The sequence below is a fragment of the Brevundimonas sp. NPDC046655 genome, from assembly GCF_044901625.1.
Taxonomy (GTDB): domain Bacteria; phylum Pseudomonadota; class Alphaproteobacteria; order Caulobacterales; family Caulobacteraceae; genus Brevundimonas.
On record NZ_JBJDPV010000003.1, the window covers coordinates 219,761 to 272,979 of the forward strand.

General features: G+C 68.2%; 55 protein-coding genes and 1 riboswitch (2 of these 56 running past the window's edge). Of the genes, 33 read left to right on the plus strand and 22 right to left on the minus strand.

Annotation, left to right across the window (positions count from 1 at the left end; all coding sequences use genetic code 11):
* Positions 1-1,972, plus strand: partial view of a TonB-dependent receptor gene (locus ACI2KI_RS10880; protein WP_404619977.1) — the 3' portion only. Its footprint begins 659 nt before the window's first position; 1,972 of the gene's 2,631 nt are visible here — the last part of the coding sequence; its start codon lies beyond the left edge, outside the window; the stop codon is at positions 1,970-1,972.
* 190 nt (positions 1,973-2,162) lie between these two features.
* Here ACI2KI_RS10880 and ACI2KI_RS10885 read toward each other — a convergent pair whose 3' ends face one another.
* From ACI2KI_RS10885 to ACI2KI_RS10925, 9 genes are all read right to left on the minus strand, one after another.
* The gene (locus ACI2KI_RS10885) at positions 2,163-5,267 is read right to left on the minus strand and encodes an efflux RND transporter permease subunit (protein ID WP_404619979.1); all 3,105 of its coding nucleotides are present in this window, start codon (positions 5,265-5,267) and stop codon (positions 2,163-2,165) included.
* Positions 5,268-5,276: 9 nt separating this feature from the next.
* Positions 5,277-6,404, minus strand: coding sequence for an efflux RND transporter periplasmic adaptor subunit (locus ACI2KI_RS10890; protein WP_404619981.1), 1,128 nt, complete (start codon positions 6,402-6,404; stop codon positions 5,277-5,279).
* Between the two features lie 157 nt (positions 6,405-6,561).
* Positions 6,562-6,978, minus strand: coding sequence for a DUF6491 family protein (locus tag ACI2KI_RS10895; RefSeq protein ID WP_404619983.1), 417 nt, complete (start codon positions 6,976-6,978; stop codon positions 6,562-6,564).
* A 58-nt stretch (positions 6,979-7,036) separates the two neighbouring features.
* The gene (gene mnmC / locus ACI2KI_RS10900; RefSeq protein ID WP_404619985.1) at positions 7,037-8,869 is read right to left on the minus strand and encodes an FAD-dependent 5-carboxymethylaminomethyl-2-thiouridine(34) oxidoreductase MnmC; all 1,833 of its coding nucleotides are present in this window, start codon (positions 8,867-8,869) and stop codon (positions 7,037-7,039) included.
* 115 nt (positions 8,870-8,984) lie between these two features.
* The gene (locus ACI2KI_RS10905) at positions 8,985-9,266 is read right to left on the minus strand and encodes a hypothetical protein (protein WP_292085606.1); all 282 of its coding nucleotides are present in this window, start codon (positions 9,264-9,266) and stop codon (positions 8,985-8,987) included.
* A gap of 186 nt (positions 9,267-9,452) precedes the next feature.
* Complete coding sequence (locus ACI2KI_RS10910) at positions 9,453-9,740, minus strand: hypothetical protein (RefSeq protein WP_404619987.1); 288 nt, start codon at positions 9,738-9,740, stop codon at positions 9,453-9,455.
* 97 nt (positions 9,741-9,837) lie between these two features.
* The gene (locus tag ACI2KI_RS10915; protein ID WP_404619989.1) at positions 9,838-10,119 is read right to left on the minus strand and encodes a hypothetical protein; all 282 of its coding nucleotides are present in this window, start codon (positions 10,117-10,119) and stop codon (positions 9,838-9,840) included.
* A 94-nt stretch (positions 10,120-10,213) separates the two neighbouring features.
* Positions 10,214-11,083, minus strand: a complete 870-nt coding sequence (gene motA / locus ACI2KI_RS10920) for a flagellar motor stator protein MotA (protein ID WP_292085609.1) — start codon at positions 11,081-11,083, stop codon at positions 10,214-10,216.
* Between the two features lie 128 nt (positions 11,084-11,211).
* Positions 11,212-13,011: a long-chain-acyl-CoA synthetase gene (locus tag ACI2KI_RS10925; protein ID WP_404619991.1), complete on the minus strand. Its 1,800-nt coding sequence runs from the start codon at positions 13,009-13,011 to the stop codon at positions 11,212-11,214.
* A 337-nt stretch (positions 13,012-13,348) separates the two neighbouring features.
* Here ACI2KI_RS10925 and ACI2KI_RS10930 point away from each other — a divergent pair, with 337 nt between their 5' ends.
* On the plus strand, positions 13,349-13,897 hold the full coding sequence (locus ACI2KI_RS10930; RefSeq protein ID WP_404619993.1) for a hypothetical protein: 549 nt from the start codon (positions 13,349-13,351) through the stop codon (positions 13,895-13,897).
* 51 nt (positions 13,898-13,948) lie between these two features.
* Here ACI2KI_RS10930 and ACI2KI_RS10935 read toward each other — a convergent pair whose 3' ends face one another.
* Positions 13,949-15,262, minus strand: coding sequence for a PQQ-dependent sugar dehydrogenase (locus ACI2KI_RS10935; protein WP_404619995.1), 1,314 nt, complete (start codon positions 15,260-15,262; stop codon positions 13,949-13,951).
* A 12-nt stretch (positions 15,263-15,274) separates the two neighbouring features.
* Positions 15,275-15,859 (minus strand): lipocalin family protein, encoded by a 585-nt coding sequence (locus ACI2KI_RS10940; RefSeq protein WP_404619997.1) that lies wholly within the window; start codon positions 15,857-15,859, stop codon positions 15,275-15,277.
* A 136-nt stretch (positions 15,860-15,995) separates the two neighbouring features.
* Here ACI2KI_RS10940 and ACI2KI_RS10945 point away from each other — a divergent pair, with 136 nt between their 5' ends.
* The 4 genes from ACI2KI_RS10945 (at position 15,996) to ACI2KI_RS10960 (ending at position 20,284) form a co-directional block, all read left to right on the plus strand.
* Positions 15,996-16,931, plus strand: a complete 936-nt coding sequence (locus ACI2KI_RS10945) for an ABC transporter ATP-binding protein (RefSeq protein WP_404619999.1) — start codon at positions 15,996-15,998, stop codon at positions 16,929-16,931.
* Entirely contained in the window at positions 16,931-17,698 is a 768-nt protein-coding gene (locus ACI2KI_RS10950) for an ABC transporter permease (RefSeq protein WP_404620001.1), read from the plus strand. Before ACI2KI_RS10945 ends, ACI2KI_RS10950 begins: the two co-directional genes overlap by 1 nt.
* 97 nt (positions 17,699-17,795) lie before the next feature.
* Positions 17,796-18,815: a hypothetical protein gene (locus tag ACI2KI_RS10955; protein WP_404620003.1), complete on the plus strand. Its 1,020-nt coding sequence runs from the start codon at positions 17,796-17,798 to the stop codon at positions 18,813-18,815.
* 122 nt (positions 18,816-18,937) lie between these two features.
* Positions 18,938-20,284, plus strand: coding sequence for a diguanylate cyclase (locus tag ACI2KI_RS10960; RefSeq protein ID WP_404620005.1), 1,347 nt, complete (start codon positions 18,938-18,940; stop codon positions 20,282-20,284).
* Here ACI2KI_RS10960 and ACI2KI_RS10965 read toward each other — a convergent pair.
* From ACI2KI_RS10965 to ACI2KI_RS10980, 4 genes are all read right to left on the minus strand, one after another.
* A complete protein-coding gene (locus tag ACI2KI_RS10965; RefSeq protein WP_404620007.1) occupies positions 20,281-20,442 on the minus strand; it encodes a hypothetical protein in 162 nt (53 codons plus the stop codon). The genes ACI2KI_RS10960 and ACI2KI_RS10965 overlap by 4 nt on opposite strands.
* A 180-nt stretch (positions 20,443-20,622) precedes the next feature.
* Positions 20,623-21,396 (minus strand): hypothetical protein, encoded by a 774-nt coding sequence (locus ACI2KI_RS10970; RefSeq protein ID WP_404620009.1) that lies wholly within the window; start codon positions 21,394-21,396, stop codon positions 20,623-20,625.
* 27 nt (positions 21,397-21,423) lie between these two features.
* Entirely contained in the window at positions 21,424-21,801 is a 378-nt protein-coding gene (locus tag ACI2KI_RS10975) for a hypothetical protein (protein WP_292085624.1), read from the minus strand.
* Between the two features lie 58 nt (positions 21,802-21,859).
* Positions 21,860-22,615, minus strand: coding sequence for a ribonuclease (locus ACI2KI_RS10980; RefSeq protein ID WP_404620011.1), 756 nt, complete (start codon positions 22,613-22,615; stop codon positions 21,860-21,862).
* Positions 22,616-22,735: 120 nt separating this feature from the next.
* On the opposite strand from ACI2KI_RS10980, the gene ACI2KI_RS10985 reads away from it, so the two are divergent.
* Positions 22,736-23,011 (plus strand): hypothetical protein, encoded by a 276-nt coding sequence (locus ACI2KI_RS10985; RefSeq protein ID WP_404620013.1) that lies wholly within the window; start codon positions 22,736-22,738, stop codon positions 23,009-23,011.
* Between the two features lie 63 nt (positions 23,012-23,074).
* Positions 23,075-23,749: a DsbA family oxidoreductase gene (locus tag ACI2KI_RS10990; protein ID WP_404620015.1), complete on the plus strand. Its 675-nt coding sequence runs from the start codon at positions 23,075-23,077 to the stop codon at positions 23,747-23,749.
* A gap of 22 nt (positions 23,750-23,771) precedes the next feature.
* Here the strand turns inward: ACI2KI_RS10990 and ACI2KI_RS10995 are convergent, their stop codons facing one another.
* Positions 23,772-24,692 (minus strand): hypothetical protein, encoded by a 921-nt coding sequence (locus ACI2KI_RS10995; RefSeq protein WP_404620017.1) that lies wholly within the window; start codon positions 24,690-24,692, stop codon positions 23,772-23,774.
* Positions 24,693-24,883: 191 nt separating this feature from the next.
* Between ACI2KI_RS10995 and ACI2KI_RS11000 the strand changes: the two genes are divergently transcribed.
* The gene (locus ACI2KI_RS11000) at positions 24,884-26,773 is read left to right on the plus strand and encodes a hypothetical protein (protein ID WP_404620019.1); all 1,890 of its coding nucleotides are present in this window, start codon (positions 24,884-24,886) and stop codon (positions 26,771-26,773) included.
* A gap of 91 nt (positions 26,774-26,864) precedes the next feature.
* Here the strand turns inward: ACI2KI_RS11000 and thiC are convergent, their stop codons facing one another.
* Positions 26,865-28,784 carry a phosphomethylpyrimidine synthase ThiC gene (gene thiC, locus ACI2KI_RS11005; RefSeq protein WP_404620021.1) on the minus strand — a complete coding sequence of 640 codons (1,920 nt, stop codon included), beginning with the start codon at positions 28,782-28,784 and terminating at the stop codon, positions 26,865-26,867.
* A gap of 63 nt (positions 28,785-28,847) precedes the next feature.
* A riboswitch (TPP riboswitch) is annotated at positions 28,848-28,957 on the minus strand.
* A 56-nt stretch (positions 28,958-29,013) separates the two neighbouring features.
* Between thiC and ACI2KI_RS11010 the strand changes: the two genes are divergently transcribed.
* From ACI2KI_RS11010 to ACI2KI_RS11025, 4 genes are all read left to right on the plus strand, one after another.
* Complete coding sequence (locus ACI2KI_RS11010; protein ID WP_404620023.1) at positions 29,014-29,466, plus strand: GNAT family N-acetyltransferase; 453 nt, start codon at positions 29,014-29,016, stop codon at positions 29,464-29,466.
* 237 nt (positions 29,467-29,703) lie between these two features.
* Positions 29,704-30,363 (plus strand): aspartate/glutamate racemase family protein, encoded by a 660-nt coding sequence (locus ACI2KI_RS11015; RefSeq protein WP_404620025.1) that lies wholly within the window; start codon positions 29,704-29,706, stop codon positions 30,361-30,363.
* An 84-nt stretch (positions 30,364-30,447) separates the two neighbouring features.
* Positions 30,448-31,383: a nucleoside hydrolase gene (locus ACI2KI_RS11020; RefSeq protein WP_404620027.1), complete on the plus strand. Its 936-nt coding sequence runs from the start codon at positions 30,448-30,450 to the stop codon at positions 31,381-31,383.
* Positions 31,380-32,225: a ribokinase gene (locus ACI2KI_RS11025; RefSeq protein ID WP_404620029.1), complete on the plus strand. Its 846-nt coding sequence runs from the start codon at positions 31,380-31,382 to the stop codon at positions 32,223-32,225. The genes ACI2KI_RS11020 and ACI2KI_RS11025 overlap by 4 nt, the downstream gene beginning before the upstream one ends.
* Positions 32,226-32,396: 171 nt before the next feature.
* Here the strand turns inward: ACI2KI_RS11025 and ACI2KI_RS11030 are convergent, their stop codons facing one another.
* Positions 32,397-32,606, minus strand: a complete 210-nt coding sequence (locus tag ACI2KI_RS11030; RefSeq protein ID WP_207825389.1) for a hypothetical protein — start codon at positions 32,604-32,606, stop codon at positions 32,397-32,399.
* A gap of 122 nt (positions 32,607-32,728) precedes the next feature.
* Between ACI2KI_RS11030 and ACI2KI_RS11035 the strand changes: the two genes are divergently transcribed.
* Positions 32,729-33,502, plus strand: coding sequence for a YebC/PmpR family DNA-binding transcriptional regulator (locus ACI2KI_RS11035; protein ID WP_292085645.1), 774 nt, complete (start codon positions 32,729-32,731; stop codon positions 33,500-33,502).
* A 19-nt stretch (positions 33,503-33,521) separates the two neighbouring features.
* On the opposite strand, the gene ACI2KI_RS11040 is transcribed toward ACI2KI_RS11035, so the two are convergent.
* On the minus strand, positions 33,522-34,184 hold the full coding sequence (locus tag ACI2KI_RS11040) for a hypothetical protein (RefSeq protein ID WP_404620031.1): 663 nt from the start codon (positions 34,182-34,184) through the stop codon (positions 33,522-33,524).
* Positions 34,185-34,310: 126 nt separating this feature from the next.
* Here ACI2KI_RS11040 and ACI2KI_RS11045 point away from each other — a divergent pair, with 126 nt between their 5' ends.
* Complete coding sequence (locus ACI2KI_RS11045; RefSeq protein ID WP_312066128.1) at positions 34,311-35,009, plus strand: MgtC/SapB family protein; 699 nt, start codon at positions 34,311-34,313, stop codon at positions 35,007-35,009.
* A 62-nt stretch (positions 35,010-35,071) separates the two neighbouring features.
* On the plus strand, positions 35,072-35,776 hold the full coding sequence (locus ACI2KI_RS11050) for an MgtC/SapB family protein (RefSeq protein WP_292085649.1): 705 nt from the start codon (positions 35,072-35,074) through the stop codon (positions 35,774-35,776).
* A gap of 28 nt (positions 35,777-35,804) precedes the next feature.
* Here the strand turns inward: ACI2KI_RS11050 and ACI2KI_RS11055 are convergent, their stop codons facing one another.
* The 3 genes from ACI2KI_RS11055 to ACI2KI_RS11065 are packed head-to-tail and all read right to left on the minus strand — an operon-like array spanning position 35,805 to position 37,571.
* Positions 35,805-35,933 (minus strand): hypothetical protein, encoded by a 129-nt coding sequence (locus ACI2KI_RS11055; RefSeq protein ID WP_404620033.1) that lies wholly within the window; start codon positions 35,931-35,933, stop codon positions 35,805-35,807.
* Positions 35,930-37,165 carry an MFS transporter gene (locus ACI2KI_RS11060; RefSeq protein WP_404620035.1) on the minus strand — a complete coding sequence of 412 codons (1,236 nt, stop codon included), beginning with the start codon at positions 37,163-37,165 and terminating at the stop codon, positions 35,930-35,932. The genes ACI2KI_RS11055 and ACI2KI_RS11060 overlap by 4 nt, the downstream gene beginning before the upstream one ends.
* A complete protein-coding gene (locus ACI2KI_RS11065; RefSeq protein ID WP_292085654.1) occupies positions 37,158-37,571 on the minus strand; it encodes a MarR family winged helix-turn-helix transcriptional regulator in 414 nt (137 codons plus the stop codon). The genes ACI2KI_RS11060 and ACI2KI_RS11065 overlap by 8 nt, the downstream gene beginning before the upstream one ends.
* Positions 37,572-37,666: 95 nt before the next feature.
* Between ACI2KI_RS11065 and ruvC the strand changes: the two genes are divergently transcribed.
* The 17 genes from ruvC to ACI2KI_RS11150 form a co-directional block, all read left to right on the plus strand.
* Positions 37,667-38,185 carry a crossover junction endodeoxyribonuclease RuvC gene (ruvC, locus tag ACI2KI_RS11070; protein ID WP_404620037.1) on the plus strand — a complete coding sequence of 173 codons (519 nt, stop codon included), beginning with the start codon at positions 37,667-37,669 and terminating at the stop codon, positions 38,183-38,185.
* Positions 38,182-38,805: a Holliday junction branch migration protein RuvA gene (gene ruvA / locus ACI2KI_RS11075; protein ID WP_404620039.1), complete on the plus strand. Its 624-nt coding sequence runs from the start codon at positions 38,182-38,184 to the stop codon at positions 38,803-38,805. The genes ruvC and ruvA overlap by 4 nt, the downstream gene beginning before the upstream one ends.
* A 48-nt stretch (positions 38,806-38,853) precedes the next feature.
* A complete protein-coding gene (locus ACI2KI_RS11080; protein WP_404620041.1) occupies positions 38,854-38,976 on the plus strand; it encodes a hypothetical protein in 123 nt (40 codons plus the stop codon).
* Positions 38,977-39,001: 25 nt separating this feature from the next.
* Entirely contained in the window at positions 39,002-40,033 is a 1,032-nt protein-coding gene (gene ruvB / locus ACI2KI_RS11085) for a Holliday junction branch migration DNA helicase RuvB (protein ID WP_404620043.1), read from the plus strand.
* A gap of 231 nt (positions 40,034-40,264) precedes the next feature.
* Positions 40,265-40,666, plus strand: coding sequence for a hypothetical protein (locus ACI2KI_RS11090; RefSeq protein ID WP_404620045.1), 402 nt, complete (start codon positions 40,265-40,267; stop codon positions 40,664-40,666).
* A 2-nt stretch (positions 40,667-40,668) separates the two neighbouring features.
* Positions 40,669-41,121 carry a tol-pal system-associated acyl-CoA thioesterase gene (gene ybgC, locus ACI2KI_RS11095; RefSeq protein ID WP_404620047.1) on the plus strand — a complete coding sequence of 151 codons (453 nt, stop codon included), beginning with the start codon at positions 40,669-40,671 and terminating at the stop codon, positions 41,119-41,121.
* Positions 41,122-41,418: 297 nt separating this feature from the next.
* Positions 41,419-42,171, plus strand: coding sequence for a protein TolQ (tolQ, locus tag ACI2KI_RS11100; protein ID WP_404620049.1), 753 nt, complete (start codon positions 41,419-41,421; stop codon positions 42,169-42,171).
* Positions 42,172-42,174: 3 nt separating this feature from the next.
* Positions 42,175-42,636 (plus strand): ExbD/TolR family protein, encoded by a 462-nt coding sequence (locus tag ACI2KI_RS11105; protein WP_404620051.1) that lies wholly within the window; start codon positions 42,175-42,177, stop codon positions 42,634-42,636.
* A 56-nt stretch (positions 42,637-42,692) separates the two neighbouring features.
* Positions 42,693-43,514 carry a hypothetical protein gene (locus ACI2KI_RS11110; RefSeq protein WP_404620053.1) on the plus strand — a complete coding sequence of 274 codons (822 nt, stop codon included), beginning with the start codon at positions 42,693-42,695 and terminating at the stop codon, positions 43,512-43,514.
* A gap of 171 nt (positions 43,515-43,685) precedes the next feature.
* Positions 43,686-45,074 carry a Tol-Pal system beta propeller repeat protein TolB gene (gene tolB / locus ACI2KI_RS11115; RefSeq protein WP_404620055.1) on the plus strand — a complete coding sequence of 463 codons (1,389 nt, stop codon included), beginning with the start codon at positions 43,686-43,688 and terminating at the stop codon, positions 45,072-45,074.
* Positions 45,075-45,226: 152 nt separating this feature from the next.
* A complete protein-coding gene (gene pal / locus ACI2KI_RS11120) occupies positions 45,227-45,781 on the plus strand; it encodes a peptidoglycan-associated lipoprotein Pal (protein ID WP_404620057.1) in 555 nt (184 codons plus the stop codon).
* Between the two features lie 110 nt (positions 45,782-45,891).
* Entirely contained in the window at positions 45,892-47,043 is a 1,152-nt protein-coding gene (locus tag ACI2KI_RS11125; RefSeq protein WP_404620059.1) for a DUF3667 domain-containing protein, read from the plus strand.
* 56 nt (positions 47,044-47,099) lie between these two features.
* A complete protein-coding gene (locus tag ACI2KI_RS11130) occupies positions 47,100-47,942 on the plus strand; it encodes a tol-pal system protein (protein WP_404620061.1) in 843 nt (280 codons plus the stop codon).
* Between the two features lie 125 nt (positions 47,943-48,067).
* A complete protein-coding gene (locus ACI2KI_RS11135; RefSeq protein ID WP_404620063.1) occupies positions 48,068-49,351 on the plus strand; it encodes a tRNA lysidine(34) synthetase in 1,284 nt (427 codons plus the stop codon).
* Positions 49,352-49,393: 42 nt separating this feature from the next.
* Entirely contained in the window at positions 49,394-51,367 is a 1,974-nt protein-coding gene (gene ftsH / locus ACI2KI_RS11140) for an ATP-dependent zinc metalloprotease FtsH (RefSeq protein ID WP_404620065.1), read from the plus strand.
* Positions 51,368-51,645: 278 nt separating this feature from the next.
* Positions 51,646-52,860 carry an acyltransferase family protein gene (locus tag ACI2KI_RS11145; protein WP_404620067.1) on the plus strand — a complete coding sequence of 405 codons (1,215 nt, stop codon included), beginning with the start codon at positions 51,646-51,648 and terminating at the stop codon, positions 52,858-52,860.
* A 64-nt stretch (positions 52,861-52,924) separates the two neighbouring features.
* On the plus strand, positions 52,925-53,219 hold the 5' portion of the coding sequence (locus ACI2KI_RS11150; RefSeq protein ID WP_404620069.1) for a hypothetical protein. 344 nt of this gene lie beyond the right edge of the window; only the first 295 of its 639 coding nucleotides appear in the window; the start codon lies at positions 52,925-52,927; its stop codon lies off the right edge, out of view.

The following is a 53,219-nucleotide window of genomic DNA, read 5'->3' on the forward strand; positions in this document are numbered from 1 at the left end:
TCCCCGCACCGAGAAGGACGACCAGAACCAGAACTTCTGGACCGCGCGCGGCCAACTGCTGATCCTGCCGTCCGACGAGGTGTCGATCCGTCTGATCGCCGACTATTCCAAGCGCGACGAATACTGCTGCGTCTCGACCCAGGTGCGCACCGGCCAGACCTATGGCGCGGTCACGACGGTCGGCGGCCAGCAGCAGCCTCCGGCGCCCGGCTTCGGCGCTCTGCCCTTCTCGCGCACGGCCTACGCCAACCGCAGCACCGCCCAGACCATGGAAGACATGGGCTTCTCGGCGGAAGCCAACATCGACATCCCCTCGTGGGACGCCACCCTGACCTCGCTCACCTCCTGGCGGAACTGGGAGGGCATCAACGCCATGGACCTCGACTATACGACGGCGGACCTGCTGTATCGTGTGGATGACGGCGGTTACGGCTTCGAACTGGACAACCTGACCCAGGAGTTCCGCCTGGCGGGCTCGACTGACAAGCTTGACTGGCTGGTCGGCGTCTTCGCCACGCGTGAGAACATCAGCCGCAACGACAGCTACTGGTACGGCGCCGGTTATACGCCCTTCCTGTCGCTGCTGATCTCGTCGCAACTGAACGCCGGCACGGGCGGCGCCATTCCGCAGAGCGGCAATATCATCGGCTGTCTGACGCGGGCCGGCACCACCCCGACCTTCCTGGCGGGCTGCCTGCTGAACGGCGGCGCCTCGACTTCGGGACCCCTGGCGCCGACCGGGCCGGGCTTCGGCGTCGGCCACGGGGTGCAGGACCACTATAGCCAGCGTTCGGACTCGCTGGCCCTGTTCACCAACAACACCTGGCATGTCACCGACCAGTTCGATGTGACCCTGGGCCTGCGCTACACCCAGGACAAGAAGCGCCTTCTGGGCGTGCAGGACAACCTGGGCACTAATGGCGCGGCCTGCGGCGGCGCCCTGGGCAATGTCACCAACCTGACCAACGCCTTCATCGGCGCGGGTCTGACCCCGGCCGCGGCCGCCGCCAGCGCCCAGCGCGTCGCCGGCAACGTCTGCCTGCCCTGGGCCAACCCCCTGTTCGACAACCGTCGCATCTCGGAAGAGACCGACGACGGCGAACTGAGCGGCACGATCAAGGCGGCCTATCGCTTCAACGACTCGGTCATGGCCTACGGCTCCTACGCCCGCGGCTACAAGTCGTTCGGCTATAACCTGGACCGGGTGCAGACGGGCATCACGCCGACCGCCTCGTTGCTGTTCCCCTCGGAAACCGTCGACAGCTTCGAACTGGGTCTGAAGAACACCCTGTTCAATCGTACGGTCCTGCTGAACCTCACCTACTTCAACCAGAAGTTCGAGGACTTCCAGCTCAACACCTTCCTGGGCACGGCCTTCGTGGTCGAATCCATCCCCGAGCTGAAGTCGCAGGGTTTCGACGCCGACTTCGTCTGGTTCACCCCGATCGAGGGCCTGTCGCTGAGCAGCGGCCTGACCTACACCGACACCAAGTACGGGGATTTCGTCGCCGCGGACCTGACCAATCCGGGCAACTTCCCGCAGCTGTCGCTGCTGCCCGGCGCGCGGGCGTCGTTCGCGCCGGAATGGTCGGCCACGGGTTCGGTCGCCTTTGATCGTTCGATCGGCTCGGGCCTGAAGGTCGGCTTCAACCTCTCGGCCAAGTACTCGACCGAATACAACACCGGTTCGGACCTGCTGCCCTACAAGATGCAGGACGCCTTCACCCTGGTGAACGGCCGCGTCACCCTGGGCTCGGAGGACGAGCGCTGGGCCCTGGACATCTGGGCGCAGAACCTGACGGACGAGGAGTACAAGCAGGTGGCGATCAACGCCCCGCTGCAAGGTTCGGCCTTCCAGACCACGGTTCAGCCGAACGGGACCTACTTCAACCCGGCCCTGGACACCCAGACCTACAACGCCTTCATGGGCCAGCCGCGCACCTACGGCGCCACCCTGCGCGTCAAGTACTGATCGGCCTTCGCCCTCGTGGCGAGGTCAGGGCGGCCCGGAGCGATCCGGGCCGCCTTTTCTTTTGACTGGGGGAAGGGGCGTTCATTTGCGTCGGGCTGATCACCGGCGCCTTGTTGGAGCTGCTTTCGAGGTCGCGCATGAAAAAGCCCCCGGAGATCGCTCTCCGGGGGCTCTTCGTCTGGAGGAGTATTCAGTCGTGCAAGGCGGTCGCCTCGCCCGGCCGGGTGCCGTCGGCCAGCTTGCGCTGTCCGGCGAACATGCGGCCCAGAACCCGGCGACCAAAGCCGGCGATGTCGTCGACGATGGTGAAAATGGCCGGGATATAAAGCAGAGACAGGAAGGTCGAGGAGATCAGGCCCCCCAGGACGGCGATGGCCATGGGCGAGCGGAACTCGACGTCGGCGCCGATCCCCATGGCGATGGGCACCATGCCGGCGCCCATGGCGAAGGTGGTCATCAGGATGGGGCGCGCCCGCTTGTGGGCGGCGTCCATGATGGCCTCGCGCCGCGTCATCCCCTCCTTCTCGGCGATGATGATGTAGTCGACCAGCAGGATGGAGTTCTTGGCCGCGATCCCCATCAGCATCAGCACCCCGATCAGGGCGGACATGGAGAAGCTCTTGCCGCCGATCACAAGGCCGATGAAGGCGCCGCCGATCGCCAGGGGCAGGGCGGCCATGATGGTGACCGGATAGGCGAAGCTTTTGAACAACAGGGTCAGGACGGCGTACATCAGCAGGATGCCGGAGATGAAGGCGATGCCGAAGCCGACCAGCATTTCCTGGATGAACTCGGCGTCGCCGGCGGGCACCTGACGCACGCCGGTCGGCAGGTTCTTGACCGAAGGCAGACGGTTGACGGCCTGTCCCGCGGCGCCGGTGGTGATACCGTCCAGTTCCGCCGTGATCGAGGCGATGCGTGAGCGATCCTGACGGCTGACGGTGGCCGGACCCGCGCCGAACTCGATGTCGGCCACGGCGCTGAGCGGCACGGAGGCGCCCGAGGCGGTCGGCACGCGCAGGTTTTCCAGCACGTTCAGATCCTCGCGGGCCTCTTCGGTCAGTTGCAGCCGGATCGGGATCTGGCGGTCGCCCAAGTTGTACTTGGGCAGGTTCTGCTCAATGTCGCCGATGGTGGCGACACGCACGGCCTGGGAGATGGAGCCGGCCGAAACGCCCAGCAGGGCGGCTTCATCCGGGCGCGGCGTGACCAGGATTTCCGGTCGGGCGATGGCGGCGGTGTTGACCACATTGGCCAGCCCCTTCACGCCGCGCATCTCTTCCTCGACCTTGCGGGCGGCGGCTTCCAGGGTCGCCGGATCATCGCCCAGGATGGAGAAGGTGTAGCTGGTGCCGTCGCCGGGGCCGCCGCCCTGCTGGGCGATGCCGGCCCGGATGCGGGCGCCGGGGATCTGCTTCAGTTCATCGACCATGACGCGTTGGAAGGCTTGCTGGCTGAGCGCCCGCTCGCCCTTGGGAGTCAGGTCGGCGTAGATGTTGGCCTGACCCACGTCCTGACCGCCGATGGCGGCGTAGACGGAGGTGACCTCGGGCCTGGCGTTCAGCCTGGCGGTGACCTGATGCACCACGGCGTCGGTCTGGCGCAGGGTCGAGCCAGGCGGCAGTTCGACCTGGAAGGCGGCGCGGCCTTCGTCGCCCGGCGACATGAACTCGAAGGACATCTTGGCCACGACCGACAGGCCGATCGAACCGACCAGGAAGAGGGCGCCCATGACAAACACCTTCCAGCGGTTGCCCAGGCACCAGTGAAGGGCGCGCAGATAGCCCGCCATCCAGAAGGGGTCCTTGTCCTCGTGCTTGGTGTGCTTCAGCAGATAGGCGGCCATCAGCGGGGTCAGCGTCCGCGCCACCACCAGCGAGAAGAAGACGCTGATGCAGGCGGCCAGGGCGAAGGCCTTGAAGAACTGGCCAATGATGCCCGGCATGAAGCCGACGGGGGCGAAGACGGCGATGATGGTGCCGGTCGTCGCCACGACGGCCAGGCCGATCTCGTCGGCGGCTTCGAAAGCGGCGTCGTATGGCGGTTTGCCGTCCCGCATGTGGCGGACGATGTTCTCGATCTCGACGATGGCGTCGTCGACCAGGATGCCGATGGTCAGGGACAGGGCCAAAAGGGTGACGACGTTCAGCGACTGATCCATCGGCCCGAGCAGGGCGAAGGTCGGGATCAGCGACATCGGCATGGCCGTGGCCGCGATCAGGGTCGCGCGCCAGTCGCGCAGGAAGATGAAGACCACGATGACGGCCAGAACGGCGCCCAGCAGCAGGGCCTCCAGCGAGGCGAGGTAGCTCTCCTCGATGTATTTCACGCTGGAGGTGACCTGTTCGATGGTCAGCTCGGGATGGGCCTCGTCGATCTTGGCCACCTCGGCGCGGACCTTTTCGGCCACCTTGACCTCGCTGGCCTCGCGCGAGCGAAGGAAGTTGAAGGTCACGGCTTCCTGGCCGTTGTAGCGGGCCAGGCGGCGGGGCTCGCCCCACTTGTCGACCACGGCGCCCAGGTCGCCCAGACGCACGCTTCTGCCGTCGCCCAGCGGCACCAGGGTCTCGCGCAGTTGCTCGACGGAACCGGCGGCGCCCAGGGTGCGCACGGCGCGCTCGGACCCGGCCACGGTGACGCGGCCGCCGGGCAGGTTGTTGTTGACGTTGGTCAGGGCCTGGCTGACCTGGGCGGCGGTGACGCCGTACGAGGCCAGGCGCACCGGGTCCAGTTCGACGCGGATCTCACGATCTACGCCGCCCGAGCGATTCACCTCGCCGACGCCGCCGAGCGCCAGCAGGGCGCGGCTCATCTCGTTGTCGATGAACCAGCTGATCTGTTCCGGCGACATGGTGGGCGAGCGGACCACATAGGTGATCAGGGCGTCGCCGGTGATGTCGATGCGCTGGACCGTCGGCTCCTGCATGTCCTGCGGCAGGGAGCCGCGCACGCCGCTCATGGCGTTGCGCACGTCGTTGGTGGCGCGTTCCGTGTCGGTGCCCAGCTCGAACTCGATGGTGGTCGAGGACACGCCGTCGGTGACGTTGGAATAGATGTGGCGCACGCCCGACAGGCCGGCGATGGAGTCCTCGATCACCCGCGTGACCTGGACTTCCATTTCAGCCGGGGCGGCGCCCGGGCGGGCGGCGGTGACCGAGACCAGGGGGAAGTCGATGTCGGGGTTGTTGTTGATCCGCATCCCCATGAAGCCGGTCACCCCCGCCAGCGTCAGCAGCAGGAACAGCAGGATGATGGGAATGGGGTTCTTGATGGCCCAGGAGGAGATATTGTTCATGGCCGGGCCTTACTTCGCGGCCGGAGCAACGGTCGGTGCGGCAGTCGGGGCGGCGGCGACCGTCACCTTGTCGCCCTCGTTCAGGAAGCCGGCGCCCTGGACCACGACGCGGACGCCGGGCTCGATCCCGCTGACCGAGGTCTGGTCGTCGCGGCGCGACAGGACCGTCACCGGGCGGAAGTGGGCGGCCCCTTGCGTATCCAGAACGAAGACCCCCGACTTGTTGCTGCGGTAGAGGACGGCTCCGGTAGGCACCACGGTCGCGGGCTGGGCGCCGGCGTTGATCGAGGCGCGGGCGAACATGCCGGGCTTCAGGCCGCTGCCGGGCGACAGGGTGATGCGGGCCAGACCCAGGCGGGTCTGGGCGTCCACCTCGGGGGTGACGATGCGGATCGTGCCGGAGGTGGCGACGCCCTCGTTGGAGGTGATGGTGGCGGTCTGGCCGGCGCGCAAGGCGGGCAGATCGGTCTCGGGCACCTGGGCGTCCAGTTCCAGACGGCCGTCGCGGACCATGCGGAAGAGCTGGGTTCCGGCCTCGACGATCTGACCCTTGGTCACGCTGCGGCTGATGATCAGTCCCGAGACGGGGGCCTTGATCTCGCTTTGGGCCAGGCGGGTGCGAGTTTCCGACAGCGAGGCCCGGGCCGAGGCCAGATTGGCTTGCGAGGCGCGCTGGTTGGCCAGGGCGGTGTCCAGCGAGGCCTGGCTGAGGAAGCCGCGTGACTTCAGTTCCTGGGCGCGGCCGAGCGCGGCGTCGTCGCGGGCGGCGTTGGCCTCGGCGGTCTGGACGCCTGCCTGTTGCTGACGCAGTTGGGCCTGCAGCAGGGCGTCGTTCAGCTTGACCAGGACCTGCCCCTGACGAACGTAGGAGCCCTCATCGACATAGACGCCGACGGCGGTCAGGCCGCCGGTCTCGGCGCCGACCGGCACCTCCTCCCAGGCCGAGACGCTGCCCGAGGCGACGATGACGCGCGGGAGGGCGACCTCGGTCGCCGTGGCGACGCTGACCGTCTGACGCGAGGCGCCCGCCTTTTCTCCGGCCTTGGACTTGTCGTCGCTGTGCCCGCCGCAGGCGGCGAGCGTCAAGACTGCGGCGGCCGTCAGGAGGAGGGCCGGGGTACGAGGGGTTTTCGCCACGTGCGAGGATCCTTGAGAGGGTCGGGGCAGGGCGTGCGAACCTTCTGTTCCACGCCGGAACGCAGTTAGGGATTGGGCCCGTTCTTAGCGTTTCAGCGAGCCGTTCTCAAACCTCGCACGGCAGGATTACCGCGAAGTAATCCTGCCGTCTTTTCGGCTAGGGACGGTCCCGGTCCGGCAGGGCGGCGACCTCGGCTTCGGACAGCTTTTTGACGATCCGCGCGTGGCAGGGCGTCGCGGGCGGCGTGCCGCCCGAGAAGACGATCTGGGTCGTGTCGCCGGTGCACAGGCGATCCAGTCCGCGTTGCGGCCAGAAAGCCATGCCCATGGCGTGGTCCATGTCGCGGCAGGCGCCCGAGACCTGGAGTTCAAACACGGCCTTGCCGATGCCGCGCACGAACACTGTCTGGTCCGACGAGCGAACCCGGAAGCTCTGGACGTCGTTCTGGAAAAGACACTGTCGCTGGGCGGCGGAGGTCGAGGCGGCGGTCGGGTCAGAGGCGGTCGGGGCGCAGCCGGCCAGGGCGACCAGACTTGCGGTGGCGGTCAGAAGTGCGGGGATGAGGCGGGGCATGTGAGGCTCCTTGAAAGCGCTGCGGTTCCCTAACGCCGAGAAGATGAACCTTGGCTGTCTAAGCGCGCGAAGCGGCGTGCGGGTTGCCTGAGCCCGGCGGAAATCGGCCGGGCGCGAAGCGGTCAGCCGCTGTGCTTTGCAGGGGGGACGGCTGGTTCAGGATGCACGCCGCCAGATGCTCGCCGAGCAGGGGCGCGACGCAAAAGCCTCGCGAACCGAGACCGGTCAGGGCGTAGAGGTTCGGCTGGTCCAGAGCGCCGACGACCGGCAGACGGTCCGGCGTGGTGGCGCGCACGGCCTTGCGGGTCTGGACGGGGCTGGCGGTCTCGACCTGGGCCGCGAGCGCGGGCAGGGCGGCGCTGAGGGTTACGAGATTGCGCGCAGAAGCCTCCGGCGTAGGCGTGGTTTCGCTCTCTCCCCGGTCGTGGGTGGCGCCGAACAGCAGGCCCCTGCCCGTGGGCACGGCGTAGCCGCCCCAGGCGACGGGCGGGGTGGTCGGACCCTCGACCCAGTCGGCTTGACCGGCGACGGGGGCGAGGGGAAGGTCGGGCGCGAGGGCGGCTGTTCCCCAGCCGGCGGTAAGGACCACGGCGTCGGCTTTGATCAGGACCGCGCCGTCGGCGTCGAGCAGGGCCCAGCCCTCGCCTTCGGGCTGGAGGGTCTCGACCGAGGCGGTCAGGCGCGCGGCGCCGGCCAGCCAGGCTTCGAGCACCGCCGAGGGGCGCAGGGCTAGCGCGCCGCGCATCATCAGGCCGCCGCTCTGGACGGCTTGGCCGAGGTGTTCGGCGCAGGCGGCGGCGTCGAGACGCGTCATGGCGTCTTCGGGCCACAGGTCCTGGGCGGCGATCTTGTCGAAACGTGCGGCGTCGCGGGGCGCCTGCTCCAGTTGCAGGACGCCCTCGGCGATCACGGCGTCAGGCAGGGCGCGGTAGAGGTGACGGGCGCGCTCCAGGGCCTGGGCGTGGAAGCCGGCGATCAGGGCGTCGCCGGCGTCGAGGCGCGGCGTGACCAGGGCGGCGGGAAAGCCCGAGCCGCCCGCGCCGGGGCGCTCGGCCTCGATGACGGTGACGCGGGCGCCGCCGGCGACCAGGGCGCGCGCGACCGAGGCCCCGGCGATCCCGGCGCCGACGACAGCGATATGGCGTTGCGGGCGGGCGGCGGGCGGGGGCGAGGGCAGATGGGCCTCCAAGCGTTCGCGCTTGCGGCCGTGGCCGGGCTTCTTCTCGACGACGAAGCCGTGCTCGGCCAGGCCGCGCCGCACGGCACCCGCGACGGTGAAGGTGGCGACCCGCGCGCCGGGGGCGGAACTGGCGGCGATCAGGGCCATGATCTCGGGCGACCACATGCCGGGGTTCAGGGCGGGCGAGAAGCCGTCGAGGAACCAGGCGTCGGCGGCGCCGGACCATTGCTCCAGCGCCCACTCGGCGTCGCCGACGGCCAGGTCGACGGTCGCGTTCCACTGCGGCAGGTCGAGGCGGTGGAAGCCGGGCGTCCCCTCGGGCCAGACGGCGAGGAGGGCCTCGGCGGTCTCGGCCAGTTCGGGCCAGGCGGACAGGGCGCGGGCGGCCTCGTCCCGGGTGAGGGGGAAGCCTTCGACGGAGAAGACGTGCAGACGGCCGTTCTCGGGGCGGGCGCGACGCCATAGGTCCAGCAGGGCGACGATGTTCAATCCGGTGCCGAAGCCCAGTTCGGCGACGGTGAAGTCGGCGTGGTCGGCCCAGGCCTGGGGCAGGCCGCAGCCGTCGAGGAAGACGGCGCGGGTCTCGGCCAGACCGTCGTCCCTGGAGAAATAGACGTCGCCGAACCGGCCTGAGCGGGGCGAGCCGTCCTCGGCCCAGACCAGCTGTGGGGAGGCGTCGCCGGGGGACTGTTCGCGCGGGTCGTCGGTCATGGCGGGGCTTTAGCCGTCAGGCGTCCGGCTGGATAGCGGGCACGAAAAAAGGGGCCGTCCGAAGACGACCCCTTTCCGCATCGCGACCCGGAGGCCGCGATCCAAGACGTAAGTCTTAGTGAGCGGCGGCCGGAGCGGCAGCCGGAGCAGCGGCGGCCGGAGCAGCAGCGGCGTCGGCAGCAGCCGGAGCAGCGGCGGCAGCAGCGTCGGTGGCGGCGCCAGCAGCGGCGGCGGCGTCGGTGGCGGCGGCGTCGGCGGTGGCAGCGGCGTCCGTGGCGGTGGCGGCGGCGTCGGTGGCGTCGGCGGCGGCGTCTTCAGCCTTGTCGGTGGCGGCCGGTTGGCAAGCAGCCAGGGCCAGAGCGGCGGCCGAAGCGGCGATCAGAGCGGTGATGCGCATAGTTGTTATCCTTCAGAAGGTAAAAGCGAGATCATGAACCCTCGCTAGGGGGGAGATAACGGGATCGTGAGCAAAACCGCAAGCGAAATTCTCACGGGTTCGTGAAGTCTCGTTATTCCCAGCAAAAAGACCGCCCCGACATCCCGTCGAAGCGGCCTTTTCACGGTCTTTGGGGGACCGATTTTTTTAGTGCGCGGCCTTCTCGGCGGGCGGCGGGGGCGGCGGAGTCGTAGCGGCGGCGGCCGTGTCGGCGGCCGTCTGAGCGGCGGCGCCGGCCGAGGCGGCGGCGTCGGTGGCGGCGCCGGCGGCGGCCGTGGCGGCGTCAGCGGCGGTGGCCGCGGCGTCGGTGGCGGTGTCGGCGGCCGCGTCAGCGACAGCGGCGGCTTCTTCGGTCTTGGGCGCCGGCTGCTGGCAGGCGGCCAGCGAGAGGGCGCCCAGGCCCGCAGCGACGATCATCAGGCGACGGATGGTCATGTGACTATAGCCCCTTTGACTTCAAGTTTCGGCGGGACCATCCCGCCGATGCAAGGCGTAACGCGAGATTGCAGGGTTCGACAAGCCCGCACCGGCCTCAGGCCGGGGGAACCGGAGGGGCGGCCGGATCCATGGGGTCGGTCGGCGGCCTGTCCTCGGGCAGGGTCGGCGGTGTCTGGGCGGGCGGCGAGGTCGGGGCCGTCGATTCGCCGGGCGGAGGCGCGGCGGAGTCCGGCGCCGGTGCGGACGCGGCGCCCTCGGCGGGGACGGCCACCGATTCGGCAGCAGGCGCGTTCGAAGTTGGAGGCGACTTGTCTTCGCACGCCGCCAGGACCGTTAGGGCGCTGGCGCCAAGAAGGAGGGCGGACAGGGCTTTCATGCAGGGCTCCACAGGAATGCACGCGAACGTGACCCGTGGAGAACCATCGTGAGCGATCCGTGTTCCCTCCGTGAACGGAAGGGGAGAAGACCGGTCAGGCGTCCGTCGGAGCGGCCGCCAGGGCCTCTTCCATTTCGGCGAAGGACGGCTGGGCCGTCGAGGGGATGTCGCCGCGGCCGATCTCGACCGAGATCTGGGCGGCGTTGCCGTGCAGGTGGGCGACCAGCACCGACTGGATGATCTTGTAGTAGGCGCCTTCCTCTTCGATGATCGCGTTCAGGCGCGCGGCGAAGGGACCGACCAGGCCGTAAGCCAGGAAGACGCCGAGGAAGGTGCCGACCAGGGCGCCGCCGATCATGCCGCCCAGGACTTCCGGCGGCTCGGTGATCGAGCCCATGGTCTTCACGATGCCCAGAACGGCGGCCACGATGCCGAGCGCGGGCAGGCCGTCAGCCAGGTTCTGCAAGGCGTGAGCCGAGGCCAGGGCTTCGTGGTGGTGCTTCTCCAGCTGCTTTTCCATGGCGTCCTCGATCTGATGCGGATCTTCGAGGTTCATGGTCATCATCCGCAGGGTGTCGCAGATGAAATCGGTGGCGAAGTGGTCCTTCAGCACCTTGGGGTATTTCTGGAAGATGCTGCTCTCGGCCGGCTTTTCAATGTGGCTTTCCAGGGCGATGACGCCCTTGGACTTCATCGTCTTGGTCAGTTGGAACAGGAGGGACAGCAGGTCCTTGTAGTCCTGCTTCTTCCACTTGGGCCCGGCGAAGGTCTTGCCGAAACCGGCCAGCGACGCCTTGATCACCGGCAGGCTGTTGGAGATCAGGAAGGCGGCGACGCCTGCGCCGCCGATGGCCATGAACTCGTGCGGCAGGGCGTGCATGATGACGCCGAACTTGCCGCCCGCCAGGACGTAGCTGCCGAACACCATGGCGAACAGCATGATGATGCCGATAATCTGGAACATGAGGCGGTCGGACGTCCTGGAGGAGAAGGCTCAGGACGCCCGTTATCGGCGTTAATGCTTAAGGGCGAGTTTCACGAATCCCGGTTCGGGACGCAATCCGGGCGCGCGATGTCGCAGGCGTCGGGCGCCTAAAGCCGGGTCGTGCCGTCCAGAATGGCCTCATAGGCCTTGGCGGTCAGCTTCTGGTAGCCGGCCTTGCCGCCGCGCACATAGACGGGACCCTCGACCTTCTCCAGATCGAAGCCGTCGGCGACCAGATCCACCTTGCGGTACTTGAAGGTGCCGGTGGTCTCGGCCGACTTCATCAGCCGCAGGAAGACGGGGCGGGCGTAGGGCGGCAACTGCTCATCGGCGTAGGCGGCGAAGGCGGCAGGGTCGAACTTGCCCTCCAGCACCAGGCCGGCCATCCCGGCCTTGCCTTCCTGACCGGGGACGACGACGCCGTAGGCGATGACTTCCTGAACGCCGGGGGCGTCGTGCAGGCGCTGTTCAACCTCGGCGGTCGAGACGTTCTCGCCCTTCCAGCGATAGGTGTCGCCCAGGCGGTCCATGAAATAGAGGTAGCCGTCGCGGTCCTGGCGCATCAGGTCGCCGGTGCGGAACCAGCGATCGCCCTTCTTGAAGACGTCGGTGAGGATCTTCTTCTCCGAGGCCTTCTTGTCGGCGTAGCCCGAGAAGTCGTGACGGATGTCCGAGGCGATCTGGCCGATGGCCTCGCCGGTTTCGCCTGTCGCCACCAGGCGGCACATGCCGTCGGCGCCGCGGATCGGCTCGCCGCTCTCGGGGTCCAGGGCGATCAGGCGGATGTTCAGCTGCGACTTCAGGAAGCCCGGCACGCGGCCGATGGCGCCCGCCTTGCCGTCGAAGTTGAACAGGGAGACATTGCCCTCGGTCGAGCCGTAGAACTCCATGATGTTCTTGATGCCGAACCGCTTCTGGAACTCGGTCCAGACGTCGGGGCGCAGGCCGTTGCCGAAGGCCAGACGCAGCTTGTGGGCGCGCTCGTCCTCGTTGGGCGGGCAGTTGACCAGATAGCGGCACAGCTCGCCGATATAGACGAACATGGTGGCGCCGGACGTTTTCACGTCGGGCCAGAAGTGGGTCGCGGAGAAGCGGCGGCGAATGATCATCCGACCGCCGTTCAGCAGGATCGATCCGACCCCCACCAGGCCGCCGGTCGAGTGATACAGCGGCAGGCAGTTATAGAGGGCGTCCCTGGACGTCGAGGCGGTGGCCCCGGCGAAGGCGCGCATATAGGTCCGGGCGCGCGAATGGGGGATGCGCGCCGCCTTGGGCAGGCCGGTCGTGCCCGAGGTGAAGATGAACAGGGCCGTGTCGCGGTTGGTCAGACCGCTGCGCAGGCCCTTGTCCGGGCGCACCGAGGAGGCGCTGCGCACGGCGTTGTCGATGTCGCGGCGCTCGTTGGTCTCGTCTTCGTCGGCCAGGCCGTGGACCCAGACCATCAGGTTGCGGTCGATGAAGGGGCGGGCCTCTTCGACCGCGCGCCAGCTTTCCTGATCGGTGACGACGTTGAAGGCGTTGGAGATGGTCAGGCAGTGAGCCAGGGCCTGACCGGTCAGATTGGTGTTGATCAGGGCCGTGGCCACGCCGACCTTGGAGAAGCCGATCCAGGCGGCCAGGTATTCGACCCGGTTGTGCATGACCAGGGCGATGACGTCCGAACGCTTCAGGTTCCGCGCCTTGGCCCAGTGGGCGTAGCGGTTGGCCAGGGCGTCCAGCTCGCGATAGGTGAGGCGGCGGTGTTCATCCTCGAGCGCGACATTGTCGGGAAACTTGTCGACGGCCTCCTCGATGTCGTCACAGACCAGGACGTCGCTGTCGAGGGTGATGGGTTTGATGCGCTTCAGGAGGCGGTACAGCCCGCCCGCGAATCTCATATCGCGCCGGATGTTCGCTGCCAGACCCATGGTTGCGCCGCCTCTTCCCGAGTTTATGACTTTCAACGGTGATGAACGGGCGGCGACGGCGGGTCAACAGGTAGCAGGCGCACATCGCCACAATGTTTCATCGGCGCGATGCTTGGGCCTCGTTTTCGATGACGTTGGGTAAGGTTGATGCGCGACGTTACGTCAACCTGTGCGGCGATCAACGGCGAGAATGGCCGAAGAAATGACGGCTGGATGACTTGATCACGCTTTCGCCTGAACTGTGGCGTCAGTGGTGTTTCTTGGGGGCGATGACGTTATTCGCGGAACCACGCTCTTTTTACCGGGTTGAGTGGCCCTGGATCAAGGAGAAGACATCATGTCCGTGACCTATACTGATCAAATTCGCCCCGCCGCTGACCGCCTGGACAACGAGGCCTATGTGCCCGTCTATGCCCGCCGCAGCGGCCGGATGTCGAAGAAGCCCGTGAAGACGTGGATGATTCTGGCCCCGTTGGGGGTCTTGGTGATCGGGGGCGCGGCGGCGGCCATGCTGATGCAGCCCGGTGAGGAGACGACGCCTGCGGCCATCGAGGCCGCGCCGCCTGCGCCGTTGGTCGCGCCGGAAGTCTCGCCTGAGGTTTCGTCGCTGACGCCGGCTCCGATCGCGCCGGCCGAGTTGACGACGGCCACGCCTGCGGCTCCGTCGGTCGCCGCCCCGGTCGAGCGACGCGCGCCCCCGGCGCCGACCGCCCCGGCCAGGGCCCCGCGCGCCGCTCCCGTGGAAGAGACGGAGGCGCCGATCGTGTCGACCGGACCGCAGCCCTATCTGTCGGTCGCGCCCCAGGCTCCGGTCGTGACCCCGCCGCCGGCGCCAGTCACGCCCGCCGCGCCGCCCGCGCCCGTCATCATCGTTCCGACGACCTGATCGTCGTCCGTCAGGAAAGGCCCGGCTCGCGCCGGGCCTTTTCCTTCGCGCTCAGGGCTGTGACGGGGTCACGCGCCAGACCACGTCGCCGACGTCGTCGGCCACCAGAAGCGCGCCCGAGCGAATGCCCAGCACCCCGACCGGGCGGCCCATGGCCTCGCCCTTTTCGTTGCGGAAGCCGGTCAGGACGTCCTGCGGCGGACCTGCGGCCCTTCCTCCGCTGAAGGGGATGAAGATGACCTTGTAGCCGGCGGGCGGGTTGCGGTTCCACGAGCCGTGCTGGCCCACGATGGCCCCGTTGCGCCACCGGGGCATCAGGGCGCCGGTGTAGAAGGTCAGACCGAGCGAGGCGGTATGGGAGCCCAGGGCGTAGTCGGGCTTGATGGCCCGGGCCACCATGTCGGGGCGGGGCGGCTGGACCCGCGCATCGACGGTCTGGCCGTAGTAGCTCCACGGCCAGCCGTAGAAGCCGCCCGGCGTGACCGAGGTCATGTAGTCGGGGACCAGATCGTCGCCGATCTCGTCGCGCTCGTTGACCGCCACCCACAGCCGCCCGTCTTCGGGGTTCCAGGCCATGCCGACGGGGTTCCTCAGGCCCGAGGCGAAGACGCGGCGGGCGCCGGTGGCCGGGTCGATCTCCAGCACGGCGGCGCGGTCCGCCTCTTCGCCCAGGCCGTTCTCGCCGACGTTGGAGTTGGAGCCGACACCGACGTAGAGCTTCGAGCCGTCGGCCGAGGCGACCAGACTCTTGGTCCAGTGGTGGTTGCGACCGGCGGGCAGGTCCGCGACCTTGACCGGCGTCGCGGTGATCTGGGTCTGGCCATTCTGATAAGGCACGGCGACCACGGAGTCGGCGTTGGCGATGTAAAGGCGCTCGCCGACCAGGGCCATGCCGAAGGGCGAGGTCAGGCCGGACAGGAAGACGGTCTTCAGTTCCGCCACGCCGTCGCCGTCGGCGTCGCGCAGCAGGCTGATGCGGTTCGCGCTGGGCACGCCCGCGCCCGCCTTGCCCATGACCAGGCCCTGAACCCAGCCGCGCAGCCCGCCCTTCTTGTCGTCCGGCTTGGGCGGGGCGTTGCTTTCGGCCACCAGGACGTCGCCGTTGGGCAGTTCATAGAGCCAGCGCGGATGGTCCAGGCCTGTGGCGAAGGCGTTGACCGCCAGACCCTGGGCCGCGACCGGGGTGCGGCCTGCGGGCCAGCCGACGGCGGGGGCGATCTTGACCGTGGGGATGCGTTGAGGCCGGGCCTCGGGCAGTTGCGGGTCGGCGCCGAAGCCGACGCTTTCCGGTAGCGCGCTTTCCGTGCCGCAGGCGGCGAGCGCCGTCAGCAGGGGCAGGGCGGCGGCGAGGCGGCGACGGCTCATGGGCTTGTCTCCTCAGCGTTCGGGCAGGGCCGGGAACTCCAGGCGGCTCACATCATACCCCAGTTCGCCCGCCCGTCGCGTCAGCCGCGCCAGCTGGTCGGGGGTGGGGACCTCGCGGGTATAGATGAACAGCTTGTCGAAGGTCGGGTCCGACGCGATGAACCAGCTGTAGTCCTCGGCCCGGTCCAGCACCCAGTAGTCCCAGGTGACGAAGCCCCACAGGTATCTGACCCGCAGCTTGGCGTTCATGCCGGGGTCGAGGATTTCGCCGCGACCCTCGATGGCCTTCTCGCGGCCCTGGGGCGTTCCGACCTGGCAGGTGTCGCGCACGGCGACGCGGGTCGGCGGGCTGAAGTCGTAGTTGCTGGCCGCGGCCACGCAGCCGTCGGTGATCTTCATGGGCAGGCGCGCCACCTCGTGCCAGCGGCCCGACCACAGGCGCTGGGCGTCGACGGGCTTCAGCGGCTGGGGCGCGCGGGTTTCGCTCATGGACGGCGCCGTGGCGCAGGCGCCCAGGGTCAGGACCAGCATCAGAACCAGGGCGGCGGCCGGCGCCGCAAGGGCGAGGCGACGCAGGGGCGGGGCGGCGACGGGCATGGGAGCCTCCGTGTGACGAACACAGGTTTACGTCCGCCGTCCCCTGTCGGATGACTTCGGTTGGAAAACCGGTCGGCGGCGGGCCTTGAGCGCGCCGCCACGCCTTCCTATCTGCCAAGCCTCGCCGGGAGGGGCCATGCCGTCAGTCATCACCATTCAGGGTCTGACCAAGACCTACAAGTCCGGCCATCAGGCGCTGAAGCCCATCGATCTGGAGATCGAAAAGGGCGAGATCTTCGCCCTGCTGGGGCCGAACGGCGCGGGCAAGACGACGATGATCTCCATCATCTGCGGCATCGTCATGCCCTCGACGGGGACGGTGATCGCTGATGGTCATGACATCCAGAAGGACTATCGCGCCGCCCGCACCAAGATCGGCCTGGTGCCGCAGGAGCTGACGACCGACGCCTTCGAGACCGTCTGGGCCACCGTCACCTTCAGCCGGGGCCTGTTCGGCAAGGCCCCGAACCCGGCCCTGATCGAGCGCATCCTTCGCGACCTCAGCCTGTGGGACAAGAAGGACGCCAAGATCATGACCCTGTCCGGCGGGATGAAGCGCCGCGTCATGATCGCCAAGGCCCTGAGCCACGAACCCGACATCCTGTTCCTGGACGAGCCGACGGCGGGCGTGGACGTGGAGCTGCGCCGCGACATGTGGGGCCTGGTGCGCCAGCTGCGCGACCAGGGCGTCACCATCATCCTGACCACCCACTATATCGAGGAGGCCGAGGAGATGGCCGACCGGGTGGGGGTCATCCTCAAGGGCGAGCTGATCCTGGTCGAAAAGACCGCGACCCTGATGCGCAAGCTGGGCAAGAAGACCCTGACCCTGAACCTGCAGGAGCCGATGACGGTCATCCCGCCGGAACTGGCCGAATGGGACCTGAGCCTGCAGAACGAGGGCGGGGAGCTGGAGTACGCCTTCGACGCCCACGCCGAGAAGACCGGGGTGCCGTCGCTGCTGCGCCGCCTGTCTGATCTGGGCATCGCCTTCAAGGACCTGAACACCCGCCAGAGCTCGCTGGAAGACATCTTCGTCAGCCTGGTCCACCGCGACGGGGAGAGCGCGTGATGACGTTCAACGGACATGGCGTCTGGGCCATCTATCGCTTCGAGATGGCGCGGGCCCTGCGCACCCTGTGGCAGTCGATCGTCACGCCGGTGATTACTACGGCGCTCTACTTCGTCGTCTTCGGCGGGGCCATCGGCAGCCGGATGGAAGAGGCCGGGGGCGTGCCCTACGGCGCCTTCATCGTGCCGGGTCTGATCATGCTGAGCCTGTTCACCCAGTCGATCTTCAACGCCAGCTTCGGCATCTACTTCCCCAAGTTCACCGGCACCATCTATGAAATCCTGTCGGCGCCCGTCAGCCCGCTGGAGATCGTCATCGCCTATGTCGGAGCGGCGGCGACCAAGTCGGCGGTGCTGGGGCTGATCATCCTGGCCACGGCGGCCCTGTTCGTGCCGTTGCAGATCCTGCACCCCTTCTGGATGCTGGCCTTCCTGATCCTGATCTCGACGACCTTCAGCCTGTTCGGCTTCATCATCGGCGTCTGGGCGCAGAATTTCGAGCAGCTGCAGATGATCCCCATGCTGATCGTCACGCCCCTGACCTTCCTGGGCGGGGCCTTCTATTCGATCGACATGCTGCCGGACGGCTGGCGCACGGTGACCCTGTTCAACCCGGTGGTCTATCTGATCTCGGGCTTCCGCTGGGCCTTCTACGGCATCGGCGACGTCAGCGTGGGGCTGAGCCTGACGGCCACGCTGGGCTTCTTCTTCGCCTGCCTGGCGGTGGTCGGCTGGATCTTCAAGACGGGCTATCGTCTGAAGAATTGAGGACGGTTCAACGCGTCACGAAACCGCCGAACTCGCTCAGCAGTTTGATGGTCTTCCGACCTTTTAGTGATGCGCGCCGCCCGGCGCCGGAGCCCGAATGTCCGACGCCGACGACAAGCCCGTTCCCTTCGCCCGCCGTCAGGTGCAGTGGGGACGCCCGCCACAGACGACCTTCATGGCCGGGCCTCTGCCGCGCGGCACGGGTCTGATCCCACCGGCGCCGCAAGCGCCGAAGCCTGCGCCCCGTCCGGCGGCTCCGGCGGCGACCTCGCCGCGACCGTCTCCGTCGCAAGGTTCGAGCGGGGTCTTCGGCGGCTCCCTGGTGCCGCAGCGCCGCGCGCCGCAACCCGCCGTCGGACCGACCCTGCTCACGGCGCCGATGCCGACCGCGCCGACGCCGCCGCGCCCTGTCGCCCCGTCGGCGCCCGTCGACGCCACGCCCAGGCCCCTGCCGGCGGCCCCGCTTGTGGCCCGCGACCCGCAGCCGGCCCCGAAGCCGACAATCGCGGCTAAGCCGACGCCTACTCCAGAGCCCGCGCCCGCGCCTCGCCCCGTTGTCGCGCCTGAGATCGCGGCGCCTCGTGCGGTGACGGCCGCGAAGGCCCCGGCGCGCAGCCGCACGCCGCTCTACGTCGCCGCCGCCGTCCTGGTGGTGATCGGGGCGCCCCTGGCCACCTGGCTGATCACGCGCTCGAACAGCGAACCGGTCGCGCCGTCGGCGCCGGCGACGTCCGTGCTTGAGACGGCGGCCGCCCCGGCGACCGAGGCCGTTGCGCCCGACGCGGCGCCGCTGACGCCCGCCCCGGCGCCAGCCGCCGCCCGTTCGTCCGCCCCCCGCCGGGCTCAATCGGCCTCGCCGGAAACCCTGGCGGCGAACAGGGCCTCGCCCCCCGCCACGCCGCCACCTGCCACGATGCCCCAGGCCGCGACGCCCCAGGCCGCGACGCCCCAGGCCGCGACGTCTGTCGCGTCCGCGCCGGTCGCCCCGCCGGCGGTCGTGGTGGTCGCGCCCGCGCCGGAGCCGGCCCCGCCCGCCGGTCCCCCGCCCACCGCCGCGCGCCCGGCCCAGAGCGACCCGGACGCCCCGGTGGTCACCAAGCCCCAGCCGCTGGACTAGGGCGCCAAAGGGGCGGGAGACGCTTGTCCGGCCTGTCCGGCTTGGCTATGGCCGGGGTCTGAGAGGGCGCGCTGGTCGGGGCGCTCTGCCGTCCCCCAGTAAATGTCGCGTGAGTCCAGCCTATGCCTACCTCCAACCCAGCAGCCTTCGCCGTGCGTCTCGGCGGCGAGGGGCACAGGGGCGAGACGGCGGCCTCGGTCCGGGCTCTGCTGAATGCGCACGCCGAGGGCCTGGTTCAGGCCTTCTACGACACCCTGCTGGACGACCCGGAGGCCAAGGCCTTCCTGCATCATTCCATCGTTCAGGAGCGGCTGAGCCGGTCGCTGCACGACTGGCTGCTGGACCTGCTGGACACGACCGGCGACGCCAATGACGCGGCCTTCATCGCCCGCCAGATCAAGATCGGCGAGGTCCACGCTCGCATCAAGATTCCTGTCCACCTGGTCATGGCCGGGGCCTCGGTCCTGAAGGCCCGTCTCGCCGACCTGCTGGAGAACGAGGCCGACGGCTTCCGCCAGTTCCGTCTGATCGACGAGCGCATCGACGCGGCGATCCGCCTGATGAGCCAGTCCTATGTGAAGGGCACCATGAACCGGGCCCGTCTCGACGAGGCCTATCGCCTGTTCTCCCTGGATCAGGACGTCAATCTGGAGCGCGAGAGCCAGCGCGCCAGCCTGATGGAATGGGGCCAGAAGACCCTGTTCCGCATCCTCGGCAACGGCGCCGGCGACGGCCGCGAAGCCATGGCCAACTCGCCCTTCGGCCTGTGGATCCGCCACCGCGCGGGCTTCCTGTTCGAGACCTCTCCGCATCTGGCGGCGCTGAACCAGGCCATGGCGCGGATCGACGGGGTTCTGTTGCCCCGGCTGGAGCCCGACAGCGGCGGCGACCGCGCCGAGGCCCTGAAGGCCCTGCAGACGGCGGTCGAGGAGGTCGCCTATCTGCTGAACGAGATGTTCCAGGTCCTAGGCGACATGGAGAACGGGCGCGATCCCCTGACGCGGGCGCTGAACCGGCGCTTCCTGCCCTCGATCCTGAGCCGCGAGATCGGCTTCGCCAACGCCAACAAGAGCGCCCTGTCGGTGATGCTGATCGACGTGGATCACTTCAAGAATGTCAACGACACGCGCGGCCACCAGGCCGGCGACGAGGTGCTGCGTCAGGTCGCGGAGGCCATCACCGAGAACGTCCGGCCCAGCGACTTCGTCTTCCGCTACGGCGGCGAGGAGTTCCTGGTGGTGCTGGTCGAGACCCGGCTGGATCAGGCCATGACCATCGCCGAGCGCGTCCGCGCCGCCCTCCAGGGACGCGCCATCAAGGCCGGCGGGCTGGAGCCCTTCAGCGTTACCGCCTCGATCGGCGTCGCCGAACACGGCGGCCACCCCGACGAGAACTACCTCATCAAGGCCGCAGACGAGGCCCTGTATCGCGCCAAGAACACGGGCCGGAACCGCGTCGAACGAGGTTAGTGTCCGGGCGGCGGCGTCTGCTCGGCCAGGACCGGCACGCGGGTCGCCTTGCGAATGGCGTCGGTGAGCAGGTTGCGGTCGAGGGCGCTCTGGCGCGTCGGCTGGTCCGGAATCGCGATGAACTGGGTGCCGTAGATCTGGGGGCGGCCCGTCGCCACCAGGTAGCGATCCAGACTGGCGGCGGCCAGCCAGTCGCCGTCCGGTTCGCCGGGCTGCGAGGAGGAGAGCCAGAGGTTTCATGCCCCTGGATAAGGGGAACGGCAACGCTTGGCGCAAGTCTGGATATCTTTGTTCTGTGATCTCGGGCGAGGGCCGGTCGTCCGGATGGACAGGCCCTTCTACTCCAGGCGGTAGAGCAGGCGGCTGATGACGAGACGACCCGGCTCCACACCCGGTCCGAGGCGCAGGCGCGAGGAAGGCAGGGCGTCCAGTGTGGCTTGCCCGAAGCCGACGCGCGGAGGGTTCTCCATCTCGATGCGGCAATCGCGCAGTCGGCCGCTCTCGGCCACGATGCAACTGAACAAGACCTCTCCAGCACCGGCCGATATGGCGCTGTTGGGATACTGCGGCGTCGCAAGCCTCTGCCAGATGTCGGGAAAGACGCCGAGACGTTCGTAGGGCGGATCGATCTCGATCAGATCGTCACGCGGATCGTCCAGCCGGGCCTCGCAGGCGGCGAGGACCTGATCGAGGCCGTCAGCGTCAGATGGGAGAGGCAGGTCGTATCGACGGGCCTGGGCGGTCTCGCTGCTGGCTGGCAATCGAACCGACGCCGTACCGCCCTTTCTCAAGATGCGGGCGACATGGACGGGGCGGCTGGCGAAGATCATGGGCTGATCGGCAAGGTTGAGCCAGGTCTGTCTCTGATGCTCCTCGCCTTGCACCGCCCATTCGAGCCGACGGGTTTGCGGGCCGGATTCGATCGGTACGCCGGTCATCATGACGTCCAGGCGCCTATTGCGGCATCGGACGACAAAGGACTGGCCGCTCTCATAGCTGGCGCTGGCGATCAGGGCGCCGCTGGCCTCCGTCAGGGTCCAGCCGTCCTTGTCCTGCGCGGCCGCCGGAGTGGCGGCGAGCAGGGCGGACAGAAGGGTTGCTGCGGCGATCATGCCGCTGATAGGCGCATGGAGGCGGCCCTATCGCAACGTCAGATAGCCCCGCTCGACCATGCGGCGCAGGGCCTCGTAGGCTTCGGCCAGTTCTTCATAGGCGGTGCGGGCGGCGGTCAGGCGGGCGGTCTGGTCGGGGGTCACGGCCGAGCCGGATTCGGACAGGCGCAGGGCCTCGGCGGCCCACCGGGCGCGGGCGCTGGCGGTCAGGACGGCCAGCTTCTGGAAGGTCCCGGTGTTCACCTGCGACAGGGTCTGGCTGATGACCTCGCGGTTCGAGACGAAGGCGGCGTAGTCGATCTGCTCCAGCAGGCCGCGCAGGCGGCGCTGCTCCTGCGGATCCATGTCCTGCGGCTCGAAATGGTCGCGCTGGCGGCGATAGCTCTGGGTCAGCACGGTCGACATCGGCGGCGCTCCACTGGGCGGTCCACGCGGACTGCGGCCTGAGGCTGCGCCGCTTCGGTTAACGGGTCGTTTGCATGCCGGTATGGGCCAGCTTCAGCCGCTCGCGATCGGGGGCGCCGAGGCCGCGCGGGCAGGCCATGGGCTGATAGGTTTTCGAGTAGCAGAGCCGCGCCTCGCGGAACCAGCCGTCGGTGGTGGCGATGAAGACCCCGCTGCGGGGCAGGCCGGGGTTGGCGGCGACGAAGGCGTCGCGGATGGCGCCGGCGGTCAGGCGCTCGGCCGGAATGGCCTCCAGATCGGGCTTGTTCAGGCCGTTCCACATGCGGGCGGCCTGTTCGAAATAGGCCTCGGGGCTGTCCCAGCCGCAGGTGCCGTGGGCGGCCCATTCATGCTGTTGCAGCGACGGCGAGGGGGTCATGCAGAAGTGTTGGCGCACGGTGGCGACCGGGATGGCCGGGCCGGGGGCGGCGCAGTAGCGCGGGTGCCGGTTGTCAGCCCCGTTGGGCCACAGGCCGTGCAGGGTCAGGCCGAACTGGTTCTGGGCGCACTGGTAACGCTCGTCCGGGTAGTCCTTGCCTGAGCGGCAGGCCTGGGGCGACCAACTGACGGCCAGCATGTTGAAGGCCACCGGCACGTCGGCGGCGACCTCGTCGGCGGGCGGCGTATAGGGGCGGGCGGGCGTCAGGTCGGCGGGAACGGCGCAGGTCGCGCCCTCGGCGGCGCTCATCACCGGCGACGACAGGCGCGGCTCGCAGGCGGCCAGCAGCAGGGCGGCGCCCAGAACGGCGGGCGAGATCAGCAGGGTCGGCCGCATCAGGGGCTCCGGTCGGGTCGGCGGGAAAAAATGACGACTAGACGCTTCACGCCATGGGGTCGAGACGGAACCCGGCGCCCGTCTCGCCCATTGATAAGCGTGAGCATAGGGGACCCTGTGATGCCTGAACAAACCGCCTTTGAAGCCGCCCTGGAAGAGGCGATCGCCCTGTTCGAGCAGGGCGAGGCGATGAACCAGGCCCGTTTCGACGAACTGCTGGCCGAGCTGGAGGCCCGCCGCCCCGATCTGGAGGCCGTGCCCGAAGGCGATCCGCGCGCCGCCCGCGCCCGCGAGCTGCAGGCCCGGGCCGACGAACTGGAGCGCCGCGCCGCCCTTGGCCACGGCCAGATGGACGAGGTCAACACCCTGCTGACCCCCTTGATGGGGAAACGGTAGCTCCGCCACTGGCGCGCCCGATCAGCAACACCATATGGTGCGGATAACTCGAGGAACCGCACCATGACCGACGCCGCCCCCGCCCTGAAGACCCTGAAGATCGACTTCGTCTCGGACGTGGTCTGTCCCTGGTGCGCCGTGGGGCTGGGCGGACTGACGACGGCGCTGGAGACGCTGAAGGGCGAGGGGATCGCCGCCGACATCGCCTTCCAGCCGTTCGAGCTGAACCCGCAGATGGCGCCCGAGGGCGAGAACATCGTCGAGCACATCGGCAAGAAATACGGCTCCACCCCCGAACAGTCGGCCCAGAACCGCGAGATGATCCGCGCCCGCGCCGCCGAGGTCGGCTTTGACATGAAGATGGGGCCGGAAAGCCGCATCTGGAACACCTTCGACGCCCACCGCCTGTTGCACTGGGCGCATGAGACGGCGCCGGAGAAGCAGGAGGCCCTGAAGCGCGCCCTGTTCACCGCCCACTTCACCGACAACCGCAACATCACCGACGCTCGCGTCCTGACCGAGGCCGCCGAGGCGGCGGGGCTGGACCGGGCCGAGGCGGGCGAGGTCCTGGCCTCGGGCCGCTATGCGCAAGAGGTGCGCGGGGCGGAGGACCTGTGGCGGGCGCGGGGCATCACCTCGGTCCCCGCCGTGGTGGTCGAGAGCAAGTACCTGATCAGCGGGGGCCAGCCGGCGGCGGCGTTTGAAGAGGCGCTGCGGAAGATCGCGGCGGAGGTTTAGCGCTCAATCAGCCCGACTGGCGTTAGCGCACAAAGAGTCCTTCTCCCCTTGTGGGAGAAGGTGGGCGCCGGAGGCGCTCGGATGAGGGGTGTCGGCGGGGCGTTTTGACATGAGGCGGCGTGCGAATTTCCGCGCACCCCTCATCCGTCAGGCTTTCGCCTGCCACCTTCTCCCTCAAGGGGAGAAGGTGAAAAACAGAGTCCAATTCGTCTGAATTGTCTGAAATCGCCCCCTCGGGATCGAGGCGGGCCTTGAGGGCGGTCAGGCGGGCTTCGATGGCGCGGCGGCCGGCGTGGTCGTCGGGCGAGAGGGCGGCGGCGTCGCGGGCGACGGCGGCGACCTCTTGCAGGTCTTGCTCCAGGGTGGCGTGGGGTTCGGGCTTGGGCCCAGAGTCGGGCGTGGCGGCGGCCAGAAGGGCGGGGTCGCCCAAACTCACGCTGGAAAGCGCGCGCCAGTTGCGCAGCCAGGAGGCGGCCTCGGCGGCGCGGCCGCGTTGCAGGGCGCGGTTCAGGCGCATCAGGGCCTGGGCCGCCATCTGGGTCAGGTCGGGCGGGGTTTCGGGGGCTTCGTGCTGCGGATCGGGCCAGATGTCTTCCATGTCGCTGCGGCGCCAGCCCTCGCGCGCGGCGCGGGAGCGCAGGGTTCCCAGCTTCAGGTCATAGCGGGCGCAGACGGCCTCGGCCGCGTCCCCGGCCAGATAGTCGCGCCGCGCCGCCGCCCAGGTCCGCGCCGAGCGGACGCGATAGCCGTCGCTGGCGGGGTCGCCTGCGGGGGCGTCCATGAGGTCGCCGCCGACCGCCGGGCCGTCCGCCCCGGCGGCTGTCGAGGGCCGGACATGGTCGGGGATGTAGGTGGTGTCGCCGAACTCATCCTGCTGCCACCGTCCCGAGGCGACGATCCGGGGCTCGCCCTCGTGCCAGTATGCCTCCCGCGCGTCGTCCATCTCGCCTCCTCCTGCCTGCGGGAAGGAGGTTGGAGGACGGGTGCGTCAGGATCGGACGTGGGAATTGCCTAGGTCCGATCCGGGAGGCGCTCTTTGACCCTATTTAAGAGGGCGCGTGTAGTCGCTCTCGAATTTGACAAACGGCACCGCGTTCGACGATCACCGTGTGTAGCACTTCTTGGGGGGAGTAGATGTCCACAGCAATCGAGAGCGATGCCTACCGGGTTCTCGCTGATGCTCAATCTGCGCTTGATGCTCTCATGAGCAGGATGCGCTTTGGCTCAGATAACATCAATAAATATGCATATGCGGTCAAGGCAAGAGTAAAGAACGCTTCCAGCCTTGTTGAGAAGGTTGATGCAAAACGCATCAGTGGAAAAAATAACTACACAGTTTATGACGCAACCGATCTAATCGGCGTGAGAATTTTGTGTTTGTGGCCCAATGATCTCGTTGGGGCTGTCATGTGGCTTCTTAGATTCATAGAAGATAAATCTGAGCCAGGTCATGATAGTCTATTTTCCGGCCCATCTATAAATGAAGCTATTAAGGAAATAATTATATACAGGGCTTCTACACCAACAAAGTATATATACGAAGAGTGTCATACTCGCGTGAATGTTTCTTTTCGAGACAAATTAGATGAATACAAAATCAATATTGCAAATATTGATGACAGTAAAAACTATTCATCAATTCATATTGTTGCTAATTTAAAATCTGCAGCACAGGACAAAGTGTTTCCTGTTGAGTTTCAGATCCGTACCGCCCTTGAGGACGTTTGGGCGGAAATGGATCATAAGTTATTTTATAAAGGTGAGCAAAACGTAGCTTATCCAGCGGATATAAGGCTGTCTCGTAGGATAATGTTAGCTCAAAAGCAGCATATCGATGCGATATCGGTTTCTACTGAGGACATAAGGTTGTCTGTAGAGCAAAGAAAAAGAACCATCTCTTCTAAGAGACACGAAAAATCTTATAGTATTCGTACGAACGAGGTGCTTGCCGGTGTTTCAGGCGCTTCTGAGCGAGTAAAGCAAATTTTCGATAAAACTCAAGCGGATGTGTCTAGTATTTATGTGAAAATCGACGCGGCAATTAAAGGCGCTGATTTTTCATACATGCCGCAAATGTCATCAGATATAGATAGGCTTTGTGACGAGCTTGGACAATTTAATGAAATAGGTAAGAGTGACGTAGATGTTGTTAAGTCTCGTCTTCAGTACTATACAAAAATGGAGCATGCATTGGCTCTATTTTGGAAGGCAAAATTTCTTGCTGAAGGTTTGTCTGACGTAAGTAATAGCAGTCCAAGATTTTATGGTTCTGCATCTACTGCGCTTTCGGCGGCTAAGTCCGAATGCCTAGAGATATATGAAGGCTTGTCTTCGTCGGACAATCATAAAAAAGATTCTTTGTTATGGTATAGAATTGCTAATGTTCAGTACGAGCTTAATGGCGATCCTTATTCTGCTCTTGAGTCGCTAGATTTGTCTGTAGATTTTAAGAGTGATGAATATTTTCTACCAAATAAAAATCTTTACAGGCTTGTAATTCCTAGAGCTAGATTTTTTATAAAATGGTCCATTAATGACAATGGTGATGAAGAGGATCTTTTAGCATCCGGTCGGGCTACGGAAGTGAAAAACATTCTTCTTGAATGTGCAGCTGGAACTTACAAGCTTGATAATTTTTTCCCAATATCTGATGAGTTTTGTAATGTGGAAGACGCTGAGCTTGAGGAAATAAAAACAAAGAATAACTGGATATTCTACGCATTAAGGTATCTTCAACTTGGCGGAGATCAAAATGGATTGGATGATATTGGGCTAACTTCTAGTGTGATCGACGATGCTGTTAAATATATTGTTGATCGAATGGAGAAGGCTCAGACGTCGGCCACTTCAATACACACGCTTATGGTCTTGTCTCAGTGGCAAGGTAAGTTGCCTTTAGCGTTGGAGCTTGCGGACAAGCTCGAAGAGTCGCTTAGCGCAGGCGCTGAAAATGACTTGGACAACCAGCGATGGCGAACGACTTTCCGATCCGATATCGAGTCCGTAAGAGCGTCTGGTTCGTAGCGCTATCTTTGGAGAGATCGGACGCGAGGCTAACCGAAGCCGCCTCGCGTCCATAGTCCTGATCCCGGCTGGGCCGGGGTGGGTGGGTCGGTTAGACCTTCACCTCCACCATCCCGCCCCCCGCCCTGAACTTGGCGCTCATTTCGGCCATGCCGGCTTCGGCTTCCTGGGCGGCGAGGCTGGCGCCCGCGTCGTTCTGGGCCAGGGCGTCGCGGCGGATGTCCTGGCTGATCTTCATGCTGCAGAACTTGGGGCCGCACATGGAGCAGAAGTGGGCGGTCTTGTGCGCCTCCTTGGGCAGGGTGGCGTCGTGGTATTTGCGGGCGGTTTCGGGATCGAGGCCGAGGTTGAACTGGTCCTCCCAGCGGAACTCGAACCGGGCGCGCGACAGGGCGTCGTCGTGCACGCGGGCGGCGGGGTGGCCCTTGGCCAGGTCGGCGGCGTGGGCGGCGATCTTGTAGGTGATGACGCCGTCCTTGACGTCCTGACGGTCGGGCAGGCCCAGGTGCTCCTTGGGCGTGACGTAGCAGAGCATGGCCGTGCCGAACCAGCCGATCATGGCCGCGCCGATGGCGCTGGTGATGTGGTCATAGCCGGGGGCGATGTCGGTGGTCAGCGGGCCCAAGGTATAGAAGGGCGCCTCGTGGCAGTGCTTGAGCTGCTCATCCATGTTGGCCTTGATCTTGTGCATCGGCACGTGGCCGGGGCCTTCGATCATGACCTGGCAGCCCTTGGCCCAGGCGATTTTCGTCAGTTCGCCGAGGGTGCGAAGCTCGGCGAACTGGGCCTCATCGTTGGCGTCGGCGATGGAGCCGGGGCGCAGGCCGTCGCCGAGGCTGAACGAGACGTCGTAGGCCCGCATGATGTCGCAGATGTCCTCGAAGTGCTCGTAGAGGAAGCTCTCCTTGTGATGGGCCAGGCACCACTTGGCCATGATGGAGCCGCCGCGCGAGACGATGCCCGTCACGCGCTTGGCCGTCATCGGCACGAAGGGCAGGCGCACGCCCGCGTGGATGGTGAAGTAGTCCACGCCCTGTTCAGACTGTTCGATCAGGGTGTCGCGGAACACCTCCCAGGTCAGGTCCTCGGCGATGCCGTTCACCTTCTCCAGCGCCTGATAGATGGGGACGGTGCCGATGGGGACCGACGAGTTGCGGATGATCCAGTCGCGGATGTTGTGGATGTTGCGGCCGGTCGACAGGTCCATGACGTTGTCGGCGCCCCAGCGGGTGGCCCAGACCAGCTTGTCCACCTCGTCGTCGACGCTGGAGAGGACGGCAGAGTTGCCGATGTTGGCGTTGATCTTCACCAGGAAGTTGCGGCCGATGATCATCGGCTCGACTTCGGGGTGGTTGATGTTGTGCGGGATGATGGCGCGGCCGCGCGCGATTTCCTGACGCACGAACTCGGGCGTGACGAAGTCGGGGATCGAGGCGCCGAAGTCTTCGCCGTCGCGGATGCAGGGGGCGTTCTGCTCGCGGCGCAGGTTCTCGCGGATGGCGACGTATTCCATCTCGGGCGTGATGATGCCGGCCTGGGCGTATTCGTACTGGGTGACGGGCCGGCCTTCGACGCCCTTGAAGACCTGATGGTTGGAGACGTCGAAGCGGGGGGCGAGGTGCTTGCCGCTGGCGTGGCCGTTGTCCTCGGGTTTGACCTCGCGCGGGTTCAGGACGGGGGCGATGTCGCCGCGGTCCAACTGCCACGACGACTTCACGCGGGGCAGGCCCTTCTTGATGTCGATGGTGACGGCGGGGTCGGTGTAGGGGCCGGAGCTGTCGTACATCGTCACCGGCGGCTCGTTGGCGCTGGGGTGGACGGCGACCTCGCGGAAGGGGACGCGGATGTCCGGGTAGAGCTCGCCCGCCACATAGACCTTGACGCCGCCGGCGCGGGGGCCGGTGGGGATGCGGCCGGTCTCGGCCTCGACGGCCTTGCGGGCCTCGGCGAGGGGGAGCTCGATGTTCGGCTCGTGCGGCTGTTCGGTCGTCGGCGTGACGTTGATGTTCATGGCGGCCTCAAAACGTTTGAGGTCCGCCGACGTCGGGCGTGCCGGTCCTGTGGCGTGAAGCCGGGGCCGGAAGCGTACTCATCCCTTCGCCGGCATGACCCGGATCAGGTTCGACGGGTCAGAGGAGAAACCTCTATCTCAGCCGCTCGATTGCGACCCCCCGGAGAACGGCGCGACCCTAGCCCGTTTCGGGGGTAGGTCAAGCGAGGCGGGCGTGGCAGTAAGGGGAATGATCCTTTCCCGCCCCTATCGCCCCGAGGACATGGCCGGATGCCTGGCCCTGTTCGACAGCAATACGCCGCGCTTCTTTGACGCGAGCGAGCGGGAGAGCTTTGTCGGGTTTCTAGGGGATCAGGCCCTGCGCTGGCCCTATCAGGTGATCGAGCTGGACGGGCGGATCGTCGGCTGCGGCGGCCATGCGGTCGAGGCGGACGGGGTCAGCGTCGCCCTGTGCTGGGGCATGGTGGATAACAGCCTGCACGGCCAAGGGCTGGGGCGGGTGCTGACCGAGGCGCGGATCGCGGCGGCGCGGGCCACGCCGGGGATCCGCCGCGTCATCCTGAACACCAGCCAGCATACCCAGGGCTTCTATGCGCGGTTCGGTTTCGAGGCGGAAAAGGTCACGCCCGACGGCTTCGCGCCCGGCATCGACCGCTGGGACATGGTGCTGAGGCTGGATTGAGGGAGGGGGGCGGTCCGGCTTCTCAGTCGGGGGGGCGTTAAGGCCGGACCGCCACAGACGACATCGGGGTTGGGGGGCGTCCGATGTGTCCGATGCAATAACAACGGACCTGAAACTTGGTTCCGCAAGAATTCGCGCGTTCACCATGATTGTTGAACGCAGGTCGGCGAGGGGGCGGTTTTCTTCGTCAGAGAACGGTTGAAAGATGTGTTTTCGAACAAGACAGAGGCGCGCGGGATGAAGACTTTGGGCGTTCTGGGCGGCATGGGGCCGGCGGCGACGACAGCCTTTCTGGCGCGGGTGCAGGCCCTGACCCCGGCCAAGGGGGACGAGGACCACGTGCGGGTGGTCATGGACATGAACCCGCAGGTGCCCAACCGCCACACCCAGCCCGAGGCGGCGGGGCGGACCCTGGGAGAGATGGCGGCGCGGCTGCGCGATGCCGGAGCCGAGGTTCTGGCCATGCCGTGCAACACCGCCCACGCCCATGCCGGGGCGATCCGGTCGGCGGGTGTTCCCTTCATCGACATGGTGGCCGAGACGGCCAAGGCGGCGGCGGCAGGGGGCGCGGCGCGGATCGGGGTGCTGGCGACGCCGGGCGGCGAGGCCCTCTATGCCGAGGCTCTGGCGGCCGAGGGCGTGGCGATGGTGCGGCTGTCCGAGGCCGACCGGGCGCGTTTCATGGCCTCGGTCTTCGGGGTCAAGGCGGGCGACACGGGGCCGCAGCAGAGAGCGGCCATGCGGGGCCTGGCGGCGGCTCTGGTCGCAGCGGGGGCGCAAGGGATCATCGGCGGCTGCACCGAGGTGCCGTTGTTGCTGGACGCGGGCGACGTGGCGGTTCCGCTGACGGATTCGGCGGAGGTGTTGGCGCAGGCGTGCGTGGCGGCGTGTCTGTAGTTTCGGGAATCCTCCCCCTTGGAACGGGGGAGGATCGAGGTTGATGCGGTTGCCTCGCGCGCCGTCACGCGGCACACCGATCCGGTGAAACAGTCTCTCATCATTGATTGCGATCCCGGCGTCGACGACGCCACGGGGTTGCTGACCGCCTTCGCCTCCCATGACCTCGACCTGCTGGCCGTGACCACGGTCGGGGGCAACGTCAGCGCCGAAAAGACGGCGCGCAACGCGCGGATCCTGCGCCAGATCGCCGGGCGTGAAGACGTGCCCGTCTTCGCCGGGGCCGAGCGGCCCCTGAAGCGCGAACCCGCCGGAGCGGGCGAGTTCCACGGGGCAGAGGGGCTGGGCGATCTGGAGCCGTTCGAGCCCGTCGCGCCGACGGCCGAGGGGACGGCGGCGGAGGCCATCGCAAGGCTGGTGATGGAGCGGCCTGCGGACAGCGTGGCCCTGATCGTCATGGGGCCGATGACCAACCTGGCCCTGGCCATGCGGGCGGAGCCCAGGCTGGCGGAGCATCTGGGGCCGGTGGTCGTGATGGGCGGGGCGAGGTCGGAGGGCGGCAACATCACCGCCAGCGCCGAGTTCAACATCTGGGCCGACCCGGACGCGGCGGCCGAGGTCTTTGCGTCCGGTTGCCGGATGATCGTTCTGGGGCTGGACGCCACCCATCAGGTGCGCTCGACCGAGGCGCGCATCAGCACGATCGAGGCGGTGGACACGGCCTCGGGGCGGACGGCGGCGGGGATGCTGCGCTTCTCGCAGCGGACCGAGCGCGAGATCGTCGGCTGGGACGCCGGGCCGCTGCACGACCCCTGCACCGTGGCGTGGCTGTTGAAGCCGCAGCTGTTCGAGCTGGCGCCGTGCCGGATCGAGGTGGAGACTGAGAGCGATCTGACGCGCGGCCATACGGCGGTGGAGTTTCGCGTCGAGGCCGCGACGGCCAGGCATTTCTGGGCGACAAGGGCGGATGCGGACGGGGTCTTCGCCCTGATCGCGGAGAGACTGGGAGCAGGGCAATGAGGATCACCGTCGTCGGGTCGATCAATCTGGACATGGTGGCGTCCGCGCCCAGTCTGCCCGCGCCGGGCGAGACGGTGACGGGCGCGACGTTGGCGCGCCATGCGGGCGGCAAGGGCGCCAATCAGGCTCTGGCGGCAAGGCGGCTGGGTGCCGAGGTCAGCCTGATCGGGCGGGTCGGCGAGGATGAGATGTCCGGCGCGGCCGTGGCCCTGATGCTGGCGCACGGGGTTGATCTGTCTGGGGTCGAGACGGACATCGCGGCGCCGACGGGGGTGGCCCTGATCGCGGTCGATCCGACGGGCGAGAACCAGATCGTGGTCGCCGCCGGGGCCAACCACTTCGTCACGCCCGAACAACTGCCGTCGCGGATCGAGACGCCGCTGATCGTCCAGCTGGAGCTGCCGATCGAGACGGTCGAGGCGGCGGTGGGCCGGGCCACGGACTTTGTCTGCGTCAACCTGGCGCCCGCCGCCCCGGTGTCGGAGGCCCTGCTGCGGCGGGCCGATCTGATCGTGGTCAACGAGACGGAGGCGGCCTTTTATGGCGAGGCCCTGCACGTCGGCGGGGGGCTGGTGGCGGTGACCAAGGGCGCACGCGGGGCGGTCATGTACCGGCGCGGCGTCGAGATGGCCTGGGCCACGCCGCCGCGTGTCGAAGCGCTGGACGCGACCGGGGCGGGCGACGCCTTCGTCGGCGCCATCACCGTGGCCCTGCTGGACGGGATGACGGAGGACGCGGCCCTGCACTTCGCCTGCGCGGCGGGGGCGCTGGCGGCTACGCGACCGGGGGCGCAGTCGTCGCTGGGCACGCGCGAAGAGGTCGAGGGGTTGCTGGCGAGGTAGTGGATTTCTCCCTCCCCTTCATGGGGAGGGTGGCTGAGCCGTAAGGCGAAGTCGGGTGGGGGCGACGAGGCAACTCAAGCACCGCGTGCCGTATCGCCATGCCCTCCCCACCCGGTCGCTGCGCGACCACCCTCCCCGAACGGGGAGGGAGAGACGTTGGCGCTGGCGCCCCTACCGCTCGTCGTACTGGCGCAGCAGGAAGAGGGTTCCGACGGCGGTCAGGGCGCCCAGGGCGAAGGCGGCGACCAGGGAGCCGGTGGCGGCGGCGGTGGAGACGGTGACCGGGCGCTTGGCGTACCATTCGACGATCTCGCCCGCGTGGGCGTGGTCGAGGCCCTCGTCATAGGCGTCGTCCAGATAGGTTTCGTCGGCGGCGGCCATAGGCGTCTCCTTATTGCCTGCGCTAAATCCCCGGCGCGGTCGGGCGGTTCCCAGTCGTGACAGAGGATCGCACATCCAGTAAAGGGCGCGCCTCACGTTTCAGAAATCTGGCAGCGAGATTCATGGCCGGCCACTCGAAATTCAAGAACATCATGCACCGCAAGGGGCGCGCCGATGCGCAGCGCTCCAAGCTGTTCTCCAAACTGTCGCGCGACATCACCGTGGCCGCCAAGTCGGGCATGCCCGATCCGGCCCTGAACCCGCGCCTGCGTCTGGCGGTCAACAACGCCAAGGCCGAAAGCCTGCCCAAGGACGTCATCCAGCGCGCCATCAACAAGGCCGCCGGCGGCGACGCCGACACGATGGAAGAGGTCCGCTACGAGGGCCGGGGCCCCGGCGGCGTCGGCATCATCGTCGAGGCCCTGACCGACAATCGCAACCGCGCGGCCTCGAACATCGGCACGGCCTTCAAGAAGAACGGCGGCGCCCTGGGCGAGATGAACTCGGTCGCCTTCATGTGGGACAAGGTGGGCAAGATCACCTATCCCGCCGAGGCCGGCACCGAGGACGCCGTGATGGAGGCCGCCATCGAGGCCGGCGCTTCGGACGTCGAGAGCGACCTGGTCAAGCCGGACATCTATGAGGACGCGCCGGGCCACGTCATCTGGACCGCCTATGAGGACCTGAACGAGGTGGCCGAGGCCATGTCCAAGGTCCTGGGCGACCCCAAGTCGACCGCCATCGTCTGGAAGCCGCAGTCGGAAGTGCCGGTGACCGGCGAGGCTGTCGGCACCCTGTTCAAGCTGCTGGACGCCCTGGACGCCGAGGACGACGTGTCGTCGGTCTATTCCAACGAAGACATCTCGGACGAAGACGCGGCCAAGTACGCGGGCTGATCGCTCCTGATTCTGCCTCCTAGCGGGGGCAGGTCTGCATCCAGTCCGGATCCGGCTCGGCGGCCCTGAGGTCGTCGAGCGTCGGGATGTTGCGCTCGGCGTCGGCGCTGACGGTGATGTGGGACATGGCCGAGGCCGTGGGCGCCTCGCGATTATAGACCGTCAGGGCGAAGGGCGCGTGGCCCGGCGCCGCGACGCGCCAGACGCTGTTGCTTTCGCCCGCGCCGAAGGCGTAGCAGCCGATCGGATCGACGCTGGCCCCGCGCACCCGCAGGGCCTCGACCGGATCGAAGGGCACGGGTTCGCCCGTCGCTGACCATTTGAAGATGATCCGCGTCGTCGGCGTGCGCGTGGTCTCGACGTTCAGGTCCGCCAGCCGGCCCTGCGACGGCGAGGTCCAGCGGACCATGGAGGCGCGGCGCTGCACGTCGGCGGGGTCGAGCGCCGAGGGCGTGCCGGCGACGAAGACCGACAGGACGGCGTCCACCATCTGATTGGCGCGGGTGACCTTGGGCCATTGCTCGGCGCAGGCGCCCTCGGCGTAGCTGGCCATGTTGGCGGTTTCCGCCAGAACCTGGGTGCAGCGGGCCATGAACTGATCCTGCGTCTCCTGCGCGGCGGCGGGCGTCGTCATGAGGCAGGGCAGGCCGGCGAGAGAGGCTACGAACAGGGCGGCGCGCATGGCGGCTTCCTTTCGGCGATCGCTGATCGGGGAAGAATGCGCTCGATGACGGAGCGGGGCAAGCGGAGCCGGGCCAGCGGCTGACCGCCCGGAGGAACAGGCGACGCGGCCGACCGTTGCCGTGGGATGAACCTGTCCGAGATCGAGAGTTTCGCCCTGCCCATCCTGGGCGCCGTCGTGGCGGGCGGGATCATCGGGTTCGAGCGCGAATGGCGCGGTCGAGCGGCGGGGTTTCGCACCCATATCCTGGTCAGTCTGGCCTCGGCCCTGTTGATGCTGGCGGCCATGGGGCAGGCGGACTGGGCGTTTCGCGCCCTGCCGGACGAGAACATCGTCACCGACCCCACGCGGATGGCGCACGGGGTGCTGACCGGGATCGGTTTCCTGTGCGCGGGCGTGATCTTCCGCACCGGCTTCTCGATCCATGGGCTGACCACGGCGGCGAGCCTGTGGATCACCTCGGCCATCGGCCTGCTGTTCGGGGCGGGGCTGTTCACCCTGGGCGTGGTCGGGACGGTGACGACGGGGCTGATCCTGGTGGGGCTGCGGCTGGTCAGCGTGCGGCTGCCGGCGCGGGTGCTGACGGACGTGGAGGTGCGCTGGCGCCGCGACGGGCCTTCACCCGAGCGCGAGGTCGAGGCCGCGCTGAAGGCCATTGATCCCACGCCGCATCATGACCGGTTTGAACTGATCGAGCGGGGCGAGGTCGTGCGCCGCAGCTGGCGGATCAAGGCGGGGAGCGAGGTCGAGCTGAAAGCGCTGGCGACCCGGCTGTGCGCCCTGCCGGGCGTGACGGAATACGTGCTGGATCCCCGCGACGACTGACCCTTGCGGCAGAACGCGGCGCGGTCCACGGTGAGCGGTCCTGCGCAGCTTTAGGGGCGGACATGACGGTGGCCGGAGTATTGGACTGGGGCCTGATCGGGCCGGTGGCGGCGGCCATGGTCGCGGGCGGCCTGATCGGGATCGAGCGGACCTATCATGGACATCCAGCCGGGTTCCGCACCCATATCCTGGTCTGCATGACCTCCTGCGTCCTGATGCTGGCGGCCATGCATCAGGCGACCTGGGCCTTTGTCGCCCTCCCGGACCAGAGGCTGGTGATCGACCCGACCCGGATGTCGCACGGCATCCTGACGGGGATCGGCTTCCTGTGCGCGGGGGTCATCTTCCGCGAGGGCTTTTCGGTGCACGGCCTGACCACGGCGGCCTCGCTGTGGACCACCTCGGCGGTCGGGGTCATGTTCGGCATCGGCATGTGGGACCTGGGTCTGATCGCCGGGGGCGCGACCCTGCTGGTGCTGGCTATCCTGAGGTTCCTCGACGCCCGCCTGCCGCACGTGGGCGTGGTGGACGTGACCCTGCGCTGGGCGCGCGGGTCGGCGCCGGGCGAGGCGACCCTGCGCGGCCTGCTGGCCGACAGCGGGCTGAAGCCGGTGCGGGTCGGCCATGTGGTCAGCCACGACGGCCAGATTCACGAACACCACATCAAGGCGCGCGGGCCCATGCCCCTGCGGGTCGACGACCTGTCGGCGCGGCTGGCCCAGCAGGGCGGGCTGGCGGGGTTCTCGGTCATGCCCAGAGACGACTAATAGGACGACGAGGGCGCCGGCTGACGCACTACATGCAGAAGGCGATGGCGGCGTCGAGCCAGACGGCGAGGCCGTGACGGCTCCACAACCAGCCGCCGAGCGCCGCGAGCGTCACGAGGCCCATGGCGCCGCAGCCGATGGCGAGGCGGCGGCTCATTCGGCCGGGACCGTTTCAGGGCGCACGACCGGGGCCTCGCGCACCGGGACATTGGCCAGGGCCGCCATGACGGCCAGGATGATGGAGATGATCCAGATCGCGCCGTAGGAGCCGGTCAGGTCGAAGGCCACGCCCGCCAGCCAGGCGCCCAGAAACGCCCCGACCTGATGGCTGAGGAAGACGATGCCGGCGAGCGCCGACAGGTGGCGCACGCCGAAGATCTGGGCCACCAGACCATTGGTCAGGGGCACGGTGCCCAGCCACAGGAAGCCGAAGGTCGCGGCGAAGACCAGGGCGCTGGCCGGTGACAAGGGGACCAGCAGGAAGACGGCGATGGCGACCGCGCGCATGGCGTAGAGCAGGGTCAGCAGGCCCTTCTTCGACCCCTTGGAGCCCCAGGCGCCCCAGAGCCATGAACCGGCGATGTTGAACAGGCCGATCAGGGCCAGGGAGGCCGCGCCGACCCCGCCCGACAGGCCCATGTCGCGCAGGTAGGCGGGCAGGTGGGTGCCGACGAAGGCGACGTGAAAGCCGCAGACGAAGAAGCCGAGGTTCAGCAGGGCGAAGCTGGGATTGGTCAGGGCCTCCTTCAGCGCGGCCTTCAGCGGCAGGCCGTCGCGGGCGGTCGGGGCCGGGGGCTTGCCCGCCAGGCCGAGCGCCAGGGGAATGATCAGGGCGACCAGACCCCCCATCACGAACAGGGTGAGGCGCCAGTCGAGCGCATCGAGCAAGCCCTGCGCCGCCGGGACCACGAGGAACTGGCCGAAGGAGCCGCCGGCGGTGACGATGCCGAAGGCCAGGGTGCGTTTCTCGGGCGGGACGGCGCGGCCGACGGCGCCCAGAACCACCACGAAGGTCACGCCCGCCATCGACAGGCCGACCATGACGCCGAAGCCGAGCATGAGGCCGAGCGCATTGGCGGCGGTGGCCGCCACGGCCAGACCGGCCAGATAGACCAGGGCGCCGCCGACCGCGACCTTGCCCGCGCCGTGCTTGTCGGCCCAGGCCCCGACGAAGGGCTGGATGAGGCCGAACAGCAGGTTCTGGGCGGCGATGATCAGGCCGAAGGTCTGACGGTCGATCTCCAGGTCCAGACCCACCGGGCGCAGGAAGAGGCCGAAGGACTGACGCACGCCCATGGACAGGGTGACGATGACGGCGCCGGTCAGGATCATGATCCAGGCGCGGCGCGACAGGCCGGAAGAGGGGGCCGGGGAGGCGGCGTCAGACATCGGTTTCAAGCTCGGTCAGCAGGGCGATCAGGGCGGCCTCGCGGGGGCCGAGGATGTCGGAGACGCGGTTCTGGGCGGTGCGCCACAGGGGCAGGGCGTCGGCCAGCTTCTCCAGCCCGGCCGGGGTGACGGACAGCTTCTGGCCGCGCGCGCCCGGCTCGGTCTCGGCGGCGACCCACCCCTTGCGCTCCAAGGGCTGCAGGGTGCGCCACAGGGCGCTCTTCTCGTGGGCGGTGGTCTCGGCCAGTTCGAGCAGGCCGGGACGGTCCAGCCGCGACAGGGTGCGCATGACCGAGAACTGGGTGACGGTCAGACCGACCGGGGCCAGGGCCTCGTCATAGACGCGGGAGAGGGTGCGCGAGGCGCGGCGCAGACGGCCGCAGATGCAGGGGCTGGCGTCGATCATTGCATATGCAAAGCACAGCGTCGTTGCATATGCAATGCGAAAGGCCCGAGCGCCCGGTCATTGTTCGCTAACCCTCTTTGGGGCAATAGGAACGGATGGCGAACGAAACGACTCGCATCCTGGGGTTGGACCCCGGCCTGCGCCGCACCGGCTGGGGCGTGATCGAAAGCGAGGGCAGCCGCCTGCGCTGGATCGCGCACGGGGTGGTGGCGCCCGCCGAGAAGGCGCCCTTCCCGGAGCGGCTGCTGCATCTGCTGGAGGAGGTCGGGTCGATCTGCGCCGCCTATTCCTGCGATGAGGCGGCGATCGAGGAGGTCTTCGTCAACATGAACGGGGCCTCGACGCTGAAGCTGGGCCATGCGCGGGCGGCGGTCATGCTGGCCCCGGCGCGGGCGGGGCTGAGCGTGGCGGAATACGCCCCGAGCCTGGTCAAGAAGGCGGTGGTCGGCGCGGGTCAGGCGGACAAGAGCCAGGTGGCCTTCATGATCAGGCGGCTGCTGCCGGCGGCGGGCGAGGTGAAGGCCGACGCGGCGGACGCCCTGGCTGTGGCGATCACCCACGCCCACCATCGGCGGAGTTTGAGTTTGAGTGCGAGCCTGAGGGGCGCGGCATGATCGGGCGTTTGCGCGGGGTTCTGGCCGAGGTCGGGGAGGCGGAATGCCTGATCGACTGCGGCGGGGTGGGCTATGTGGCGGCCTGCGGGGCGCGGACCCTGGGGCGGCTTCCGGCGCCGGGCGACGAGACGACCCTCTATATCCATAGCCAGTGGAGCGAGGACGCGGGGCCGCGCCTCTATGGCTTCCTGACGCGCGACGAGCGGCGGGCCTTCACCGTGTTGCTGGCTATTCAGGGCGTGGGGCCGAAGGCGGCGCTGGCCGTGCTGGACGTCCTGCCGCCGGGCGAACTGGCCTCGGCCGTGGCGCGCGAGGACAAGGCGGCGGTGGCGCGGGCCAATATGGTGGGCCCCAAGCTGGCCCTGCGCATCGTCACCGAACTGAAGGGCAAGGCCCTGGGCGACGCCCACTTCGCGCCGGTCGCGCCGGGCGTTCACGCCGAGGTCGCCGCCGCCCCGCCGCCGCCGAGCGTGACAGGCGAGGCGGTCGCGGCCCTGCTGGGGCTGGGCATAGCCGAGGTCAATGCGAGGCGGGCCGTGGATCAGGCGCTGATCCGGCTGGGGGATGAGGCCGAACTGTCGGCGGTGATCCGCGCGGCCCTGCAGGAGCTGGGGCGGTGAGGCGCGCGCTTCGGGCGGTGATCTTGTTTCGCGCGGGGGACGCAGCCTATGACGACGGCTCTCCCCAACGCCAATCAAGGATTGAAAATGAACAAGAAATTGCAGGTCGTCATCGTCTTCGTCGTGGGGCTGGTCGCGATGGCGGTCGGCTATGCCGTCCTGAAAATGTAAGCCGGACCGGCGTGGGAGCGACGCGATGACGGATGACCGGCTGGTCGCTCCCGACGCCGAGCCGGGCGAGAAGCACGACCGCGCACTGCGGCCGCAGACTCTGTCCGAGTTCGTCGGTCAGTCGGCGGCCAAGGGCAATCTGAAGGTCTTCATCGACGCGGCGCGCGGGCGATCCGAGGCGCTGGATCACGTCCTGCTGTTCGGGCCTCCGGGGCTGGGCAAGACGACGCTGGCGCAGATTGTGTCGCGGGAACTGGGCGTGGGTTTCCGGGCCACCTCGGGGCCGATCCTCGCCAAGGCGGGGGATCTGGCGGCCATCCTGACCAATCTGGAACCGCGCGACGTCCTGTTCATCGACGAGATTCACCGCATGGCTCCGCAGGTCGAGGAGATCCTCTATCCGGCGATGGAGGACCATGTGCTGGACCTGATCATCGGCGAGGGGCCGTCGGCGCGCAGCGTGCGCATCGACCTGGCGCCCTTCACCCTGGTCGGGGCGACGACGCGGGCGGGCTTGCTGGCCACGCCGCTGCGGGACCGGTTCGGCATTCCGCTCAGGCTTGAGTTCTATTCGCCCGAGGAACTGACGGCGGTGATCCGGGGCGCGGCGCGCAAGATGGGCGCGGCCATCACCGAGGACGGGGCCATGGAGATCGCGCGACGGGCGCGGGGCACGCCGCGCATCGCCGGGCGCCTGCTGCGCCGGGTGCGGGATTTCGCCGACGCTGAGGGCGGCGCGATCGACCGGCTGGCGGCGGCTCGGGCCTTGGCGCGGCTGGAGGTCGACGAGCAGGGGCTGGACAGTCTGGACCGGCGCTTCCTCAAGGCCCTGATCGAGAATTATGGCGGCGGGCCGGTGGGCATGGACACTTTGGCGGCGGCGATCGCCGAGGCGCGCGACGCGGTCGAGGACGTGATCGAGCCCTATCTGTTGCAGCAGGGCTTCATCATGCGCACCCCGCGCGGACGCGTGGCCTGCGCCAAGGCCTATGAGCATCTGGGGCTGACGGCGCCCCAGGTTCAGCCCGCGCCGCCGCCGGACCTGTTCGGGAAGTAGCCGCCTTCCTTCTCCCCTTGAGGGAGAAGGTGGCCCGTCAGGGCCGGATGAGGGGTGTCGGCGCAAGGGTGTATGGGAAGCCTTCAGCCAGGGTCTTCGCACCCCTCATCCGTCAGGCTTCGCCTGCCACCTTCTCCCACAAGGGGAGAAGGGTGAGGCGCAAATGATTCGCAAAAGGGCTTCACCCGCTGTCGAAACCCGGCCATGCTTCACGGCGAAGGGAGACGGGTGATGGCGCGAGGCGGGATCGGGACGGACCAGAAGATCGCCGTGCTGGGTGCGGCCGTGCTGCTGCTCGGCGCGCTGAGCCTGTTCGCTGTGGGCCAGGGCGCGCGCTTCGGGCCGACGCAGGCGACGCCCGCAGAGCGGGCCCTGACCCAGGTGAAGGCGCAGATGGGGCCGACCGCCGAGGTGCGCTATCTGGAAAACGGCAAACGCCGCGCCGTCTGCGGCTACGCCGGTATCGCCGGGCAAAGGCAGGCCGTGGCCTTCGTCTCGCGGCCCAATCGCATCCTGATGGGGGACGAGCCCCTGGGCGCCGAGTTCGCCGACATGAAGGCCGAGTTCTGTCCGGGCTTCAACGCAGCTGCTCCGACGGCTAAGGCCTCGGCGACGACTTCCGCTCAGGGCTGATCATGATCGACCAACCGACCGCCGGCCGCTTTGACGGGCTGGATCATCTGCTGCCGGTGCGGGTCTATTACGAGGACACGGATTTCACCGGGCTGGTCTATCACGCCAACTATGTGCGCTATTTCGAACGGGGGCGGTCGGACTTCCTGCGGCTGGCGGGGGTGGGCCACGCCGAACTGCTGGAGCAGGACGAGCCGTTGGCCTTTGTCGTGGCGGAGCTGAACATCAGGTACGCCAGGCCGGCGCGGATCGACGACGCCCTGGTGGTGCGGACCCGCTATGAGGCCATCAAGGGGCCGCGCCTGATTATCCGCCAGGCGGTCGAGCGCGACGGCGAGGTGCTGTGCCGGGCCGATGTGACGGCGGTCTGCATCCATCTGGACGGGCGGCCGCGGCGCCCGACGAAGCGGTTGGTGGAGTTGGTGGGGCCGTGGCTGACGGGGGAAGGTGCTTGATCCTCCCTTCTCCCCTTGGGGGAGAAGGTGGCCCGTCAGGGGCGGATGAGGGGTGCCGGCGCGAGGGGTGATGGAAGCCGCGGAGCTGCGTCTTCGCACCCCTCATCCGTCCGGCTTCGCCGTCCACCTTCTCCCTCAAGGGGAGAAGGATGAATGCTCAAGCCTCGCAATAACGCGCTTGTCAGACGCGGCCCCCGTGACGCGAGGCGCGACGCCCGCTAGACCCGCCGCCATGAAACCGCCACGTCCGCCCGCTCGATAAGGTCGGACGACACCGGACCCACCCAAGGACCCCGCATGACCGCCCCAGTCGACGCCTCGCTGCTGAATCCCATCGAGCTGTTCATGACCGCCGACTGGGTGGTGAAGACCGTGATGGTCGGCCTGGCCGCGGCCTCGGTCTGGTCCTGGACCATCATCATCGACAAGGGCGTGCGTTTCGCCCGCATGAACGCCCGCGCCAGCGCGTTCGAAAAGCAGGTCGAGAGCGGCCGTTCGCTGGAAGACGTGGCGGCGCAGGCCGGGCCGCAGCCGGTCGATCCCCTGCCGCGCATGCTGGTGCTGACCCTGCAGGACTGGCGCGAGGCGCGCTCGCGCGGGGCCATGACGGACACCCAGGGCAATATGCTGATCGCCCGCATCGACCGGGCGCTGGATTCGGTCATCGCCCGCGAGAGCCAGAAGATCGAGAACGGTCTGGGCGTGCTGTCGGTGGTGGCCACCGCCTCGCCCTTCATCGGCCTGTTCGGCACGGTCTGGGGCATCATGAACGCCTTCGACAGCATCGCGGCGGCAGGCAACACCAATCTGACGACCGTGGCGCCGGCCATCGCCGAGGCCCTGTTCGCCACGGCCATCGGTCTAGCGGCGGCCATCCCGGCCTATATCGCCTTCAACGCCTTCTCGGTGTCGGCGGGCAAGTTCACCGGGCGTCTGGAAGCCTTCGCCGACGACCTGCAGTCGGCCATCGCCCGCCGTCTGGGCGCGCCCTCGGCCCCGCCGCCCCCGCCGCCGCCGTCGGCTGACCTGAACCTGCGTCGGGGCGCCTGATCCATGGCGATGGGTGGAGGAGGCGGAAGCTCGGGCGGGCGCGGTCGTCGCCGCGCGCGCAAGCGGCCGCTGAGCGAGATCAACGTCACGCCGCTGGTCGACGTCATGCTGGTGCTGTTGATCATCTTCATGATCTCGGCGCCTCTGCTGACCGTCGGCGTGCCGGTGGAGTTGCCCAAGACCGAGGCCAGCGCCGTCGAGACCACCGACAAGCCGATCACGGTCTCGATCGATCAGAACGGCGCCATCTTCATCGGCGAGGGCGAGGTCCGCTGGGAGAACCTGGCGATCCGCGTGGCCGAAGAGGGCGGCGACAAGGCGCGCGACAAGGCCGTCTTCATCCGCGCCGACGGCCGGGCCCCCTATCAGGCCGTGGCCCGCGTCATGGCGCGCCTGTCGGCCTCGGGCTTCACCAAGCTGAACCTGATCACCGACACGGCGGCTGACGAGACGGCGGAGGGCTGACGGCTTTGCGTCGACCCAGTCCCGCCATTGTCGGATCGCTCGCGCTGCACGCAGGAGTGGTCGCGCTCGCGCTTGTCTCGTGGTCGTCGAAGGACGAGCCCAAGCCGCTGGTGAACTCGGTGCCGGTGTCGATCGTCTCGGACATCGAGATCGCCGCCGCGCCTGCGGACAATCCGCAGCCCGAACCCTCGCCCGAGGACGGCGCCACCGCCCCGGTCGAGACGCCCCCGGAGCCGGTTCCGCCGGAGCCCAGGCCGACCCCGCCGCCGCCTGCGCCGCGTCCGACCCCTGTGCCGCCGCGTCCCACGCCCAAGCCGCCGGAAAAGGCCCCTGCGCCGCGCCCGACGCCTGCGCCGACCCCGCGTCCCACGCCGCCCCGCCCGGCCCCGACGCCGCCTGAAAAGGCGCGCCCAACCCCGCCGACGCCTGCGCGTCCGACGCCGCCCGCACCGGCCCGCCCGGCGCCCGCCAAGCCCGCGCCCGGTCTGGACCTGGACGCCCTGGCCGGTCCGCCGCGCCCGACGCCGAACCGGGGCCGCCCCGCGACGGGTCAGCAGGGCTCGGGGACGGCGCCGCGCGCCACGGGACCGCAGCTTGCCGCTCTGGGAGGGCAGGTGACGCCGAACTGGAACCTGAACTGCGATATGCCGGGGATGGATGAACTGGTGATCCGCGTCACCGTGCGCCTGAGCGCCGACGGGGACATCATCGGCTCGCCGCGCCTGCAGGATACGCGCAGCGATCCAACCTGGCGGGCGGCTTCGGAAGCCATGTTGCGGGCGCTGCGGGCGACGTCGCCGTTCACGGTTCCCGCCGGTTTCCAAGCTCAGGACGTGCCGTTCCGGTTTGAAACCGCGCGTCAGTGCGGCGGTCGGTAAAATGTCAGGTTCAGCGATCCTCCCCTGCGTAGCGGGGGAGGATTGAGCTGGGGCGACGCCAAAGTCTGAAAGTCGCCCCAATCCGGGGCAAGCTTGTCTTTCACAAGCTGGTTTTTGTCATACGGTCTGGCGATAAGGACCGACGAGCCGTCCAACTCTGGGAGCCCCTTCATGCGTCTGCACCTTCTCCTCGCTTCGGCCGCCGCGGTCGTCATGGCGGCCCCGGCGATGGTCCAGCCTGCCTCGGCCCAGACGCAACCTCAGGCGACGGCGGCAGCTGCGCCGATGCAGGACGTGGTGGTGGATGAAGGCGTGCTGCGTCCGCTGCAGATTGCTGTCGTGCCCTTCACCGGCCAGAACGGGCCGCAGATTTCCAACGTCATCAGCGGCAATCTGAAGCGCTCGGGCTTCTTTGATCCGCTGAACCCGGCCAGCTTCATCGAGACCGGGCTGACCCTGGCCAATGCGCCCAACTTTCCGCAGTGGACCTCGATCGGGGCGCAGGCCGTGCTGTACGGCGGGGTGACGCCGCGCGCCGACGGGCGGGTGGACGTGGGCTTCCGCCTGTACGACCCCTATCGTCAGTGCCAGCTGGTCAGCTATCAGTTCACCGCCACGTCGGAGCAGTGGCGCCGGATCGCGCACAAGATTTCCGACGTCATCTATCAGCGCATGACGGGCGAGGCGGGCTTCTTTGATTCGCGCGTCCTGTTCGTGTCGGAGAGCGGCACCCAGCTGAACAAGCTGTCGCGTCTGACCATCGTCGATCAGGACGGCTACAACCCCGTCTTCCTGACCCAGGGCGACGAGATCATCATGTCGCCGCGCTTCTCGGCGTCCAACCCGGACGAGGTCACCTATGTGGCGCTCGGCAAGGACTACAGCCGCATCTATCTCTACAACCTGTCGACGGGCCGCCGCGAAAGCCTGGGCGAGTTCGACGGTCAGGTGCTGGCGCCGCGCTTCTCGAACGACGGGACCAAGATGGCCTTCTCGATCATTCGGGGCGGCAACACCGACGTCTATGTGATGAACCTGCGCACGCGCCAGCTGTCGCGCCTGACCAGCGATCCGGGCATCGACACCTCGCCGTCGTTCAGCCCGGACGGCAACCAGATCGTCTTCACCTCGGACCGTTCGGGTTCGGCGCGCCTCTACACCATGCGGGCCGACGGCTCGGGCCAGCGGCCGATCTCGCGCGGCGGCGGCATCTATACGGCCCCGGCCTGGAGCCCGCGCGGCGACATGATCGCCTTCACCAAGCAATCGGGCGGACGCTTCCACATCGGCGTCATGAAGTCGGACGGGACGGGCGAGCGCATCCTGTCGTCCAGCTACTTCGAGGAAGGCCCGTCCTGGGCGCCGAACGGCCGATACATCGCCTTTGCGCGCCAGAGCCCGGGCGGCGACACCCGTCTGTGGACCGTCGACCTGTCGGGCCGGGTGGTGGCGCAGGCCGGCTATGACGGACGCGGATCGGACCCGGCCTGGTCGGGCCTGCTGGACGCCCCGCCGGCCAGCCTGGGCATCGGGCAGGGGCCGGATTCCTGCCCGGCCTGATCCGTTTACGGCTTCGTGCGATCACGAGCGGAGCCATTCCCATAAACTGTGCGTTATCGCGTCTGGCGCGACGCGGCGCCGCAGTCTAGCTGACCGCAATAACAGCCAAGCTTGAGGCCGCCGTCCTCAGACCGAACCAAGGAGACGACCCGATGAATTCCTCGACCCTGATCAAGCTGGCGACTGTCAGCGCCGCCGTCGCCGCCCTGGCCGCCTGCGCGCCCAAGCCCAAGGTCGAACCGGCCGTGCCGACGACCCCGGCCCAGCCGACCGGCCCGCAATACCCGACCGCCCCGACCGGCCCCGTCACCGGCGGCAACGTCGGCGCCGCCCTGCCTGGCTCGGAGCAGGACTTCGTCGTCAACGTCGGCGACCGCGTCTATTTCGACCTGGACTCCTACTCGGTGCGCCCGGAAGCCCAGCCGCGTCTGGACGCCCAGGCCGCCTGGCTGGCCCGCTATCCGCAGGTCACGGTCCGCATCGAAGGCAACGCCGACGAACGCGGCACGCGTGAATACAACCTGGCCCTGGGTGCGCGTCGCGCCGAGGCCGTCCGCACCTACCTGATCCAGCGCGGCGTTCCCGCCGGCCGCATCGACACCATCAGCTTCGGCAAGGAGCGTCCGATCGCCGAGGGTTCGAACGAAGGCGCCTGGGCTCAGAACCGCAACGCCCACACCGCCATCGTGTCGGGCGCCCCGCGCTAAACACCGCGGAAGCGACAGAATGAAGGGAGGCGTCGGCTTTGCAGCCGGCGCCTCTTTTCTTTGAGGGCGTAGCGGATCAAAGTCCGCGCCGAATCCGGGGGGAAGTTTGCGTGATTGATCTGGAAGCAGCGGGCGGCGCCATGACGGGCGGCATCATCGCGGGGGCCATCGAAAAGCCGACCGGCAAGGCGGGCGAGCATCATACGACCTGCGCCGACTGCGGGGCCGAGGTCAGCGGCAACTTCTGCTCCAACTGCGGTCAGGCGGCCCATGTGCACCGCACCCTGCTGCACCTGGGCGAGGAGCTGCTGCACGGGGTGATGCATTTCGACGGCCGCTTCTGGCGGACCTTGCCGCTGCTGATCATCAATCCGGGGCGGCTGACGCGCGAATGGGTCCAGGGCAAGCGCACACGCTACGTCTCGCCCCTGGCCATGTTCCTGTTCACCCTGTTCGTCATGTTCTTCGCGCTCAGCTTCATGCCGCATTCGGAGGTGAAGCTGCAGGGCCTGCCTGAGCAGATCGCCGCCCAGCGCGAGGCGATCGCCGAGGCCGAGGTGGTCGTCGCCGCCGCCCAGAAGGAGGTCGATGAGGCCACGGCGGCGATGGAGCCCGCCGACGGCTCGCCGCCTGCGCCCAACAGCGGGGCGCGGGCCGGGGTCGCCGCCGGGGTTCTGGCCGCCGCCCAGGCGGGGGTGATCAGCGAGAAGGCCAAGCTGGAACGGCTGGAGCATGACGCCGTCGAGGGCCGCAAGGACGGTCTGGCCCCCGGCAGCTGGCAGGCCCAGGTGGCCGATCTGGCCGCCGACGTGGGCCAGAACGGCGAGGTCAACGGCCTGACCAAGACCGTGGCCAAGAAGCTGAAGAACCCGGACCTGGCGCTCTACAAGCTGCAGCAGACCGTCTACAAATTCGCCTTCCTGCTGGTGCCCCTGTCGATCCCCTTCGTGGCCCTGATGTTCCTGTGGAAGCGGGGGTTCACCCTGTACGATCACGGGGTCTTCGTCCTCTATTCCCTGACCTTCATGTCGCTTTTGCTGATGGCGGTGGTGGTGCTGGCCACGACCATCAAGGGGGCGGGACCCGCCGTGGGACTGGCAGCGAGCCTGATCGTGCCAGTGCACATGTTCGCCCAACTGAAGGGCGCCTACAGCCTGAAGATCTTCTCGACCCTGTGGCGGACGATCGCCCTGCTGATCTTCTGCGAGATCGCGGCGACGCTGTTCATCGTCTCGATCATCTATCTGGGCCTCGGCCACTGACCTTTGCCTCGAACCCGGCCTTGCGAGCGCCGCAAATCGATGGGACGACTTGAGACATGCTGAAGCTGCCTTTTTCCAAATCCGCCGCCCTGACGGCCATCGGCCTGACCCTGATCGGGGGCGCGGTCGTGGCCCAGGTCGCGCCGATGGAGCCGGTCCAGTGGGACAAGCGCCGTCTGGACCAGCTGGACCGCAACGTCCGCCGTCTGGAGCGCGCCCTGACCCAGAGGAACGCCGCCGGTCAGCCCGTCCTGGTCGAGCCTGATCCCGAGGTCGTGGCCATGCAGGGCCAGCTGCAGATCATGGACCGGCGTCTGGCCGACGTGGAGCAGACCTTCCAGCGGATGAACGCCGACAGCGAGCGCCTGACCTTCCAACTGGACGAGGCGACGCGCGACAACGCCGCCCTGAGCCGCCGCCTGCGCGACCTGGAAGGCCGGGTCGAGCGCGCAGAGAAGGCGGCCGAGGAACAGGCCGAGCTGAACGGGCCGATCGTCGCCAACTCGCCGACCGGGGATGCGGCCCAGGACCTGACGGCGGCGCTGCGCCTGCTGGGCACCGACGGCGTGCGCGGGCAGCGGGCGCTGGAGACGGTCATCGTCACCTGGCCCAATACGCCACAATCGCGTGAAGCCAGCAGCCGTCTGGGCGACCTGCACATCGCCGCGCGTGACAACGCCGCCGCCGTGCCCGCCTACGCCGCCGCCCTGAACGGCTGGCCGCGCACGCCCTGGGCGCCGGAGACGACGCTGAAGCTGGCCGAGGCCCTGCGCGCCACCGACCGGGCCACCCAGGCCTGCGGCGCCCTGAACGAGTTCACCCGCCGCTACGCCGAGACGGCGACGGCGGCGCAGAAGACCCGCGCCACGCAACTGCGCACGCGCGCCGCCTGCACCTGAGCGCACCCGACGCCGAGGGGCTGACCGGCCGGGTCTTCGCCCGGCTGGACGCCCGGCTGGACGCCCGGCTGGATGCAGAGAGAGCCGAGCCGGTCGCGGTCGCCCTGTCGGGCGGGGGCGACTCCATGGCCCTGCTGCACCTGACCGCCGACTGGGCGAAGGCGCGGGGGCGGCGGCTGCTGGCCCTGACGGTGGATCACCATCTCAATCCTGCAAGCGCGGACTGGACCCGGTTCGCGGGCGAGGCCGCGCGGGCGGTCGGGGCCGACTGGCGGGCGCTGAACTGGGACGAGGCGAAGCCCGGGCCGGGCCTGACGGCGCGGGCGCGGGCGGCGCGACATGGGCTGATCGCCGAGGCGGCGCGGGCGGCAGGGGCGCGGGTCGTGCTGCTGGCGCACACGCTGGATGACGTGGCCGAGGCCGAGTGGATGCGGGCGCGCGGCTCGACCCTGGGGCGGGTGCGCGAATGGTCGCCGTCGCCGGTCTGGCCGCAGGGGCGAGAGCTGATGCTGCTGCGGCCCCTGCTGGACGAGCGGCGCGAGGCGCTGCGGGACGACCTGCGGGCGCGGGGGCAGGGTTGGATCGAGGACCCGGCCAATGCGGACGAACGCTTCGGGCGCAGCCGGGCGCGTGCGGCGCTCGGTGTGGAAGCCCTCCCCCTCGAGGGAGGAGGGTTGGGTGGGGGTGTGGTCGCCGCCTCTGACGTTCAGGCAGAGGAGACGCAGGGCGCTCCGCCTCCTGCATCACATCTTCAATCTCTGCGCCCGCACCCCCATCCCCAACCCTTCCCCCCTCCGCCAACGGGAAGGGAGAACTGGGCCTGGGCGGGCGTTCTCGACATCCCTCGTGAGGTCCCGGCCTCCACTCTGGCGGCGGCCCTGCTGTGCGCGGGGGGCGGGGCGGTTCCGCCGCGGGGGGAGAGGCTGGAACGGCTGCGGGCGAAGCTGGCGGCGGGCGAGGACTTCGTTGCGGGACTGGCCGGAGCGCGGGTCGAGGCGGAGGGCGCGACCGTGCTTCTGATGCGCGAGCCGGGGGAGATGAAGCGGCGCCCGCCTGCGCCTGTGGCGCTGGCGCCCGGCGTTCCGGCCGTCTGGGACGGACGGTTCAAGATCACGGCCCGACAAGGCGGCTGGCGGGTCGAGGCGGCGGCCGGGCGGTTGGCGCTGTTGGCCGAGGCGGATCGGCGCATCCTTGGGGGGCTCCCGGCGGCGGCGCGCGGCGCCTTGCCCGTTCTGGTTCGGGACGGCGGGAACGGCCCGATTCTGGCATGGCGCGGGGCGACGGTGCGGGCTTTGGGCGCGCGGCGTCTGAGCCTGGCCTTGGGCGAAACGACGCAGGAAGCCGACCTCTTTCACCCCATGCATGGCGAAACGCCGCCGACTGACCTATTTTCCTGGAAAGACTGCTGATCGACGGAGCGTCCCGACGCGCGTCGAGGAACCGAGGACCGAATGAACCTGCGTAATTTCGCCATCTGGGGCGTGATCCTTCTGGGTCTGGTGGCGGTCTATGCCGCGATCAGCCAGAACGGCGGCACGCCCGCCATGCCGGGCGCAAAGGGCGCGGCGGCGGCGCGGCCCCAGGCCATCACCTATTCGCAGCTGATCACCGCCATCAACGGCCAGGAGATCAAGACGGCGACCGTGCGCGGCGACACCGTCACGGGCGTGTACAAGAACGACAGCAAGTTCACGACCGTCACGCCCCTGCCCAACATCGACCTGGTCGACAAGATGCAGGCCGCCGGCGCCGCCGTGGACGTGAAGAGCACGCGCCAGCCCTGGTGGTCGGGCCTGCTGGGCCTGCTGCTTCCGGTGGCCCTGATCATCGCCTTCTGGTTCTTCATCATGAACCGGATGCAGGGCGGGGCAAAGGGCGCCATGGGCTTCGGCAAGTCCAAGGCCAAGCTGCTGACCGAGCACAAGGGCCGCAAGACCTTTGACGACGTCGCCGGCGTGGACGAGGCCAAGGACGAGCTGCAGGAGGTCGTCGACTTCCTGAAGGACCCGGGCAAGTTCCAGCGTCTGGGCGGCAAGATCCCCAAGGGCGCTCTGCTGGTCGGCCCTCCGGGCACCGGCAAGACCCTGCTGGCGCGCGCGGTGGCGGGCGAGGCGGGCGTGCCCTTCTTCTCGATCTCGGGTTCGGACTTCGTCGAGATGTTCGTCGGCGTCGGCGCCAGCCGCGTGCGCGACATGTTCGAGCAGGCCAAGAAGAACGCCCCCTGCATCATCTTCATCGATGAAATCGACGCCGTCGGCCGTCACCGTGGCGCCGGTCTGGGCGGCGGCAACGACGAGCGCGAGCAGACGCTGAACCAGCTGCTGGTCGAGATGGACGGCTTCGAGGCGTCGGAGAACATTATCCTGATCGCCGCGACCAACCGTCCCGACGTGCTGGACCCGGCCTTGCTGCGTCCCGGCCGCTTCGACCGTCAGGTCGTGGTGCCCAACCCTGATGTCTCGGGTCGCGAGCGCATCCTGCGCGTCCACATGAAGGACGTGCCCCTGGCCGCCGACGTCAACGTCAAGACCCTGGCGCGCGGCACGCCGGGCTTCTCGGGCGCGGACCTGGCCAATCTGGTCAATGAGGCGGCCCTGATGGCGGCCCGCAAGGACCGTCGCATGGTGACGCACCGCGACTTCGAGGACGCCAAGGACAAGGTGATGATGGGCTCCGAACGGAAGTCCATGGCCATGAACGACGAAGAGCGTCGTCTGACCGCCTATCACGAGGCCGGTCACGCCATTGTCGCCATCAACGTCAAGATGGCCGACCCGGTGCACAAGGCCACCATCGTCCCGCGCGGTCAGGCCCTGGGCATGGTGATGCAGTTGCCGGAAGGCGACCGCTACTCCATGAAGTTCCAGCAGATGATCGACCGCATCGCCATCATGGCGGGCGGACGGGTCGCCGAAGAGCTGATCTTCGGTCCTGAGAGCATCACCTCGGGCGCCAGTTCGGATATCGAGCAGGCGACGAAGCTGGCGCGGGCCATGGTTACGCGCTGGGGCTTCTCCGAAAAGCTGGGCACGGTGGCCTATGGCGAGAACCAAGGCGAGGTCTTCCTCGGCCACTCGGTGTCGCGCAGCCAGAATGTCTCCGAAGAGACCGCCCGGATCATCGACGAAGAGGTCCGTCGCATCGTCACCGAAGGCTGGGACGAGGCGCGCCGCATTCTGACCGACAAGGCCGAGGACCACGAGAAGCTGTCCCAGGCCCTGCTGGAATACGAGACCCTGTCGGGCGACGAGATCCGCGACCTGCTGGAGAAGGGCGTCGCCCCGAACCGCGACGAGGCCAACGACACCGTGGCCGGGCCGTCGGTCTCGGTGCCGGTGACGCCGGTCTCGGACGGCGTCGAGGTCGAGACGGCCAAGCCGTCGGAGCCCGCCGCCGCGCCGACGACGAGCGTGCCGACCGTCTGATCGCTCGGACGGGCTGAAAAGGATGAGGGGCGGGCCGCGAGGCTCGCCCCTTTTTCGTGCGTCCTTTCTTGCCCGCTCATCCTCGCGGAGGCGGGGATCCAGTGCTCTGGCCTCCAGCGCCCCCCGTTGGCCGAACAAGGCGCCGCTACCCCAACTCGGCGTCCGAAGCTCTCACTGGGTCCCCGCCTCCGCAGGGATGAGCGGAAAGTTTTAGACAGACTAGTTTGTAATTAAGACTAGTCTGTGGAATATGGCGTTATCCGAAACAGGAGGACGCCATGACGGCATCCCAATTCGATCAAACCGAGCGCCTCCACGGCCTCGACGGGCTGCGGGGCGCGGCCCTGCTGCTGGGGGTGGTGCTGCACGCGACCCTGTCCTTCTTTCCGGCCCAGATATGGATCGTGGCCGATGATCAGAAGTCGGTCTGGGCCAGCGGGCTCTTCTTCGTCATCCATCTGTTCCGCATGGGCAGCTTCTTCCTGATCGCGGGGCTGTTCGGCCACATGATGCTGAAGCGGCGCGGTAGGGTCGGCTTTATCAAGGACCGGCTGATCCGCATCGCCGGGCCGCTGGCGGCTTTCTGGGGGCCGGTGCTGGCGGGGATCGTAGCGGTGCTGATCTGGAACGCATCGCTGATGGGGCTGACGGCCGCCGACGCCCCGCCGCCGCCGAAATATGACTGGACCAACATCCCCCTGACCCATCTGTGGTTCCTGTGGGTGCTGCTGTGGTTCTACGCCGCCCTGGTGATCGGGCAGGCCGTCGTCGCCCGGTTGGATCGGGCGGGGCGTCTAGGACGAGGGCTTGACCGGCTGGCCGGTGGACTGATCACGCCGTGGGGGCCTCTGGTGCTGGGGGCGCCGCTGGCGGTCGCCCTGTGGTTCGAGCCGAACTGGATCGCCTTCTTCGGCGTTCCGACGCCGGACGCGGGTCTGGTTCCCGAGACCTCGGCCCTGATCGGGTTCGGCCTGGCCTTCGGCATGGGCGCACTGCTGGATCGGCGGCGCGACCTGCTGAAGCGGATGGAGGTCTGGACCCCGGTCTGGCTGGGGTTGGCCCTGGGCGCGGGGACGACGGCCCTGATGCTGTCGGGCGGGCCGACGCCGGTCCTGACGCCGATGACCGATCCGGCGGCCAAGGCCATGACGGCGGCGGCCTTTGGCGTGGCGACCTATGCCAGCATCTTCGCCGTGGTCGGCCTGGCCCTGAGGTTCTGGTCGGGCCACAGCGCCCTGAGGCGCTATCTGGCCGACGCCTCCTACTGGATCTACATCCTCCATCTGCCGCTGGTGATGGCGGCGCAGGTGGTGGTGAAGGACTGGCCGCTGGTCTGGCCGGTCAAGCTGGCGATCGTCGTGGTCGGGGTCATGGCTGTGTCGCTGGCCAGCTATGAGCTGATGGTGCGTCACGGTTTCATGGGGCGCTGGCTGAACGGGCGGCGCGTGCCGTGGCGTCGGGCGCGCGTCAGCATCCCGCTCGCCGCCGAATAGCTTGCCAACCTTGGCGGCTGCGTCCATCCGAAGGGGGCAGCCGCGTCGCGCCAGGAATCACCCGATGACCGACAAGTCCCGCACGCCCGAAGCCGACCTCGCCTTCATGCGCTCCATCGTGGAGGGGAACGGGCGGCCGCCGATGACCCTGGCCGTCTGTTATCTGGCGGGGGGGCTGCTGTACGGCCTGCAGTGCCTGTTCCACGTCGGCCAGGTGGTCGGTCTGATCCGTTGGCCCGACCTGGCCAATCTGGCCTTCGTCGTCGGCATAACCGTGGCCTTTCTGGCGATCCTGACCTGGGCCATCCTGAAGGATCGCAAGGCCGGGCCGTCCAACCGGGGGCCGCTGGCGACGCGGG

Coding starts and splice junctions, on each gene's coding strand:
- ACI2KI_RS10885 (WP_404619979.1), bottom strand. CDS start 5,267: ATGAACAATATCTCCTCCTGGGCCATCAAGAACCCCATTCCCATCATC.
- ACI2KI_RS10895 (WP_404619983.1), bottom strand. CDS start 6,978: ATGCCCCGCCTCATCCCCGCACTTCTGACCGCCACCGCAAGTCTGGTC.
- mnmC (WP_404619985.1), bottom strand. CDS start 8,869: ATGACCGACGACCCGCGCGAACAGTCCCCCGGCGACGCCTCCCCACAG.
- ACI2KI_RS10905 (WP_292085606.1), bottom strand. CDS start 9,266: ATGCGCATCACCGCTCTGATCGCCGCTTCGGCCGCCGCTCTGGCCCTG.
- ACI2KI_RS10910 (WP_404619987.1), bottom strand. CDS start 9,740: ATGACCATCCGTCGCCTGATGATCGTCGCTGCGGGCCTGGGCGCCCTC.
- ACI2KI_RS10915 (WP_404619989.1), bottom strand. CDS start 10,119: ATGAAAGCCCTGTCCGCCCTCCTTCTTGGCGCCAGCGCCCTAACGGTC.
- motA (WP_292085609.1), bottom strand. CDS start 11,083: ATGTTCCAGATTATCGGCATCATCATGCTGTTCGCCATGGTGTTCGGC.
- ACI2KI_RS10925 (WP_404619991.1), bottom strand. CDS start 13,011: ATGGGTCTGGCAGCGAACATCCGGCGCGATATGAGATTCGCGGGCGGG.
- ACI2KI_RS10930 (WP_404619993.1), top strand. CDS start 13,349: ATGTCCGTGACCTATACTGATCAAATTCGCCCCGCCGCTGACCGCCTG.
- ACI2KI_RS10935 (WP_404619995.1), bottom strand. CDS start 15,262: ATGAGCCGTCGCCGCCTCGCCGCCGCCCTGCCCCTGCTGACGGCGCTC.
- ACI2KI_RS10940 (WP_404619997.1), bottom strand. CDS start 15,859: ATGCCCGTCGCCGCCCCGCCCCTGCGTCGCCTCGCCCTTGCGGCGCCG.
- ACI2KI_RS10945 (WP_404619999.1), top strand. CDS start 15,996: ATGCCGTCAGTCATCACCATTCAGGGTCTGACCAAGACCTACAAGTCC.
- ACI2KI_RS10950 (WP_404620001.1), top strand. CDS start 16,931: ATGACGTTCAACGGACATGGCGTCTGGGCCATCTATCGCTTCGAGATG.
- ACI2KI_RS10955 (WP_404620003.1), top strand. CDS start 17,796: ATGTCCGACGCCGACGACAAGCCCGTTCCCTTCGCCCGCCGTCAGGTG.
- ACI2KI_RS10960 (WP_404620005.1), top strand. CDS start 18,938: ATGCCTACCTCCAACCCAGCAGCCTTCGCCGTGCGTCTCGGCGGCGAG.
- ACI2KI_RS10970 (WP_404620009.1), bottom strand. CDS start 21,396: ATGATCGCCGCAGCAACCCTTCTGTCCGCCCTGCTCGCCGCCACTCCG.
- ACI2KI_RS10975 (WP_292085624.1), bottom strand. CDS start 21,801: ATGTCGACCGTGCTGACCCAGAGCTATCGCCGCCAGCGCGACCATTTC.
- ACI2KI_RS10980 (WP_404620011.1), bottom strand. CDS start 22,615: ATGCGGCCGACCCTGCTGATCTCGCCCGCCGTTCTGGGCGCCGCCCTG.
- ACI2KI_RS10985 (WP_404620013.1), top strand. CDS start 22,736: ATGCCTGAACAAACCGCCTTTGAAGCCGCCCTGGAAGAGGCGATCGCC.
- ACI2KI_RS10990 (WP_404620015.1), top strand. CDS start 23,075: ATGACCGACGCCGCCCCCGCCCTGAAGACCCTGAAGATCGACTTCGTC.
- ACI2KI_RS10995 (WP_404620017.1), bottom strand. CDS start 24,692: ATGGACGACGCGCGGGAGGCATACTGGCACGAGGGCGAGCCCCGGATC.
- ACI2KI_RS11000 (WP_404620019.1), top strand. CDS start 24,884: ATGTCCACAGCAATCGAGAGCGATGCCTACCGGGTTCTCGCTGATGCT.
- thiC (WP_404620021.1), bottom strand. CDS start 28,784: ATGAACATCAACGTCACGCCGACGACCGAACAGCCGCACGAGCCGAAC.
- ACI2KI_RS11010 (WP_404620023.1), top strand. CDS start 29,014: ATGATCCTTTCCCGCCCCTATCGCCCCGAGGACATGGCCGGATGCCTG.
- ACI2KI_RS11015 (WP_404620025.1), top strand. CDS start 29,704: ATGAAGACTTTGGGCGTTCTGGGCGGCATGGGGCCGGCGGCGACGACA.
- ACI2KI_RS11025 (WP_404620029.1), top strand. CDS start 31,380: ATGAGGATCACCGTCGTCGGGTCGATCAATCTGGACATGGTGGCGTCC.
- ACI2KI_RS11030 (WP_207825389.1), bottom strand. CDS start 32,606: ATGGCCGCCGCCGACGAAACCTATCTGGACGACGCCTATGACGAGGGC.
- ACI2KI_RS11035 (WP_292085645.1), top strand. CDS start 32,729: ATGGCCGGCCACTCGAAATTCAAGAACATCATGCACCGCAAGGGGCGC.
- ACI2KI_RS11040 (WP_404620031.1), bottom strand. CDS start 34,184: ATGCGCGCCGCCCTGTTCGTAGCCTCTCTCGCCGGCCTGCCCTGCCTC.
- ACI2KI_RS11045 (WP_312066128.1), top strand. CDS start 34,311: ATGAACCTGTCCGAGATCGAGAGTTTCGCCCTGCCCATCCTGGGCGCC.
- ACI2KI_RS11050 (WP_292085649.1), top strand. CDS start 35,072: ATGACGGTGGCCGGAGTATTGGACTGGGGCCTGATCGGGCCGGTGGCG.
- ACI2KI_RS11055 (WP_404620033.1), bottom strand. CDS start 35,933: ATGAGCCGCCGCCTCGCCATCGGCTGCGGCGCCATGGGCCTCGTGACG.
- ACI2KI_RS11060 (WP_404620035.1), bottom strand. CDS start 37,165: ATGTCTGACGCCGCCTCCCCGGCCCCCTCTTCCGGCCTGTCGCGCCGC.
- ACI2KI_RS11065 (WP_292085654.1), bottom strand. CDS start 37,571: ATGATCGACGCCAGCCCCTGCATCTGCGGCCGTCTGCGCCGCGCCTCG.
- ruvC (WP_404620037.1), top strand. CDS start 37,667: ATGGCGAACGAAACGACTCGCATCCTGGGGTTGGACCCCGGCCTGCGC.
- ruvA (WP_404620039.1), top strand. CDS start 38,182: ATGATCGGGCGTTTGCGCGGGGTTCTGGCCGAGGTCGGGGAGGCGGAA.
- ACI2KI_RS11080 (WP_404620041.1), top strand. CDS start 38,854: ATGACGACGGCTCTCCCCAACGCCAATCAAGGATTGAAAATGAACAAG.
- ruvB (WP_404620043.1), top strand. CDS start 39,002: ATGACGGATGACCGGCTGGTCGCTCCCGACGCCGAGCCGGGCGAGAAG.
- ACI2KI_RS11090 (WP_404620045.1), top strand. CDS start 40,265: ATGGCGCGAGGCGGGATCGGGACGGACCAGAAGATCGCCGTGCTGGGT.
- ybgC (WP_404620047.1), top strand. CDS start 40,669: ATGATCGACCAACCGACCGCCGGCCGCTTTGACGGGCTGGATCATCTG.
- tolQ (WP_404620049.1), top strand. CDS start 41,419: ATGACCGCCCCAGTCGACGCCTCGCTGCTGAATCCCATCGAGCTGTTC.
- ACI2KI_RS11105 (WP_404620051.1), top strand. CDS start 42,175: ATGGCGATGGGTGGAGGAGGCGGAAGCTCGGGCGGGCGCGGTCGTCGC.
- tolB (WP_404620055.1), top strand. CDS start 43,686: ATGCGTCTGCACCTTCTCCTCGCTTCGGCCGCCGCGGTCGTCATGGCG.
- pal (WP_404620057.1), top strand. CDS start 45,227: ATGAATTCCTCGACCCTGATCAAGCTGGCGACTGTCAGCGCCGCCGTC.
- ACI2KI_RS11130 (WP_404620061.1), top strand. CDS start 47,100: ATGCTGAAGCTGCCTTTTTCCAAATCCGCCGCCCTGACGGCCATCGGC.
- ACI2KI_RS11135 (WP_404620063.1), top strand. CDS start 48,068: ATGGCCCTGCTGCACCTGACCGCCGACTGGGCGAAGGCGCGGGGGCGG.
- ftsH (WP_404620065.1), top strand. CDS start 49,394: ATGAACCTGCGTAATTTCGCCATCTGGGGCGTGATCCTTCTGGGTCTG.
- ACI2KI_RS11145 (WP_404620067.1), top strand. CDS start 51,646: ATGACGGCATCCCAATTCGATCAAACCGAGCGCCTCCACGGCCTCGAC.